The sequence below is a fragment of the Mycobacteriales bacterium genome, assembly GCA_035550055.1.
Lineage (GTDB): Bacteria > Actinomycetota > Actinomycetes > JAFAQI01 > JAFAQI01 > DASZTV01.
The window spans coordinates 1-57,671 of sequence record DASZRO010000092.1 but is presented as its reverse complement, the minus strand read 5'-3'; the positions used below and the strand labels follow the sequence as shown (position 1 = coordinate 57,671).

Genomic DNA, 57,671 nt, shown 5'->3' with positions numbered 1-57,671 from the left:
GGCCCCATGCTGCTGCTGATCCTGGTCCCCTCCACACCGCTCATGACCCAGTGGGCCGACGATCTCCGAGAGTTCGGGATAGAGCCCCTGCTGCCGAGCAAGTGGTCTCCAGATAGCCGCCGGGTTCGCTTTGAAGAGGTTCGCGCCGGCCTGGCCGGCGGCGAGCGACGCACCGAGGTACTCATTGCAACTAACCAACTGTTCGCACAAGACGAGTCGCTGCGAGCGCTCATCGACGAACTAGCAGCAGATACGGCGACCATGCTCGTCGGCGACGAGATGCACAACCTCGGCACACCCACGTTCCTGAACAATCTCCCGGAACGATTCGACACCCGGCTTGGACTGTCCGCGACGCCAGTCCGCCAATACGACCCCGACGGGACCGACAAGCTGTTCGACTTTTTCGGCCAGCCAGTCTTCGACTTCAGCCTCGCCGACGCGATCGCGGCCGGTTGCCTCACCCGCTACCGGTACTTCTTGCACGAGGTCCGGCTGGCCGACGACGAGATGAACAAGTACACCGAGCTGTGCGAGGAATTGAAGGCCGCCGGCTTCCGCCTCGAAGACGACGGCCGCACGGTTGTGTCCAATCCGAAGATCGAGAGGCTGCTCCGCGAACGACGGGCGGTGCTCGAGCAAGCATCCGGAAAGATCGACCAGCTAGAACTGCTGTTGCAGGAGCACGGTGCGAGCAATGTCCAGCGCACGCTGATCTACACCTCGGCGAAGCCGACGATCCTCGGCAGCACTCGCCAGATTGAGGAAGTCAACGAGCTGCTATCGCGCCTCGGAATCATCTCCCACCAGTTCACCAACGCAGAGACCTCGCGCGCGGATGCGAAGAAGCTGCTCGACCGCTTCGGGCAGGGCGACTACCAGGTGCTGACTGCGATGAAGGTCCTCGACGAAGGCATCGACATCCCGCAGACCGACACGGCATATCTCCTAGCGTCGAGCACGGTGTACCGAGAGTGGGTGCAGCGCAGGGGCCGCATCCTGCGCAAGGCGCCCGGCAAGGAAGTCGCCACCCTGCATGACTTTCTCGTCATCCCGCCGGACCCAGGCTCGGACCACGGCAAGGCGATCCTGCGCGGCGAGCTGCGTCGCGCTGAGGAGTTCGCGAGCCTCGCCGTCAACGAGTGGTCGAACGACGGACCGCGCCAGATACTGTCGAAGTACGACTGACCTAACGGGGAGACGTGATGGCGGGTAACCGGATTGCAGAAGTCGCCGGCGAGAAGGTCCTGCTAATAAGTGAACGCACCCCGGGATACCGCGCCGAGCTCGTGAAGGCGCTAGTAGCCACCATCAACGTGCAGCAGGAAGGTCTGTCCGAGAAAGGGCGGCGGGACAAGATCACCAAGCTGGTCGAGGCGTTGGGCAGCAAGGTCTCCGCGCAGGGCGGGGAGGCGTAGTGCGCCTCATCCGCACTCATATCGAGAACTTCAAGCTGCTGGAGAACGTGAAGATCAACTTCTCCACCGACCCGAAGAAGCCACTAACAGTGATTCGGGCGGAGAACGGCTCGGGCAAGACCTCGATCTTGTACGCGCTGCTTTGGGCGTTCTACGGGATGCCAGGGCTCCCCGACTCCGCCCGTCGCTTGACATCCACGGCGCTACCTGCCGGCACGCCGGTCGAGATCTCGGTCATGGTGGAGTTCGAACACACCGATGACAACGACATCACGACGCGCTATCGGGTTGTTCGCAGCGTGACGGAGACGCCGCAAGCCGGCGACAAGGTCGACCGGGGGCGTGACCGCGTTCGGCTGTTCAAGATCACGTCTGCCGGCGAAGACGAGATCGAGGGCGCCGACGCGCTGATCGGAAAGTTCATCCCGCTGCGGTTGAAGGACATCTTCTTCACCAACGGCGACGACGTTCAGACCTTCATCTCGGGGAGCGTGTCCAGCCAGCAGCGGCAAGACCGAGTCCATCGGTCAATCAGGATGTTGCTGAGCTTGGACACGCTACGCACAGCCAAGGAAGACCTGGAATTCGTCTTCAAGAAGCTCCGCGCTGAGGTCTCAAGGTCAGGCGGCTCGGACACGTCCAAGCTCGAAACTGCCCTCGAAGAAACCGAGGCAGAACTCGCCGACGAGAGGGCTCGTTCGGACGAGGTCACAGAGCAACTCGCCAACATGACCGAGCAGAAGAACAACTGGGAAAAGGAACTCAACGGGCTGCGCGGTTTCGGTGATCTCGATGAATTGAACACGCGCATCGAAACGGCCGAGCGCGATCGCGAGCTTCTGGAGAAGGCGCGCGCCCGCGCGCTCGGTCGCATGCGGGAGGCGCTGCGTTCGGAGGCGATCTCCTGGACACTGATGAGTGACCAGCTCGACGAGGGAATGAAGCTGCTCTCCGACCTCGTGGACCGACGCGTCATTCCTGGAACCTCTATCGAGGTACTCACCGACCGGCTCGAGTTGAAGGAATGCATCTGCGGTGAAGCGCTGGAGCCAGGCTCCGGGCACCGTCATCGCGTCGAGCAGCTCAGAGACGAGCAACGAGCCGAGTCAGACAGCAGGCAACGACTCACAGGCCTCTTCCACACAGCTCGGCAGGCGCGCGCCGCCGAGGACGCCCGACAAGAGCAGAACGACGCGTACGGAGATCAACGCCTGAAGTTGCTCAGTGAGTTCACCGACGCCAAGGACTCGCTCGCAGCCAAGGCAACGGAACTCGAGCAACTCAAGGAGCGGCGCAGGCAGATCGACGAGGACCGCGTCCGCGACCTCACCGGAAAGATCGCCGGCGTCGAGCGAAAGATCGGCGACGCCAGGACCGAGTTCGGCGGGATCCAGGCGAGAATTCAGCAACTCGATGACCGCCGACAGGTGCAGGACCAACAACTGCGCGAAGCGGAGAAAGCGGTGCGCGCGAGCGGCGATTTGGTTGTCAAACGCGACGTCTCTCAAGACCTTGCCGCGCTCGCCGCAGGCACGCTAGAGATGCTCGAGGGCGACTACGTTCGTCGTGTGTCCGACCGCATGAACGAACTGTTCATGGACATTGTCGGATCACACCCCGGGTTCGAGGCCGGCGTGTTCGAAGGCGTCCACATCGATGAGAACTACAACATCATCGTCGACACGCACGACGGCCGGACGCTGGATACGGACTTCGAGTTGAACGGTGCGTCACAGCGTGCCCTGACCGTCTCGTTCATCTGGGCGCTGATGGAGGTCTCCGGCACGACAGCACCACGCATCATCGACACCCCACTCGGGATGATCACCGGCGGCGTGAAAACGCGGATGGTCGACCGCATCACCAGGCCGTCAGGCGCCGATCTCCCCGACTTCCAGGTGGTGCTGTTGCTCACGCGCTCCGAGATTCGCGACGTCGAAGAGCTCCTTGACAACAGTGCCGGCGAGATCGTCAGCATCTCGTGTTCGAAGGACTACCCGACCGACCTCGTCAACCCCTGGGGTATCGACCATCCGGTCGTCCGCGCCTGCTCATGTGACCATCACCAGTCGTGCCGAATCTGCGCCCGTCAGTACGACGACCGGCACGGAATCGACTTCCGGGACGTGGAGGCTGCAGTCTGATGCCCGCCGCCGTCGCGAACCCCTATGCCAACCAGGACCTGTTCATCGCGAGCGACGTCAGAGATCGCATGGATGACCTCGTCTCACGTTCCGCGCAGGACGCCCGGCCGTTCGCCCGTCAGGTTGATGCCTGGTGGGTGGCGCTCGGCATCGGCGTTCGACTCCGCCAACGCACACCCCTGCCAGACAAGACCGTGAAGTTCAACGACGGCACAATCCTGGCGACCGACCCGTGGCGCATCACGCATCTCGAATTGCTGGCCCTCGCCGTCGAAGGCAAGGGCGTCCTCGACAGCCCCGCCCAGGTGATCCGCATCGCCACCGAGTACGCCAACGCCGGGTTCGCTTGGCTCATCGAGAAGCTGCTTGGCGAGGCGGAGCCGACTCTTACCTTGACCAACCGGCTCTCTGAGTTCGCCTAAGTCAGTCGAGCTCGTCCAAGGTTCCGGCGAGCTCCGCAAGAGCCTGCTGGAGCGCCTCGTCGGCGACCGGACGCGGCAGCAGGTCGGCGAGCCGGTCGTCGCCACGTTGACGTAGGACACGGAAAACATCCGCGGCAGCGACGTCGATCGCCCTCGCCACGGCCGCCAACTGATCGGCTCCGAGATCAAGTCCCGACATCATTCGCACGGCCTCATCACTAGAGGCGGCGTCCAAAAGCGCCCTTGTCACGAGGTGCCCGACGACGTTCTTCTCGACGACATCGAATTCGAGCCGAAGGAAGTCGCCTTCCGCAGCGCCGACATCATCAGCGAGTCCCCTGACCGACCCGAGCGAAGGCCCCAACCCTGAGGTCGCGGGCCAAGTCACGGCCACCGTGCCGTCCGCGGCCGAGAACGACTGTGGCTGGCCCGGCCGCACGCCCAAGGCCGCGGCAAACTGCTCCGGGCACTGCCTGCCGCTGCCGCGGACAACATCTTTGTCGACGGTCACCAAGTACGAGATGCGGCTGGCGTCGAGGCGGAAACAACCGCGGGCCCGAGACAGTCCGGAAGCGAGCTGGAAGGCCTCGTCCTCACGCCGCAGGCGGACGACCCCGCCCTCCACTACAAACATCGGCGCCTCGACGTAGACGCGGACGGAGGCTGCGCTCACGCCGAACAGGCGCACGAGCTCGTCGACGAGGTCGCTGATGCGAGCGCTGCCACCCCACTCGACGATGCGCTGGGCAATCTCTTCCGCGATGCCCGTGTATTCCTCGAGGTCCCACGCGCGCAGCGCCCAGTCGTTCTTGTTGACGCGCATCAGCCGCGGATCTTCGAAGAACCGGTTCCGGACGCCTCGCGGGCTGTGCCCTTCACCAACGTCGTCGAGAAGCGACTCTACCGTGCACGGGCTGCCTCGCATCGCCAGCAACGTCACGCACTTGTCCACGACCGAACCCGACCAAACGGCGACGCGGTCGCCCATGACACGGAAGCGGCCGGTGTGCTGCAGCCAAACGCTCCGGAAGAGGGTGTTGATTCCATTGGCGTCCAGCCACTCGTCGATCGTCTCGAACGACAGCGTGCGGCTTGCGTCCGCCGCTGACTCCAGGGCTCGACCGTCGGGGAACTCCGAGCCGCGGCGGATGTGCCAGCCGTCGCGAAGGTTGAACGGACCGGCCAGGTACAACAGCAGCGCCTTCAGCTCGCTCGCACCTTCATCCGTCTGGCTGCGGCACGCACGGTCGATCGCCTGAACGGTCTCGGGTGCATCCGCTGGAGCGAAGCTGCGCAACGTATCGGCGAGGTCGGCGCTGCGCCAGGTAAGGGGGAGGAACTGCCGCTCGGTCAGCGAGCGTGTCAGGTGCTCGATCAGCTTCGTCTGCAGCTGACGTACTCGCTCGCGGGTAAGGCCGACCTGCTGGCCCACCTGATCGAGAGTCGCCGGCGTCGAGCTCAGGAGCCGCTGCTCCAGGATGACCCGCTGGGCGCCCGCGAACCGGTCCAGCAGCGCCGCGCTCAACTCGGCGACGTCTGCGTTCACGAGATCGGGGTCGGCGACGTCTTCGAGTCGTTGGCCGGCGACTGCATGCCACAAAGCGGCGACGGGCTCAGGCAACTGCAGTCCGGCGGCCGGCTGCACCAGGCCCTTGAACTCGTCGAGCTGCCGCTCACGTAGTGCCCACGCCGCGAGGGTCCGCAGGCCGTCTGTGATCCGGGCGACTGCGGGGTCGAGCGGCTCTCGCTGGGGCGGTAGCGCCTCGTCCTGCTCCAACGTCAACGGCTCCTCGACCACTGGGGCGCCAGAGCCCTTCTGATTCCCGACCGCGGCTACTGCGAGGCAGGCAAGGTCGAGGACTGTCTGCGCGCCCGCTCCCCGGAATTGGCCGAGGTCGTAGACGGACAGGCCGGCCAGGTCCGCCCACGTCGTGACGTCGTGGCGGCGAAGGAGGTTCTGCGTCCGGGTGCGTAGCAGGTGGCTTGGGATCTGGACGTTCCAGTCCCGCAGCCCGGGCAGCAGGTCGCCCACAGGACGATCTTCGAACCGGACCATCGCCTTCGCGATGGCGTCCGCGGTCTGCTGCCAGTCGTCGCGACGCCTGAGAGCATCGAGATCGCCGCGGAGATCCAGCCCGAGCGATTCTTCGACGGTAGGCAGCTCAACGAGGAACGGGAAGGCGGCGCGGACGGTCGGCATGACGGCAGCTACATACGGGTCGGACGGAGCCGGCACACTTGACGGGCCTCCAGGTGTGAACAATGCGGACGTACTCGACGACGGGCCCGAAAAGGGCGCTCTTCGGGATGGTAAAGCCCATCCGGGGTCGGCGGCGGGCGTCCGAGACATCGGACCGCTATCGCCAGGAGCAGTCTGTGCCGGCCAATCGCCCTGGCGCTCGGGGATGGGCTCATCTCGCGCGACCAGCACGTCTTCGACTACGGGTGCGGGCGGGGGGGGGGTATGTCCGAGCATTGCGCGCCTTAGGTGTCGCCGCCGATGGCTGGGATCCCGCCCATGCGCCACATGAACCCCGGCGGCGCGCTCATGTCGTCAACCTCGGTTACGTGATCAACGTCGTCGAGGATCCGCAGGAGCGACGGCAGGTGTTGGTCGATGCGCGGGCCCTGGCGGACCGCATGCTGATCGTGTCCGCGAGGCCTGCGTGGTCCACGCCGTCGTAATTCGCGTTAGCGCGGTTCTACTCCCGCCTGACGCAAGCGCCAGCGCGCCGCTTCCCGGTGCTGATCGTCGAATAGAGGCTCCCACCTAGGGTTGAGCGCAGCCCACTCGACCGTCAGCTCCGGCCTGCCAAGCGCGACCAGCCGTGAAAACCCACTCTGAATGTCACCACTCACGAGAAGCCGGCGCGCGGCTTCCGCAGCGCCAACCTGGCTCAGCATTGAAATCCAGACGGTCGGTGTGTATCCCAAGGACCGGCACTCGGCGATCGCCGCCTCCGACTCCACGTGAAACTCATGGTCGAGATCGGCATCCGGGCTCTCGTCCGTCACATCACTATCCGTCGAGTTCATAGCTGAGAGCGCAGACGAGTGATCGCATCCTCAATGTCGCGATCGATGGATCCCGGAAACGGGATGTAGGCGGCCTTAGTTGCGTTCCGGCCCTGCTCCCAGAACATCCGAAGGGTCGCCGCATGCACAAGGAAGGTCTCGAAACTCTGCGGAGCAGGAAACTCCACCAGCAGGCCGGCACTTCCCGTGATTAGGCCAGTTAGCTCGTCATTGATTTTAAGAATCTCTTCGACAACCTGCCTGCGGTGAGCGTCTTGCTCGGTCTTGATCTCCTCGACATGATCAATCAGGTGCCACTGGGTGACTCCGGGCTCAGCATCAGGCACGCCGGGGAGCTGTTTCCAGAGTTGTCGGCTGAGTCGGCGCCTCATGTACAGCGGGCCGTACAGCTCGTTGAGCTGGCGAACCCGATAGTCACGCTGCCGCTGAGCCTCAGCAGCTCGGTTCGTGGCGAGATTCCCGCGGTAAGAGAGCCCCGCTGCTGCGATGGCAGCTACAGCGGCCACTCCTGCTGCGAGCAATGTGACATCGATACCCCAGACTTTCGTGGCAGCATCGGCAGCGACGAGCGAAATCAACTATCGGGCCTTCCGCGCGAAGACGTTTACCCACGAACCGCGAACCACGCCCGGCTCCGTCGCGCTCGTTAGGACTGTCAAGCCGACGCTTTGCAACATCGCATTCAGATCGCCACCGTCGTAGTAATGGAACCATCGTCGACCGGCGTACGAAGCGCGCCATTCCGGTTCGCCGCCCGTCGCGACCGAAAGGAAGACGACTCCACCAGGCGTCAGCACGCGCTCGACTTCAGCGAGAGCCATCACCGTCTGCGGCCGCGACAGATGAACCAGCGAAGCGCATTGCCAGACACCGCCGAACGTCGCCGCCGAGAAGGGAAGACGGCGGAGGTCACCGCGAACCAGCAAGCCGCCTTGCACGGAGCGGCGAGCAAGTCTGAGCATTCCCGTGGACCGATCGAGACCAACTGCACGGATACCCTGAGCTCTCAGCCAGGCAAGATCCCGACCAGAACCACAGCCCGCATCTAGCGTGATGCTGCCTAGCGGAATCAGTTCGGCGAAGCGATCGAGATACACCCCCATGTCGACTTGCGCGAACCGTCGTCCATAGACATCGGCGCCGAGGTCGTATGTGGCAATCGTCTCGGCTACCAACCCCGCCTCGCACTTGCTCTCCAGCGCGCCGGCCTGACCAATCGACATGGTCGGAACTTACTGCGAGCCCCCGACACATTCCCGGTTAGCAGAGGCATCCTCGGGCCTAAATGGGCACGCGCAGCGGGAGCTTTGCGGGGTCGGCCCGGATCGATCTTGAAGTGCATCAAGGCGATGATCGTCGATCGGCTCAGGCGTTTGTGGCGCCTTCACGGTGCCGCACGAGTCACCGGACGTGTCCCTGCGTCCCCCCAGGTTCACGGACGAGCCACGGACGAATGATCAAGGGGCCTGATCACCCGAATGGGTGATCAGGCCCCTGACCTGGGGTTTTACTAGTAGCGGGGACAGGATTTGAACCTGTGACCTCTGGGTTATGAGCCCAGCGAGCTACCGAGCTGCTCCACCCCGCGTCGGTCTCATCACGATAGCCCGGGCCCGCGACGGGCAGCAAACCCAGCGGTTGTCAGCTCCGCGCCGCCGCACCCGCCATCCGCCTGGGCGCCGGGATCCGGGCGCCGGCGCCGCCGCCGCAGACCTCTTCGAGCCAGGCGGCCATGTCCGCCGCCGGCATCGGCTTGGCGAACAGGTACCCCTGGATCAACGTGCAGCCGAGCTGGCGAAGCTTGGTGAGCTGCCCGGCGCTTTCCACGCATTCGGCGACCGTCGTGATCTGTAGCGTCTGCGCCAGCGTCACCACCGCCATGACGATGGCGTTGTCGACCACGCTGGTGTCGATGTCGTGGACGAAGCTGCCGTCGATCTTCACGACGTCGATCGGGAAGCGCTTGAGGTAGTTCAGCGACGAGTGCCCGGTGCCGAAGTCGTCGATCGCGACTCGTACGCCGATCGCCTTGAGGCGCGCCAGCGTCTGGATCGTCCACTCGATGTCCCGCATGGCGAGGGTCTCGGTGATCTCGAGGCACAGCCGTTCGGGCGGCAGGTCCGCGGCGACCAGCGCGTCACGTACGACGTCGACGAGCTCGCTGTCCTGGAACTGGCGCGCCGACAGGTTCACGCTGATGCCGAGCGCGACGCCTTGGGTGGTCTCCCACGACTTGCACTGCCGGCACGCTTCGCCCAGCACGAGCGCGCCGAGCGGCAGGATCAGCCCGGTCTCCTCGGCGATCGGGATGAAGTCGGCGGGTGAGACCAGCCCGCGGGTCGGGTGCGGCCACCGCACGAGTGCCTCGGCGTCCTCGGGGCGACCGCTCACCGCGTCGACGAGCGGCTGGAAGAAGACCTCGATAGCGCCCTCGATGATCGCCGCCCGCAGGTCGGTCTCCAGGTCGAGCTGCTCCGCCGACCGGCTGGTGCCTCCGGCAAACTGCCGCCAGCGGCCGAGCCCTTCGGCCTTCGCGTCGTACATCGCCAGGTCGGCGTCGTGCAGCAGGTCGTCGCCTGTCGCGTCGGGTCGTGAGATCGCGACGCCCACGGACAGGCTCGCCACCACCGTGCGCTGCGCGGCGACCTCGATCGGCTCCTGCATCGCGCGCACGATCCGGTCGGCCAGCTCGTGGACGGCGACCACTCCGTCGATGTCCTCGAGCAGCAACGTGAACTCGTCGCCACCGAAGCGCGCGACGGTGTCTCCTTCTCGCACCAGCGAGCTGAGTCGCAGCGCGATCTCCTGCAGCAGCCGGTCACCGGCCTGATGGCCGAGGCTGTCGTTGATCAGCTTGAAGCGGTCGACGTCGATGAAGACGACGGCGCTGGTAGACGCGCCCCGCGACGTCCGCATCAGTGCCTGGTCGAGCCGGTCGATGAACAGCCGCCGATTGGCCAGGCCGGTCAGCTGGTCGTGGAACGCGTGATGGGTGAGCTGCGCTTCATAGTTGGTGCGTTCGGTGTCGTCCCGGAAGGCGAGTACGACGCCGGCAACGCCGTCGCTGCCGTGGGTGGGAGCGCAGGTGTAGCTGATCGGGAGCAACCGGCCGTCGCCGAGCAGGAGCGTCATCGAGGCGGTCAACGTCGTCTGCGACTGCATGCAGCGGCGTACCGGCGCAAGCAGCTGTTCGGCGACCGGATGGCTTCGATCGAAGTCCTCCAACGTCATCGCGAGCAGGGATTCCGCAGCGGCGTTCCAGAACGTCGGCCGCTCGGCTGCGTCGAACGCGCACACGCCCTCGGCGATGTTGCCGAGCACCGCCGCGATCTCGCGGCGCTGCTGCTGCACCTCCGAGTACAGCGCCGCGTTGGCGAACGCGCCCTCGGCGATGGTCGCGAGCGCCTTCAGGAGTCGCTGGTCCTCGGCGTCGAACGGCTCGCCGGGGTTGCGTCCGGTCACGACCAGCCAGCTGCCGGATCCGCCGAGCGGGGCGGTCGGTACGCCGTCGCCGGGCCGACGCGGCTGGACCTTCGCCGTCCCGCGAAGCACCCGTGACGCGATCGCCTCGAGCGTGTTCGAGACCTGTCCTTCCGCCATCGCGGCGTGGATGTCGTGTGCCGCGTCGAGCAGGCCCAGGACGCGATCGCGGTCCCGGCGGGCATCGAAGTGGCCGGCCAGCACCTGCCGCAACAAGACGAAGACCACGGGCACCGCGCACAGCGCCCATGACGTGCTCGCCGCTGCGAGGCCGGCAAGCAGCCCGGTGGTGGTGCCGACGGCGACGAGCAGCAGGCGCGTCGTCCACGCCTCCCGCCATGCTTCCCGGAACGGCTGGTTGGCGACCGTCTTGAGCAGCACCCCGACCAGCACGGCGTTGACCGCGATGAACGTCACGACGCCGGCGAGGGTCGCCGGCACGAGCGTCGGGGTGACCTGCCCGGGGGTGCGGCCGACCGCATCCGCGACTGTCACCGCCGCCGCGGCGGACAGCGTGAACAGCGCGGTGTTGAAGGCGGTCTTCACCGGCTGGCGGCGTCGCCAGATCTGGGCTGCGAGCTGAGCCACGGCGAACAGCAGGACGGTGACTCCGGAGGGAACGAGCGCGATGACCACCGCGAGCAGGCCGTCGTCGAGGCTGACCGCCTCGGAGTAGTTGGGGCCGTAGATCAGCAGCGGGAACCGGTTCGACACCAGCAGCAGCGCCCCGAGCACGGCGAGGGCCGCGATGCTGCCTGCGCCGGAGCGCGTCGCCGCGTCGGCGGCACCGACAGCTGTCGCGATGGCAGCGACCGTGACGACGGTGATGAGCAGGCGAGCCCGCATCGGCAGGCCGGTCATCGAGCGGTCACGACCATGACGAGGAGTTCCACGCAGAGGCGTTCCAGGCGCTGGCGTTCCACGCGGACGCGTTCCAAGACGACGCGTTCCAGGCCGAGGCGTTCCAGGCCGAGGCGTTCCACGCGGACGCGTTCCAGGCCGAGGCGTTCCAAGCGCTGGCGTTCCAGGCTGAGGCGTTCCACGCGGACGCGTTCCACGCCGACGCCGTGACGTTCGTGCTGTAGTTCGCCGGGTTCCACGACGAGACCGACCACGTCGACAGCAGCGGGATCGAGACTCCGGGGACCGCCGGGATCGCCAGCCCGAGGAAGCGCTGCTGGTTCAGCGATACGGCGGGGGCGGTCGCCGCGTCGTACGCGTCGAGCACACCATGACCCTCGAGCGACGCGTTGCCGGTAGGGCCGGGGGTGGCGGTGGCGAGCAGTCGCGCCTTGATCTCGTCCGGTGTCGCCGAGGGGTTCTGCTCGGCGACCAGGGCGGCCGCGCCGCTGGTGATCGCCGCGGAGAACGACGTGCCGGACCCGACGAAGTTCGCGGCGCCGACCTCTGCGCTGGGGTAGGTCTGGTCGATGGTCGAGCCGGGTGCGCGGAGGCTGACCACCGAGCGACCGGAGGCGACGAGGTCGGGCTTGAGCCAGCCGTTGGCGGAGGTCGGTCCCTCGCTGCTGAACGCGGGGACCGACGCGTTGCCGCCGCCGGCGGTTGCGGTGTCGTCGAGTGCACCGACGGTGACGACGTCGGGGTCGTCGCCGGGCGAGGTGATGGTGCCCTGGCCCGGACCCGAGTTCCCGGCCGAGGTGACCACGGTGATCCCGGCTTGCCACGCGCTCTCGACCGCCTGGTCGAGCGGGTTCAGCTGCGTCGGTCCGGTCGGCACCTCGCCGAGGGACATGTTGAGCACCTTGATGCCGTACGCCGCCCGGTTGTTGATCGCCCAGGCGATGCCCTCGATGACCTTCGCGACGTCGGTGACGCCGGTGGCGCCCGCCACCTTGATCGACACCAGGTTCGCGCCGGGCGCCTCACCCGGGTACGCGCCAGCCGACGAGGCGCCGCTGCCGGCGATCAGGCCCGCGACGAACGTGCCGTGACCGTAGCTGTCCTGGAGTGGGTTGCCGGCGCCGGAGAAGTCGACGCCGCCGATCAGTCGGCTGCCGAAGTCCGGGATTGGGTCGATGCCGGTGTCGAGGACCGCGACGCCGACCCCCGAGCCGTCGACGCCGTTCGCCGCGAGCTTCGTCGCGCCGGTCGAGGCCGGAAACGAGCTGGCGGCCGCGGGCGCCGTCGCGGGCAGTGCGCCGACGAGCCCGTCGACGGCGACCGGAGCGTCCGGACTGGTGACCAGCCCCAGCGCGTCGAGCAGGTTGAGCGCAGCGTTCGACGGGACCTGGGCGACGACGCCGTCAATCAGAGGAAGCGGCGTCGTGGTGTGACCGCCGACCGTCGACACCAGCGTCTCGACGACCGACACGGCCGGCCCCTGGACGATCACCGTGACCGGCGTCGAGGCGGCGGCCGGCGCAGCTGCGCTCAGCCCGCCGGCGAGCAGCCCGCCCGACAGGATCGCGGCGGCGAGCCGCCGTACCTTCGAGGGCGCCGGTCGACCGCGCATCGTCTGCCTCCTCCGGCTTCGCGCGGCATGGGTGCGCGATGAGCCTTTGGTGAGCATTGCCGGGACCCGTATCCATCTGAATAGCGGATCGTTGTCATTTAGCCGTTCCTGGCATGGCCCGGATTAGTCATGGCCGGGCTAGTCACCCCGCGACGCGTTACGGCGACGTGCCGCCGGCAGCGGCCGCGACCCGGGCCAGGTCGGACTTCAGGGCAGTCTCGTCCCGCCCGTACGCCGCGAAGTCACCGCGTCGCAGGTCCGCCTCCGCGTTTCGCTCGTCCTGCTGCGCATCGGCGATCGCCTGCCGCAACGCCGCGGACGCCGGCGCGCCGGTCGTCGGGGGTGAGGTCGTGGTGGAGCCGGTCGACGTCCCGGAGCTGCCGGACGCGGGTGGCGCCGCTCCCTTCACGCCGAACACCTGGTTGAGGGCGGCGTCGAGCGTCGGCTGGTACGCCGCGTTGCCGTCGGAGTAGACGAGGAACTCGCGCAGCACCGGGAAGGACTGCCCGCCGGAGGCCTGCACGTACAGCGGCTCGACGTACAGCATCGAGCCGGCGACCGGGATGGTGAGCAGGTTGCCCTTGATGATCACCGAGCCACCGGAGCTCAGCAGCGTCAGCTGAGGGGAGATGGTCGTGTTGGAGTCGAGCTCGTTCTGCACCTGACCCGGACCGGCCAGCCCGGCGTTGGCCGGCAACGTGAGCAGGGTGAACTTGCCGTAGTCCGGACCGGGTTGGGAGTCGACCGACAGGTACGCGGTGAGATTTCGCCGGGTGAGCGAGACCAGCGGCGAGGTCAACGAGAAGACCGGTGTCGTCGTGCCGCCGTCCGGCGACATCGTCAGGTAGTAGGACGGCTGCGGCACCGTCGACTCGCCGTTGTTGAGCGTCGGGTCGTAGGGGACGTTCCAGAACTCGGTGCCGTTGTAGAACGAGCGCGGATCGGTCACGTGGTAGTGCGCGATCAGAGTCCGCTGGATGTTGAACAGGTCCTCCGGGTATCGAAGGTGCGCGATCAGGTCGGTCGGCATGTCCGACTGCGGCTTGACGACACCGGGGAAGGCCTTCTCCCAGGTCTGGAGGACCGGGTCGGGCTGCGGGTCAGGCGTCCACGCGGTCTTCACCTGGTTCCACTCGTAGAGCGTGACCTGGCCGGTGTAGGCGTTGACGGTCGCCTTGACCGAGTTGCGGATGTAGTTGATCTGCGCATTGCGCTGCGACGCGACCGCGTTGGTGGTCGTGTTCAGCGACGTCTTGGTCGACGAGCTCAGCGACTCCTGCTCCGAGTACGGGAAGCCGTCGCTGGTCGTGTAGCCGTCGACGACCCACAGGATCTGCCCGTTGACGACGACCGGGTACGGGTCGCCGTCGAGGGTGAGCCAGGGAGCGACCTTTGCGACCCGCGAGCGGGGGTCGCGGATGTAGAGGATGCGGGAGTCCTGGTTGACCCCGCTGGACAGCAGGATGTTCTTGTCCTTGAACTTCCACGCGTACAGCAGCTGCTTGAAGAACGAACCGATCGGTACGCCGCCACCGCCGGCATAGGTGAAGTTGGTCTGACCGGAGCCGCTATCGGTCGGCAGGTCGAGCTCACGGGGTCGGGCGCCGGGCGGCGCGCCAACGATCGAGTAGTTCGGGGAACCGTCGCCGAAGTAGATCCGCGGCTGGAACTTGTCGTCCGTCGTCGTCTGCAGGTTGCTGATCGACCCGGTCGGTGGCAGGTCGGACTCGACGAAGTCGGGGGAGCCGTCGGATTGCGCGGTGTCCGCCTGTGCCGCGACGACGCCGTAGCCGTGGGTGTAGACGAGGTGGTCGTTGATCCAGTTCCGCTGGCTGGGCTGCAGGCCGCTGAGATTGATGTTGCGGGTCCCGATCACCACGTCGGTCAGCCCGCCGTTCCTGCTCAGCGGGTAGCGGTCGACGTCGAGGGAGTCCTCGAAGGAGTAGAACGACCGCTGCTGTTGCAGCTGCTCGAAGGTCTGCGACACGACGTTCGGGTCGAGCACCCGGAGCTGGGCGTCCTGGCTGACCTGCTGCCGCTGCTGGGCGGGGGTCTCGGTGGACACCCCGGCGTACTGTTCGGTCGTCACGTTGTTCGTGCCGATGCCGTAGGCGAGCGTCGTCTCGTCGATGTTGCGATGGATGTAAGGCGCTTCGAGGTCCTGCGCGCTCGGCTTCACCTTGAACTGCTGGACCAGCGCCGGGTAGGCGCCGCCGATCACGAGTGCCGAGATGACCATCAGCCCGAACGCGACGGCCGGCAGCATCCAGTTGCGCGTGTAGATGTTGGCGAAGAACAGCAACGAGCAGATGATCGCGACGAAGACGAGGATCGTCTTTGCGGGCAGCACGGCGTGGACGTCGGTGTACGACGGTCCGGTCACGATGCCCCGGCCGGAGAACGCCAGGCCGTAGCGGTCCAGCCAGTACGCGAACGCCTTGAGCAAGACGAACACTCCCAGCAGCACCGAGATGTGGACCCGTCCGGCCGGCGTCCACTTCGGTCCGGGGGTCTGCAGTCGCAACGAGCCGTAGAGATAGGCGGTCACGAGGGCGGCCACGAGGGAGACCGCAACCACCGCGAACAACGTGCCGAGCGTGAACCGTTGCATTGGATAGGTGAAGGCGAAGTACGAGATGTCCTTGTGGAACTGCGGGTCCTTCATCCCGAAGCGCGTCCCGTTGCGCCACATCAGCCAGGTCGCCCAATGGCGCGACGCCGTGGCGCCCGTGATGATCCCGATGAGCAGCGCGACCGCGGCGAGCAGCCAACCGCGCCACGGATGGATCAGCCGCCGGTACCGGTCGAGCTGCTGCTGCTCGAGGGAGTGCGGGGGCTCCTTGGGTCGCAGCTTGTAGGCGATGAAGATGTTCGTCGCGACGACGATGGCCATCACGCTGCCGAACAGGCAGAACAGCACGATCTCGGTGACCAGCCGTCTGCTGAACACCGACGAGTAACCGACGGAGCGGAACCACAACAAGTCGGTGAACTCGCTGGCGAAGACCGACCAGAGGATGAACAGGACAACGAGCACCGCGACTGCCACAGCGGCGATCTGCACGCGGCGATTCAGCGGCGGGAGCTGCGGGCGCGGCAGGTTGAACGTCACACCCGCAACCTATCGGCCGAGGTCGACGACCGCGCCGTCATCACTCGGCGGCGGCCGGAACCTCGATCGAGAACTCCGCACCCTTGGCCGGTTCCGAGCTGACTTCCAGCGTGAGGCCGAGGGCATCGGCGACCCGGGTCACGAACCCGAGCCCGAGCCCCATCCCGCCGACCTTGCGGGTGTCGGAGGCGTCGGCCTGGGAGAAGTCCCCGAGCAGCTCGCCCAGCCGGTCGGTGTCGATGCCCTCCCCGGCGTCGCGCACCGAGATGCTCACCGCGCCGCCCTCCGCGCGGGCCGCGCCCAGCGTGATCGACGTGCCCGGGGCGGTGTACTTCACGGCGTTGTCGGCGAGCTCGTCGAGAGCTTTTGCCAGCCAACGCGAGTCCACCTCGACGGGCGGGAGCTTGCCGGCGACCCGCCGATGCAGGTCCTTGGCACGCTCGGGGTACCGCTCCCGCCACGCGGCGAGCCGGTCGTCGACGAGGTTCGCGACGACGACCTTGTCGCGGGTCGGGGACACCCGTCCAGCGTCGAGCGCGGCGACGTCGACCAGCAGCTCGACCGCGCGGCTCATGCGTACCGTGCCCGCGAGGATCTCCGAGACGAACGTCTTCACCCGCTCCGGCGGCAGGTCAGGACGGCGCGCCAGCATCTCCGCATAGCCCCGGATCGGGGTCAGTGGCGTGCGCAGCTCGTGGCTGACGTTCGACAGGAACTCCGTCTTCAGCCGTTCGATCTCGCGCTCGCGGGTGCGGTCGGAGATGACGACCACTTCGCCCGGTTGACCCGACAGCGGGGCCCGCGAGACCCGGACCGCAATGGGCTCTTCGCCGTCCCCGCGGCTGAGCAGCCCGTCGGCGATCGCGAGCCCGCGGCCGGGACCGAGCAGCGGCGCGCCGTCCGGGCCACGTACGTCGACGGCGTCGGCGAGCTCGCGGCCGATGATGTCGGACTCGGTGCAGCCGAGCAGCTCCAGCGCCATCGGGTTCGCCGCGACGACGACACCGGTGCCGTCGGTCGTGACCAGGCCGTCGGTCATCGAGCTGACCACGGTCTCGAGCCGGGCGCGCAATCGCGCTTCGAGCTCCGCGGCGTCGCGCAGGTCGCCGGTCAGGCCGCGCAACGAGCTGGTCATGGCGTCGAACGCGCGCGCCAGCTCGCCGACCTCGTCCATGCTTTCGACCGCGACCGTGCTGTCGAGGTCTCCGGCGCGCACCCGCCCCGCCGCCAGCGTGAGGCGGCGCACCGGCTCCGAGATGCGCTGCGCCATCAGGAAGGCGACCATCGCGATCGTCACGAGAACTGCGAGCGCGGTGAGCACGAGCCGTCGCAACACGCTGCGCTGAGCCGCGAGCGCGGCACTGGCCGGTTGGCTCACCGCAAGTGTGGCGATCCGTACGTTGTCGTTGCCGGCGGCGGTGATCGGCACGAACGCGACGGTGGGTGCCGTGCCCTGCGCGGGAACCACTGTCGACAGCGTCGGGTCCTGGGACTCGATGCCGTTGGACTTGTCCTCGCTGAGCACCTGCGCCCGGTCCGGGGTGTTGAGGCTGCTGGCGATGACGTAGCCGTCGGCGATGATCGAGACGTCGTAGCCGATCTCGTTCTGCAGCGTCGCGAGGTAGCGGTCGACGAGCCCGATGCCGTAGATCGCGACGAACGACGGCTTCACCTGCGCGCTCACGCTGTTGGGCACTGCTGAGATCAGCGCGAGCTGGACGGGCGCGCCCGACAGCAGGATGGCGCCGGAAGCGACGGTCTGGAACGTCGAGCCGAGACGAAGCGCGCCGCGTACGACGTTGCTTCCTGCCAGCTGCAGCAGCGCGGTGTTCTCCAGCGCGGTCTTGTTCGGCGCGATGAGCTTGACGCCCTTGCCGGGCTGGTAGACCGCGGCGAAGTAGCTCGGGTCCTCGGCGAAGAACTGGAGGGTGGCCGGGCAGTTCTGCTTCCTCTGCTGGACGCACTCGACGAGCAGCTGCGCCAGCAGGCCGGCACGGGTCTCGAGGGACTGGAAGTTCTGCTGCTGGGTGTCGGCGACGCGCAGCAGCCGGTTCGACTGGTCGTGCTGCACCTCGGCCGCGACGCCGATGCCGACGACCGCGACCCCGCCCACCGCCATCGCGACGACGCCGGCAACGATGGCGGTGACGATCTTGCCCAGCAGGCTGGCGCGGGCGATCAGGCCGATGACGACGGCCAGCGCGATGCAGGCTGCGCCGCGCGCGGCCAGCTGCGCGAGTGCCGCATTCTTGTTCGTCGCGCTCGGCCCGGCGAGCGCTGCCGCCGTGGCGGTGAGGGCGAGTCCGGCGCCGAGCCATGCGCCGATCCGCCGGTCGCCACCTGGCCGGAAGCCGCGGAACACCGCCGTCGCCGCGGCGACGATCCCGACGATCCCCCCTGCCATCGCGACGGACGTCCGCGCCCCGAGCGGAGCGGTGATCGCGGGGAGCGCGGTGCTCGGGCGCTGAGGGGCGCCGTCGGCGAGGCCGAGCACGAGAAGCGCCAACGCGATCACCCGCAACAGCCCGATGCCGTCGGATGACGCGACATCGAGGTGGAGCGCGGTCAGGGCGTCCGCGGCCGCCATCGCGAGGGAGGCCATCACCACCACGGGCGTGGTGCGGCGCACCAGGCCGGGGAAGCAGCACGCAGCCGCGAAGCCCAGCCACACCGCCACAGCTGCCAGCTGGACGACGCCGAGCAGCGCAAACGGTACGGCGGGCGCCACGAATAGCCAGGCTAGAGGTCGCGGGGCGCCGACGTGGCGCTACGCGCCCAGGCGGCGATCGGCATCAGCAGTGCGGGTAGTTGTCGCTGCCGCTCTTGATCGCTTCGAGCGCGAGCACCGCGCCGTGCAGCGTCGTGACGGCGACGAGCGCAAGGGACGATGGAGCGACCGCTTTGGCGTCGGCGCACTCGCTCGCCGGCGCGAAGAAGACACTCGCGCCGGCGTCGACGGCCGCGGCGATCTTCTGCTGGATCCCCCCGATCGGCCCGACCTTGCCGAGCCGGCTCACCGTCCCGGTGCCGGCGATGGTGCGCCCGCCGGTGATGCCGCCCGGGGTCAGCTTGTCGATGATGCCCAGAGCCAGCGCGGTACCGGCGCTGGGGCCTTCGATCACGTCCGGGTCGATCCCGATCGACACGTTGATGCCGTTGAAGGTCGGCCGGGTCTCGATGCTGATCCCGAGCTTCGCCTTGCCGTCGGAGCCGCGGATGGTGCGCACCTGCACCGTCTTCCGCGTGCCGGCGCGTTCCACCACGAACGTGACGGAGTCGTTGGGTGACAGTGCTTTGACCAGCGAGACGAGCTGCTCCGGGCTGGTGATCGTGGTGCCGTTCGCCGAGACGATCTCGTCGTTCGGCTTGAGCACGGCGGCTGCCGGCACGTCGGGGGTGATCGACCCGATGAACACCGCGTTGCCCGTCGCGTGGTAGCCGAGCTCGGTCAGTGCGGCGTAGACCGCGTCGCTTTGCGCCTGGGTCATCTCGTCGACGCCTTGCTGGTTCACCTTCGCGCTGCTCTGACCCGGCGGGCACTGGACTTCCTGCGGCTCGATCGCCTCGGTCGAGTTGAACCACGCCTTCATCGCGTCCCACAGCGTCGGGTGCTCGTCGCAGCTGCCGGGGATCAGCCCGACGGTCGTCATGTAGAGGTGCCCGTCGGTCGGCTGCACCTTGGCACCCGAGATCTGGATGACGTCCCCGGGCTTGCCGGTGATGCTGTCGGCGGCGGTGGTGTGGCCGAGGGTGTCGGTGACCGGGCCGGGCACGAGTACGACGTAGGGCACCGGCATCCGCGCCGCGACCACGATCATGGCGAAGAAGAGGGCTGCGGCGATCCCGAAGGTCATTCCGCGGCGGCTCATGGCCCGCGAAAGCCTATCCGGGTGTGCTGCGAAGAGTCTGTGGTCGCGACTACGAGCGGGCGAAGAAGCCCATGCTGCGCCGTCCGGTCGGAACCGGTACCACTTCCTCGACCGTCGGGTCGACCACACCGGGATCGATCGGGGCGGGCGGCTCCGCAGATGCCGCGGGAGGCTCGACCGGGTCGTCCTTCACGAAGGCATCCGTCTGGCCGAACCTGGTCGCGGTAGGGATGGCGGTGGGGGTGGCGGTCGGCGCCGCGACGAACGGCATGCTGCCGGCGGTCGCAGGGTTGGCGGGCGCTGCGTCGTCGGCTGCCGGCTCCTCGGAGCTTTCCGCCTCGGCCGGCGCAACGTCCTCCGGAATCGCGTAGCGGTCGGCGCTCGGCGGCGGCGCCGGGGGCGGCGTGGCGACATCCGCCGCGGTGGTCCGCGTCGGCGGGTCCGCTGCGGGCGGCGCGGACGCAGCGGGCGGCGCGGACGCGGCTGGTGCGGAGGCGGCCGGCGGCAGGCCGGTCTCGGCCGGAAGGGCGCGGGCGCGGACCGCCTCGGAGACCTCGACGTGGTAGTACGCCCGCAGCTTCAACGACACCGGGCTCAGCGCATAGACCGAGAAGTCCGTGACGCCTTCGACGTTGCGCAGATGCTCGGCGAAGCTGACCGCGTCCTCGATCGAGGCCATGCGACGAAACGCCGGAGTGCCCTGCGTCGACTGGTAGAAGACCACGTGCTCCATACGGTCCCCCGGCTCACTGAGGCGTGACGGCTGATAGTCGCTGATTCGAACCCTTATAGGCGTTTCGGCAGCCGCCGCGGTGAGGTTGAGGTCAGTTGATCAAGCGCTCAGACGTGGTGCGGCGTCCGATCGACCTCGACGGTGGCCTCGGGCCGGGAGAACGCGGCCTTGAAGCGTTCGCGCTCGGCCAACGACTGCTCGACCTCGACCGGCCCGCGGGGCCGGGCGGCCCAGTTGACCCACACGATGGCGACGACCGTGGCGACCGCAGGCACACCGAGCCACGCGAGGACACCCATGCGCGTCAGTGTAGGGGCTCGACCGCTTCGGTTCAGCGGTCCCGCGCCGCCCGATCAGGCAGTCAGCGACGTCGGTTGCGGGCGCGCGCCAGCGCCAGCGAGCCGACCACGGCAAGCGTCGCCCCGGCCCCGGCGGCCGCCCGCGTCGCGTTCTTGCGGTCGAGGAGCCCGAAGCTGCTGCCGACCCGCTCGCCGAGGGTGTCGAGGTGAGCGGCCAGCGCCGCCTGGTTGGTCCACGCAGGCTGCCAGCCGGTCGCCCGCAGCCGCTGCGCTCCGACCACCCACGGGTCGATCAGGTACTGCAGATCGGAGGACGGCGAGGACAGCATGCCGATCCGGTGCAGCCGCTCGGCGGTCGCGAAGGCGACGGCGCCTGGGAGCACGACCGAACGCATGTCCGCGAGCGCCTCGACCTGCCGCTGCGCCATCCAACCGTCGCACCCGACCGTCACCGCGCCCGTCACGGCCCCGGTCGCGGCTGCCATCAGTGCGCTGAGCAGGTCGTCGGTGTGGCAGAGCTGCCAGTGGCAGCGGCCGTCACGGATCGCCAGCAGTCGTACCGCCTCGAACAACCCGGGCAGCAGCGAGTCGGCGACGACGCCGACCACGGACGCGGGCCGCACCGAGACCACCTCGGGTCCGCCGGCCGCTGCGCAGGCAGCGGCAGCCCGCTCCATCGCCAGCCACTCGCCGAGCAACCCGGCCGGCGCGCCGGAAAGCAGTGGCGCGTCCTCGTCGAGCGGGACCGGGTTGGTCGCGCTCGCGCCGTACACCATCGCGCTCGTCAGCAGTACGACGCGACCGGTCCCGGCCGCCGCGGCGGCGTCCAGCAGCGCCTCCGTGCCGTCCACGTTGCGGGCGTGGCGCTGGGCGCTCGGGGTGGTCGCCGACCGGTCGACCGCCAGGTGGACGACGACGTCGACACCGTCGAGCGCGGCCGCCGACACGTCGTCGACGCGGGTGAGCGTCGGCGTCGACGGATGGCCGCGGGCAAGCTCGGCGAACGCGCCGCCCAGGGGCGTGTCGGCGCCGGTCAGTCCGATGACGGCGGGGCTGCGCCGACGGCGAACGCGCTCACCGTCGGTGCCCACCGGTCCATCTTGGCAACTACCGTTTGCTCATGACACGCCCTCCGATGGGCTTCGGCCCGAGCGGCGGCTCCGGCGACGAGCCGGGTGAGCCGGTCGATCCGTTCGCCGCGCTCAACGCCGCTCCGGACCTGGGAGCGATGCTGCATCAGCTCGGCGACCTCATGTCGGGGGAGACCGGGCCGGTCAACTGGCAGGTCGCCCGTCAGTCGGCGATGGCCGTGATCGGTGCCGACGCCGGCACCACCGCGGCGGAGGCCGCCGAGGTCGCCGACGCGGTCCGCCTCGCCGACCTGTGGCTCGACCCGGTGACGTCGCTGCCATCGGGCGTCACGAGCACCGAGGCGTGGAGCCGGCGGCGCTGGCTCGAGGCGACGCGCGCGTCGTGGAGCGAGCTCGTCGAGCCGGTCGCCGCCCAGGTGTCGGCCGCGATGGGTCAGGCGATCCCCGAGGAGATGCGCGCCATGGCGGCGCCGTTGATCGGTGTCATGACTCAGGTCGGCGGTCTGGTGTTCGGCAGTCAGGTCGGTCAGGCGCTGGGAACGCTCGCGACCGAGGTGGTGGCCGCCACCGACATCGGGCTGCCGCTCGGCCCGGCCGGCGTCGCGGCCCTGCTGCCGGAGTCGGTCCGCGCGTTCGGTGACGGCCTGGCGGTGCCGGGCGACCAGGTGAGGCTGTTCATCGCGCTGCGTGAGGCGGCGCACCAGCGCCTGTTCGTTCACGTGCCGTGGCTGCGCGGTCACCTGTTCAGTGCGGTGCGCGCCTACGCCGAGGGCATCTCGATCGACAGCTCGCGGATCGAGGACCTGGTCGGCATGGTCGACCCGTCGGATCCCGAGGCGCTTCAGCAGGCGCTCGGCCAGGGTCTGTTCGAACCGACCAACTCGCCGGCGCAGCAGTCGGCGTTGGAGCGGCTCGAGACCGCACTCGCCCTCGTCGAAGGCTGGGTCGACGTGACGACTGCCGCGGCCGCGAGCGCGTCGCTACCGAGCTTCGGGGCGCTGCAGGAGACGATGCGGCGCCGGCGCGCGACCGGCGGGCCGGCCGAGCGCACGTTCGCCACTCTCGTGGGTCTCGAGCTGCGTCCGCGCCGCGCCCGCGACGCGGCGGTGTTGTGGCAGACGCTGGCGGCGCGCCGCGGCGTCGAGGGCCGTGACGCGATCTGGGACCACCCCGACCTGCTGCCCGCCGCGAGCGATCTCGACGACCCGCAGGGCTGGGCCGACCGTGGACCTGACGACGGTTTGGACATCTCCGAGCTCGACCCCCCGACGGGCTGAGCTGCGGGCGTCGGTCAGCGATCCGCTGCGCTGAGCCCCTCGAGAAAGCCTTCGGCACGCTCTAGCTTCGGGTAGCGGGCGAGCTCGGCGCGAAACGCCGGACCGTGACCGGGCACGAGCAGATGGACGAGCTCGTGCAACAGCACGTAGTCGACGACGTACTCCGGCATCCCCTCCAGGCGCCGCGAGATCCGGATCGTGCGATCGAGCGGGGTGCAGGAGCCCCATCGAGACCGCATCGTGTCCACCCAGCGCACGCTCGCCGGCACGGCGCGCCCGCCGAGATAGGACTCGGACAGCCGCCCGGCACGGGCGAGCAAGTCGGCATCCGACGGCGCGAGCCGTGCTTCCTTGGCCAGCACCCGGGTCACGAGCAGCTCGACCCAGCGGGCTTCCTCGGCGCGCGACATCCGCGCCGGCACGGACACCACGATCCGGTCGCCTTCCCGGTGCGCGGCGACCGTACGCCGGCGGCGGGCGCTGCGCACGACAGCGACCTCCGGAGCCGGTTGCGCGGTCACCCGGCTGACGCTAGCGGCGCAACCCGACGGTTTCGGCGCGAAACCCGCCGGGGAGTTGCTGTGCACAACCGGTGTACGGCGTTCCCGCAGGTCGTGACGGCGTGCCGCGGGCGTCCCCATCGCCGTACACAGTCGGTGGACAGTGACGTCCACAACGACACCCCTGCTCGTCCCCAGCTCGTCCCCAGCATCGTCCACAGGGCGGCGTCGACGGGCGTTGACGCGGCTCCCACCGCTTCCGTACGGTCATGTCAACGGAGCCCCCGTGGTTGACCAGGCGGACGTTCGCAAGGGGAAGGCGAACGGCTGTCGTGCGAAGCCTCGGGGGCTTCGTATTGCCCGTGGCCAGATGTCCCGGCCCGCGTCGAGCGTTGCGGGCCGGCGTCGCGCTACTTGCCCTGGAAGCGGGGCTTGCGACGCTCCTTGGCCGCAGCGAGGCCCTCGGTGAGGTCGGCGCTGGCGAACGTCGTCGGCTGGGCGAGCGCCTCGTACTGCAACGCCTCGTCGAGGCTGCGTGGCGCGCCGTTGCGCAGCCCGGCGACGGTCAGCCGCACCGCGACCGGGCCGTTGCCGGCGATCTGCTCGGCGACGTCGATGGCCCGGTCGAGCAGCTCGGCGCCGTCGTACACGCCGTTCACCAGCCCGAGCCGCAGCGCTTCGTCGGCGTCCACCCGGCGGCCCGTGAGCAGCAGGTCGCGCGCGGCCGGGATGCCGACCGTGGCGGGAAGCAGGTACGTCGCCGCCATGCCGGCGTGCATCCCGAGGGCCGTGAACGGCGCCGACAGCGTGGCCGAGGCGGCCGCGTAGCGAAGGTCGCAGGCGAGCGCGAGGCACAGGCCCGCCCCGACGGCGGGTCCGTTCACCGCGGCGATGCTGGGCACCTCCAGGTCGCGGATCGCCAGCCACGCCCGGTAGAAGGGCAGCATCCGGTCGCGGATCGCCGGGACGGTCAGGTCCGGCGACTCCCCGATCCACGACAGGTCGCCGCCGGAGCAGAAGGCGCTGCCCTCGCCGGTGACCACGACCGAGCGAAGCGCCGGGTCGGCGCGCAGCTCGTCGATCGCGGCGGTCCACGCGGCCGTCAGCTCGCCGGTCATCGCGTTGCGCCGCTCGGGGAGCGCGAGGGTCAAGATCGCCACCCCGGAGGGCCGTCGTTCGACGCGAAGGGGTGCGCTCATGGGGAACTCCTGCCCGAAAACCTGACCGAATCCGATTCGGTAGGGGCTGCCTGGTACGCCGCGGAGGCTAGCGGGCAACGCGGCGCTCACGCTCGAATCCACGGATTTCGAGCGTGGCGACGGTAGCGTTGTCAGCAGGTTCGGCCGGTCCCGGCCGGCGGCGATCGATCGAGGAGGACGAGATGGCCGACACCTATGAGGGCTACTGCGTGAAGTGCAAGGAGAAGCGCAAGTTCGAAGGTGAGATCCGCACCAGCGAGTCGGGCCGCCGCATGGCGCAGGGCCCCTGCCCGGTCTGCGGCACCAAGGTGAACCGGATCCTGGGCAAGGCCTGAGGATTCAGCGCAGCGCACCCGCACTGCCGAAAGGCGCCTGACGGAGTCCGTCAGGCGCCTTTCGTATGTCTGCTGCGCTCCTGTGGACGGCCGGATGCGCGTGGGGTGGTCGCGGTGGCAGGCTGCCGGCGCCCTGTCCGTCCCGACGAGCTGACCCTCACCAAGGAGCGCACATGCGTCCGGTGCTCAAGCCCGCACTGCGCCGACTCTGGCGCGACCCGTCCACCCTTCAGTTCGGCGTCGATCCGCGACATGCGGTCGTCGTCAGCGGCGTGAGCTCGGCTGACCGAGAGCTCCTGACGCTGCTCGACGGCAGCCGCGAGAGCGACGCCGCGATCGCCGAGGCCGGCCGGCTGGGCCAGCCGGTGCACCGCGGGCAGACGCTGCTCGAGCTGCTGAGCAGTGCCGGCGTGCTCGACGACGCCGAGCTCGGCGCCCCGACCAACGCGACCTCCGGCCGGCTGACCCCCGACCAGCTGTCGCTGTCGCTGTGCCATCCGCGTCCGGGCGGAGCCGCGCGGGCGATGGCGAGCCGGCAGGCGGCCACCGTCGAGGTGCTCGGCGCCGGACGCACGGGCTCGACGCTGGCGGCGCTGCTCGCCGCCGCCGGTGTCGGTCGGGTGGTGGTCGACGATCCCGCGCTGCTGCGGCCGGCCGACCTCGCTCCCGGTGGCGTCCGGGCCATCGGGGTGCACCACCGGCGCGGGGACGCCGCCAACGCGGTCGTGAGCACGGTGCGCACCGCGGCCGCCGGCGGCGCTTCCCACGGCTCGAATCGCTCGCTGGTCGTGCTCGCCCCGACCGGCTCGGCGTTCCCGCCGGAGTGGCTGGTCCGGGTCCGTCGCCGGGCGCATCTGCTCGTGATGGTGCGCGAGACGACCGCCTCCATCGGGCCGCTGGTCGTGCCCGGCCGCTCGCCCTGTCTGCGTTGCCTCGAGCTCGCCCGGGCTGACCGGGACCCGGTCTGGCCGGTGCTCGCCGCGCAGCTCGTCGGTGAGACGCGGCCGGTCGAGCCGTGCGACGTGGCGCTGTCCAGCGCGGCGGCGTCGTTGACCGCGATGCACGTCCTCGCCTGGCTCGACGACGCGCGCTTCGTCTCGCCGTTGCTCGGCGGAACGGTCGAGCTGGGCTTGTCCGAGCTGACGCTTCGCCGGCGTACCGTCCTCGCCCACCCCGAGTGCGGGTGCCCCGCCTGGGAACCCGAGCAACACCAAGCCGCCTCCTGACTTACCCCTCCTTACGTCGAGCCCAACGTTGTTGGTCTTTCAACCCCCGTTGAGTGACCAACAACGTTGGGCTCGACGTAAGGGCGGGGGTGGGGTGGGTTAGAACTCTTTGAGGGGTGAGATCGGGCGGCGACGCCAGCGGGGCGGCGACGGGGGCTTCGGGCGGTCGGGCCTGGTGCCCGCCAGGACGCCGATGATCGACTGGGCGACGGTCGCCACCTCGACGGGCAGGTCGCCGGTCGCGCTACGGGGACCCGACGCCCGCCCCGGTGGAGCAGCGCCCAATGAGGCGAGGTCGCCGAGCACCCGGATCCCCGACGCGGCGATCGCCGCCGCCGCCGCCGAGCCGATCTGCGCCGCTCGCTCAAGCGCCCACTGCGGGGTCTCGATCGGGTACGGCGCGGCCAGCTCGGTTCGGGCGTCCGCGAGCCGCGGCAGCATTCCGGAGCGGATCGCCGCGGCGTACAGGTCGTCCGGCAGCCCACGTTCGGCGAAGGCCAGGTTGACCCGTCGCAGCAGCTCGACTTCCGGCAACGTCAACGACGCGTTGCGCTTGCCCTCCGGCTCACCGACGAGCGTGCCGGCGGGCAGGGCGAGCAAGCCTTCGAACTGGCGCAGCAGCAGGTCGTGATCGAGACCGTCCACGACGATCGCGGTCACGCGCTCGGGTCCGACGATCTGCGCCCAGCGCGCCAGTACGACGTCGTGGCTGTGGCGGATCCAGAACCACGGCGTCGGCTCGACGTACGGCGCCTCGACCAGCATCCCGCGAAGCCACGAGTCGTAGTCGCCGGTGAAGCCGTCCTTGACGTACTGCTGCCAGGCGGACGGCAGGATCTTGGCCAGCGGCCGCAGCGTCGCCACGACGTGCACCCGCTGCCCGCCGAGCCCGTCGACGACGCGCTCGGCCTGGGCGTCGCTGGCGCGGCACAGCCACTCGCTGCTGACGAACACCCGCTCGCCGCGTGCCGCGCGAACCTCCCGACAGAGGGCTCGCCAGTCCGCCGTCGTGACGGCCGCGTCGCCGGTGTTGCCCCGCGCCTGCGTGACCGCGATGCCTGCGCTCTTGTGATAGGCCTCGTCGCCGGGATAGCGGACCCCGAGGTCGCGGATCCGCGCCCGGTCACGGTGGAAGGCACCTTGCAGTGCCGTCGTACCGGTCTTGTCGAAGCCGATGTGGACCAGGCAGCCACCCGGCGGGATCGCGAGACCTGCCGGGTCGGTGGTCACCGGCTGGCTACTTGCGGTCGCCGACCGTCACGTAGGAGCGCTCGGTGGCGCCGGTGTAGACCTGGCGGGGCCGGCCGATCCGGGTGTCCGAGTCGGTCATCATCTCCCGCCAGTGCGCGATCCAGCCCGGCAGTCGGCCGAGCGCGAACAGCACGGTGAACATCCGGGTCGGGAAGCCCATGGCCTTGTAGATGACGCCGCTGTAGAAGTCGACGTTCGGGTAGAGCTTGCGCTCGATGAAGTAGTCGTCCGCGAGGGCGATCTCCTCGAGCTGGATCGCGAGGTCGAGCAGCGGGTCGGAGACGCCCAGGTTGGTCAGTACGTCGTGAGTGGCCTGCTTCACGATGGCCGCGCGCGGGTCGTAGTTCTTGTAGACCCGGTGGCCGAAGCCCATCAGCTTGACGCCGGGCTCCTTCTTCTTGACCCGCTCGACGAACGCCTTCATGTCGCCACCGTCGGCGGCGATGCCCTCGAGCATCTCGATGACGGCCTGGTTGGCCGCGCCGTGCAGCGGGCCCGACAGCGCGCCGATGCCGGCGGCGATCGAGGTGAACATGTTGGCGTTGGCAGACCCGACCATGCGCACGGTGGACGTCGAGCAGTTCTGCTCGTGGTCGGCGTGGAGGATGAACAGCATGTCCAGCGCCCGCGCCATGACCGGGTTGACGTCGTAGGACTCCGCCGGGACGCCGAAGGTCATCCGCAGGAAGTTCTCGACGTACCCGATCGAGTTGTCGGGATAGAGCGCCGGCTGGCCGACGGCCTTCTTGTACGCCGTCGCCGCGATCGTCGGCACCTTGGCGAGCAGCCGGATCGTGGACAGCTCGACCTGGTCGGCGTCGAACGGGTCGAGGGAGTCCTGGTAGAACGTCGACAACGCGCTGACCGCGGAGTTGAGGACCGCCATCGGGTGCGCGTCGTGGCGGAACCCGCCGAAGAAGTCGCGCAGGTCCTCGTGCAGCATCGTGTGCTTCGCGATGCGGCCCCGGAAGTCGTCGAGCTGGCCGGCGGTCGGGAGCTCGCCGTAGATGAGCAGGTACGACGTCTCGAGGAACGTCGACTCCTTCGCCAGCTGCTCGATCGGGTAGCCGCGGTAGCGCAGGATGCCTGCGTCACCGTCGATGAAGGTGATCGCCGAGGTGCAGGCCGCGGTGTTGCCGAACCCGGAGTCGTAGGTCACCCGGCCGGTGGTGCCCAGCAGCTTGGAGATCTGCAGGCCCGCAGGTGCCTCGGTGCCGTCGACCGCGTCCAGGGGCAGCACGCCGCCCGGGTAGGTCAGCTCGTAGTCAGCCATTTCGCTCCTCGTGAGATCCGTCCATGAGAATAGAGGGGTGTCGGACATCCCGAAGTGGGCGATCTCGCGAAGCGTGAAGCTGGCGAGCTTGCCGCTCGGTGCGGCGGGCCGTACCGCGGTCGGTCTGGGCAAGCGGATCGGCGGCCGGCCGGCCGAGATGGTCGCGACCGAGATCCAGGCGCGCACCGCCGAGCAGCTGTTCAAGGTGCTCGGTGAGCTCAAGGGCGGGGCCATGAAGTTCGGCCAGGCGCTGTCGGTCTTCGAAGCGGCGCTGCCCGAGGATCTGGCCGCGCCGTACCGCGCCGCGCTGACCAAGCTGCAGGACGCCGCTCCGCCGATGCCCGCCTCGGCGGTGCATCAGGTGCTCTCCGAGGCGTTCGGCGCCGACTGGCGCGAGCAGTTCCGCGAGTGGAACGACAAACCGGCCGCCGCGGCCTCCATCGGGCAGGTGCACAAGGCGGTGTGGCACGACGGCCGCGAGGTCGCGGTCAAGCTTCAGTACCCGGGTGCCGGCCCCGCGCTGATGTCCGACCTCAACCAGCTGGCGCGGTTCGCCCGGATGTTCGCGGTGCTCAGCCCCGGGCTCGACGTGAAGCCGTTGATCAAGGAGCTCAAGGAGCGGGTCAAGGAGGAGCTCGACTACTCACTCGAAGCGAAGACGCAGGCGGAGTACGCCGCGGCCTACGACGGTGACGAGGACTTCGTCGTACCGAAGGTCGTCGCGCACGCCGGCAACGTCATCGTCACCGAGTGGGTCGATGGGACGCCGCTGTCGGCGATCATCCGCGACGGTTCGCGCGAGGACCGCAATCGCGCCGGCCTGCTCTTCGCGCGCTTCCTGCTGTCCGGGCCCTCACGTGCCGGCCTGCTCCACGCCGACCCGCACCCCGGCAACTTCCGGCTGACCGCCGACGGGAAACTCGCCGTGCTCGACTACGGCGCCGTGAACCGGCTTCCTGACGGCCTGCCGACGACCATGGGGCCACTGGGCCGGTTGGCCCTCGAAGGCCGCGGCCAGGAGGTGCTCGACGGTCTGCGGGCCGAGGGGTTCGTGCCGGAGGGGCTGGAGGTGGACGCGCAGGCGATCCTCGACTACGTCCAGCCGCTGCTGGAGCCGGTCGCCACGGACACCTTCCACTTCTCGCGGCGCTGGCTGCGCGGCGAGGCGGCGCGTGTGGTGGATCCTCGATCACCGGCCGCGCAGCTCGGCCGCAAGCTCAACCTGCCGCCGGACTACCTGCTCATGCACCGGGTCGCGGCGGGCAGCATCGGGGTGCTCTGCCAGCTCGACGCGGAGATCCCGTACGGCGCGGAGCTGCGCCGCTGGATCCCCGGCTTAGCGGAGGACTGACCGCTCGCCCGATCGGCCTACCTAGGAGATCGGTTGACAGACGCTGACCGACGTCGCCGGTTCGCACTCGTTCCAGTTCGACACCGTGTCGAGGTGCGTGGTCTGCCCTGCGGTGAGGCCCTGGTCGGTCGGGTACTCCACCGTCAGCGTCGAGCCCGGGGGCACCGTGATGGTGGCGCACTCCAGCGCGCCGTACAGCACGACGTTGCCGGTGATCTGGCAGTTGCCGCACGGGTTGTTGATCAGCGCCGAGACGTACGCCGGCGGCGAGCCCGTGGTGCCGGTTCCCAGGTACACGCTCGACCCGGTACCCGAGCACGTGCCGTCGTTGTTGAGGTTGGACACGTTGTTGATGACGAGGTCCTGCGGCGGGTCCATCGTGCAGGTGAGGTTGGCGCCGCTGGCGAGCGTGGTCAGCACCGACTGCACGCCGTTGGTCAGGCAGTCCGCGCCGATGGGTGCGTCGAGGCTGGCGTCGAGGCCGGTCAGGTTGGTCAGGCCCCCGATCAGCGGCAGCGACGACAGGGTGGTCCCAATGGTCGGGATGATGATCGGCAGGTTGGTGCACACCGTGTCAGCGATCGGCGGCTGAGCGTCGAGCTTGGCCACCAGGTTGGTGTTGAGCACCACCCCGAGCGGGTCCGGCAACGACAGGCCGACTCCGTTCAGCGCGGCACCGATGGCGCCCGGCAGGCAACCAGGAGTCGTGATCGCCGGCGCCTGGGTGGCCTGGGTGACGACGGTGGTCGAGTTGCACACGTCGGAGGTGCTCTTGCACGAGCCGTTGGACGTGCCGCCCTGGTCTAGCGCGACCTGGGCGAAGTTCTGCAGGTCACCGCCCTGGAGCACGAGCTGTCCTCCGGTCTCCGCGGCGCCCGGGGTCGAGTTGGGGCTGCTGTCGCCGGGCGGGTCGGTGATCGTCGTGGACCCGAGTGTGCCGAGGATCGGCACGGTGATCCCCTTCGAGATCACCGTCGGGTCGTTGACGGCGCCGGCGCCGACGCACGCGCTGCAGTTGTTGACGCTGTTGCCGGTCGAGCCGAGGTTGATGCCGTTCGAGCCCTCCAGCGGGGCGTTGTACGTGTGGGCGACCGTAAGCGTCTCGGTGACGACCCGGGTGATCGTGCGTCCTTGGGTCACCGCCGTACCGGTCGACTGGATGGTCCACACCGACGCCGACGCGCTGCCGGTCTGCCCGATCTGGTTGACCTTCTTGGCGACGACCGAGTACGCGCCGGACAGGGTCAGCTTCGGTGGTGCGCTGGCACCCGGGCTGTTGTAGTAGTCGGTCGTCCCGTTGGCAGTTGCACCCTTGATGGTCGCGGCCATGGCGTCGATGCCGCTCTCGGCGTTGTCCAGCGCCTGCGTGAACGTGTTGTCGTGGCGCGCCTGGCCCTGGCCGTTCACCGCGGCGGCCAGCCCGACGCTGGCGACCGTCGTGAGGATGATGATGCCGAGCAGGGCAAGGATGATGCTGCCGCGATCGTCCCTGAGGTCCCGGAGATAGAAAGCTCGCATGAGGATCCTGTCCTGTCCCTACGAGGTGGCTACTGCGTAGTTGCGGAGGTACGTGCCGCAGTCCGACGCCGACACCGGGCTGCTGAGGGTTGATGGCTGCACCGAGACGCTGACCGTGAGCTCCTGGATGGCCATCGCTGCGGCCTGGGTCAGCGCGTTCGGGACGTTGACCGGCGCCGGGCAGGTGTTGAACGTCGGGGCGCCCGGCAGCGCGAAGATCGTCGACGTGCTTCCTGTCAGGTTGCTGATGACGGTGCGTTGGGAGCGGATCGGCGTGAGCTCGGTGTAGTACGTCGTCGAGGTGAGCGTGCCCGTGGTCTTGGCGACGCTGCAGGTGTAGTTCGCCGGCGCCGTGGCGGGCGGGACGACGGTCGAAACCACGTTGTACTGCGTGTAGACGAGTTTCGTGCCCTGCACCTTGTAGTCGACGATGACGGGCGTCTGGACCGGAGAGGTCTCCTTGCTTTCGAGCATGGTGATCTCGGTGCCGGTCGCGTAGCACAGCGGGTTGGCCGAGCGGATGTCCCGGTCGATGTCCTCGAGCGATGACCGGACGCTGGCCAGCACCGAGCCTCGTACCTGAAGCGAGTTCTGGTGCTTGAGGCTGGTGATCACCACGGCCGTGATGGAGCCGGTGATCAACGTCAGCATGATGATCGTGACCAGCATCTCGACGAGCGTGTAGCCGCCGTCGGCGTCCCAGTGCCGGCTCACAGCGAACCGACCACGACGAACGTGCCGAGGGACACCAGGCCGCCGGTCACCACGAGCGGGTTCAGCAGGCTCGAGGTCACCCCGTCGAGCGCGCGGGTGGTGCTGAACGTGAGGGTGACGTTGCACAGCGCCAGCGCGCAGGTGCTCGGCGTGGTGACGACCGTGCGGTTCGGGATGGGGCCTTCGTAGTCGTTGTTCTTGGGCACCCAGACCAGGTTCGCAACGGTGGTGTTCACGGCACTCACCTGGATGGTGTCCGTCGTCGCGAGGTTCAACGCCGTGCACTTCTCGGTCACCGGAGCGGTGACCGCATCCTTGACCCCGAGAATCCCGGTGGCCGAGACGGTCATCCCCGGGTAGGGCGTGCAGGTGAGCACGGGCGAGGCGGCGACGTTGAGCGGCGCCACGGCGACGACCCCGCTGTTCGCCGTCGTCGTCGTGCAGGTCGACGTCGCGGGCGGGGTCGGGGCCAACACGTAGGCGCAGAACGGCACAGTGGCGTCCCACGGCGAGGTCAGGCCGGTCTCGGTGATCGACGAGGCGGGGACGGACGCCGTGTAGGTGCACGTCGCGCTGGTGTAGTTGGCGGGCGTGACGGTGCCGGTCGCCTCGCAGTCGCTGGTGTGCATGTCGACCTGGTGCGTGCCCGTGCTGTCGGTCCACAGCAGCGGCACGCACGTGGCCGCGCCGAAGAAGGTCTGCGTCGTGTCGGTGGTGTTGACCAGGCCGTGTTCGGTCAGCGTCAGGGTCACCGAGGAGAACGCCGCGCCGTTGCCGTCCTCGGCGGGGTTGCCGGCGCCGTTGAGATACGCGGGCCCGATCGAGGCCGGCGTGACGGTGTGCTTCGTGGTCGTCTGGGGCGAGGTGATGCTCAGCGAGCTCGTCACCGTGCCGGCTCGAGTGCAGTTCGACAGGCCGTTGTCGCTGGCGGACGGGGTGTTCGCCGGCTTGAAGGTCGTGTTGTCGGCGAGGTTGCGGGTCTGGGTCAGCTGGTGCGAACTGCCGCCGAGCGTCCACTTGATGGTGATCGTGGAGTAGATCGTGTTGACCGGGCTGACGGTGTTGCCGACGCACTTCGACAGCGTGAAGTTCGAGGCGTCGAGCTGGGACGGGGAGCAGATGTGCGGCGTCATCGTCTCGACATAGGTGACGCCGTTGCTCTGCTTCGTGGTGGTCGTCGTGGTGGTGCTGATCGGGGTGATGCTCGTGGTGACCGCTCCGCCGTCACCGCTTTCCGACGTCGCGCCGTGCTCGAGTGACTCGGCGTACTCGAACCAGCTGTCGGCGAGATGATTGGCGGTGATCTGGCTGCGTTCGACGACCTGCTGCTTGATGTAGGCGGCGATCTCGCCGGCAGTGCCGATCAGCGCGACCGACAACAGGATGATGGCGACCAGGATCTCGACCAGCGAGATGCCGGCGTCGGCTGCGTTGCCGACGGCGCGACCGCGCCCCCGGTGCAGGACAAATCGCCGCCAAACTCCCACGAAGTAAGCATCGGACATTTGAAAGCCTTGTGTAAGGCCCCTAAACCACTACCTGCTACGCCGTTATGGCTAACAAAATGTGCGCCGAATGCGAGACCCAGCCTGAGAAGAGGCTGAAAACGTGGTACACGATCGGCGCCACACGCTCCCAACTGCGCCGAACGGAGCAGCGATTGGGTGCTTGGGTCGTGCCGATCGGCCTAGCGGACCTCCCGCCAGTTGGACACCGTCACGGTCTGCTCGGTGGTGATGGTGGACAGCTCCTTGTCGAAGTGCACGGAGACCCCGCCGGGCGCCGAGACGCTCCCGCAGATCAGCGTGCCGTAGAGGTCGAGGTGGCCGTTGACGACGCAGGTGGCGTTCGGCGCGTAGATCACACCTGACAGCACGGTCTCGGGGTTCAACCCGTCGCCGATCGTGATCGTCGAGGACCCGGCCGAGGTTGCGGTGTCGATCAGCATCAGCGTCGCCGGTGGGCGTGGCGCGTACTGGAGGGGTAGCACCGAGCTGACGTAGCTGTTCCACGGCAGGGTCACTCCGGCGGCGCCGAGCGAGGGGACCAGCAGGTTGCCGTTGAAGCACAGCGTGACGCCCGAGGACGCCAGGTTCGTGAGGTTCGCGGTGACCGCGGCGTTGAGCGTGAGGTTCCCGAGGATGTTGTAGACGGCGCCTGCCGCGAGATAGTTCGAGCCCGTGACCGCGGAGGCGTTGACGCCGATTCCGGCGGAGCAGGCGGTGCTCGCCGGGTAGGTCAGCGGCTGGGACGACCTGACCACCGTCGTCGACGCGCACGACGACGCGTCCCCGACACACGTGCCGGTCGCGTCCGGGTCGGCGTACCCGGTCGGCGCCGCGTCGTCGACGTCCACTTCGCTGAAGTTCGACAGATCGGACCCGACCATCGTCAGCGCACCGTCGGTGGCCGCCGGGCCGGTGGTGGAGATGGTCGGCGTGCACATCGTCGTTGCCAGCAGCCCGAGGACTCCGGTGTCCGGGAGCACCGAGCAGGTGGTCGTGCTCGCCCCGCCGGTCGCCCCCGAGTCGTACTCGTTGACCCCGGATCCGGAGCCCATGGTCAGTGCCGAGCTGCCGAACAGCGGCACGGTGTAGAGGCCCTTGACCGCGACCGTCTCCTGAACCTCTCGGGTGATCGTCTCGGTCGGGGTCTTCGCGGTGCCGATCGAGTCCAGCGACCACACGCCTGCGGTGTCGGTCGCCGTCGTCCGGTACGTCGCGCCGGTCGCGGAGTTCGTGCCGGTGATCGCGGCCTGGCTGCTGACCGATGGTGCCGCCTTGATCCGCGCCACCATCGTGTCGAGGCCGGTCTCTGCTCCGGTCAGCGCCTGCGCGAACGCATCGTCGTGCCGGGTCTGCGCCTGTCCCTTGATGACGGTCGCGAGCCCGACCGACACCACGCTGCTCAAGATGACGATCGCCAGCAGCGCCAGCATGATGCTGCCGCGGTCGCGGGAGTGGTCGTACCGCGAAGCGCGGCGTACGCCGGTCACGGCGCGTTCCTCAGCTCGGTGCCGTTGTCGCTGATGCTGATCGCGGTGGACAGCGTCGGCGGCTGGACCATCACGTGAACCGTCACGCTTCCGATGCAGCCCGGGTCGAAGCCGCCGGTCATCGCGCACGTGGTTGCGCTGACGCCGCTGCCGGCCGGCGCCACATAGCCGAGGGTCGGGGACGCCGTGAACAACGGGTTGCTCGCAGAGTTCACGAGGTTTTTCAGCAAGACGGTGGTCGACGTGGTCGTGACACCGGAGCTGGTGACATCGGTCTCGCGGGCGACGAGCTGGTGGCTGCTCACCGCGTACGTCACCGTGCGGGTGAGGGCTGGCTCGACTTCGCGGAGCACGAGCTGTGTCGAGCTGGCCGCCAGCAGCGGGTTCGCCGACCGGATGTCGCGGTCGATGCGCTCCAGGGCGGTGCGTGCCTGGGCGAGCACGTCGCTGCGGTCCTGCAGCTGGGTCTGCTTGTGCAGTCCCGTGACGGATGCCGTCGTGACGATCGTGCCGATGATCGCGAACAGCACGATCACGACGAGCGTCTCGGTCAGCGTGAAGCCGCGGTCCCGGGCGTCTCGTCCCGACGCGTAGCGCGTGGTCATGCCAGTGTCGCCGTGACGTTCTGGGACGCGGTCGAGCCGTCAGCTGCGCGCGTCAGCGAGAAGGTGAAACCCTCGGACACGCCGGACTTCACCATCGCCGATCCACTCGGCAGTGTCGCCGTCCAGGTCGAGCCGTTTGTGCTCGTCATCGCGAGGTTCTTCGTGCCCGTGCCGCTCTGGTACGTCGCGACGACGGAGTCGGTCTTGGCCAGGTTCACGGTGGTGCAGGTCAGACCGGCCGGCAGCAGGGTGTTGCGGGTGAGCGGTGTCAGCGTGATGACGTTGAGCCCGAGCCCGACCACGGAGATCGAGCAGTTGCCGGAGAACGCCGGCGCGCCGATCAGCGTGAGGGTCGCGGCGGGTACGGCCTGGCTGCCGGGAACTGTCGCGGTGAACGCGATCGACCCGCCACTGGTCGGAGTCGCTTTGGTGATGGAGCTTGCGGGGATCGTCGCGGTGAACGTCGACCCGCTCCGCGTCATCGCGACCTGGTGTGAGCCGTTGTCATCGCTCCAGGTCAGCGGCACGCAGGTCGCGTTGGACAGCCCGGTTTCGGTGAGGGTTGCGGTTATGGCGCTCGACGGCGTGCCTGTCTTGTTGACGGTGACGCTTGACGGGGAGAGGCCGAGCTGGCCGATGACCAGCGTCGTACCTGCCCCACCGCAGATGCCGAGGGGACTCGTCGCGCTGCTGACGGTGAGCGCGCTGTGGTCGCTCACGCTCTGGGCCACCTGCACGACGTGGGTCTTGCCGGCGAAGCTCCAGCGCACCGACACGTCGGCGTGCACCGTCGACACCGCGCCCGCTCCGGGCGACGTGCAGGTCGTCGGGGCGTCGGTGGGCGAACAGACCTGGAACGTCTTGGTCTCGGTGTAGCTCACGCCGTTCACCGGGTTGGCCGTGGTTGTCGTCCCGGCCTGGCCGACGAGTGTCGAGTACGCCATCGCTTTTGCGGCCTCGATGGCACTGTCGGCCAGATGCAGCGCCGTCGCCTGGGACTTCTCGAGGCCCTGCTGCCGGATCCCGGTCGCCAGTGCGCTGAGCAACGCGAGGACACCGAGCGTGACGATCGAGATGGCGACCACGATTTCGACGAGCGTCATGCCGGCGTCGCGGCCCGCATTCAACGACCGCGCGCGCCGTCGGATACGGGCATCGCCGAACAAGGTGTTCATTTCGTTGCCACTATCGACGTGCCGGGCCCCCTCTCTCTTGACGAACTCCGACCATTTCCGCCCCCCTCGGGATGACTAGTCAGCGGCGGCCTGAAGGCCGCGGATCGGCGGAGGGATATGACTCGCATCCCGCTCACGCCGCCGTTGCCGAGTGGGCTTTCGGGTGCGATCTTGCTCTGAGTGGGCACGCGCGGCCTTGCCGCGGTCGGTGCGAACCTCTCGCTCGGCTCGCGTGACGCGCGAGCGACACCCACCTACGAGGCGGTCGGCGCCGACGTACGGGTAGTTGCATGATCGGCGGACCGGCCCCCGTAACCTTGCGTTGTGTCAGCCATCGACCTGGCGGCGGCGGAGGCAGCCGCCAGCGCGCTGCTCGACGCCCTTGGGATCGGCCACGACGACGGCCCGCTTGCCGGTACGCCGGGCCGGATCGCCCGCGCCTACGCGGAACTGCTGACCCCGCGTGAGTTCTCGATGACCACGTTCCCCAATGACGAGGGATACGACGAGATGGTCATCGCCCGCGACATTCCGTTCACCTCGCTCTGCGAGCACCACCTGCTGCCGTTCATGGGCACCGCCGTCGTCGCCTATCTGCCCGGCGAGCGCATCCTCGGGCTGTCCAAGCTGGCTCGGGTCGTCGAGCTGTTCGCGCGGCGGCCGCAGGTCCAGGAACGGATGACGACACAGATCGCGCACTGGCTCGAGGACAACCTCACCCCCAAGGGCGTGGGCATCGTCCTGCGGGCCGAGCACACCTGCATGACGGTGCGTGGCGTCGCCGCCCGCGGCGCTTCGACCGTCACCTCGACACTGCTCGGCCGGCTCCGTGACGACGCTCGCACCCGTGCGGAGTTCCTGACGCTCGCCTACGGCCCGCAACACGTCTAGTCGATCAGGACATATCGCCGACGACTGCGGCTAGTCGGACCCGTCCCGGATCTGCCAGGTAACTCACAGGTTCCTCTCACGCACTGCTAAGGGCAGACGCCCAGGCTGTCGCCCAGCCTTTCGAGGGAGCCAGCGGCTGTGCGAAGAGTTGTCCCGAGAATGACCCGTGGCCGGGTCGTCGTTGCGGTCGTCGTCGTCGCCTTGCTCGGCACCGGCTCGGCGCTGGCCGCCACTCAGCCGTGGAGCAGCAAGTCCGGTGGCGCGACCACCGAGGTCGTCACCGCGAAACGGACCACGATCGTGCAGACCGTGTCGGCGTCCGGGACGATCGAGCCGGCGAAGCAGGCAGACCTCGACTTCGCCGTGTCCGGCCGCGTCACTCAGGTGCGGGTCAAGGCGGGCGACGTCGTCACGAAGGGCGAGACCCTCGCGAGACTGGGCACCGCCTCGTTGGTCGCCCAGCGGGCCGCGGCGGAGGCGACGGTGTCGGCCGACGCCGACAAGGTCGACGACGATGCGGCCGGGTCCGCGCAGCTGGCCTCCGACGAGGCCGCCCTCGACGCCGCCCGTGCGTCGTTGCACGCCGCGAACCTGGATCTCGCTGACGCCCGTCTGACGGCGACGTTCGCAGGCACCGTCACCGCGGTGAACCTCTCCGTCGGTGAGCAGGTCGGCTCGTCGGGTGACGGCACGCAGTCGCCGAGCGATGGCGCCTCGTCGGCGCAGGTGTCGGTCCAGTCGACGCGGACCTTCATCGTCAACGCCACCGTCGACGACACCGAGATCAGCGAGATCAAGCAAGGTCAGGCCGTCGCGATCACCCCGGCCGGTTCTGCCGCCCCACTCGCGGGCACCGTCAGCTCGGTGACCACCGTCCCGACGACGACCTCGGGAGTAGTCAGCTTCCCGATCACCGTCACCGTGTCGGGCCACCCGACCGGGGTGTACGCCGGGTCGAGCGCGACGCTGACGATCACGACCAGCAAGGCGGTCGACGTGCTGGCGATCCCAACCCTCGCCATCACCTACGACGGCTCGACCGCCACCGTGAAGGTCAAGACCGGAAGCGGCACCGAGACGCGAACGATCACCGTCGGGCAGACGTACGGGTTGCAGACCGCCGTCGAGTCCGGCCTGAAGCCTGGAGATCAGGTCGTCGTGACGATTCCGACCTTCGGCCGGATCTCGAATGGCGGTGGGAGCGGCGGCACCTTCATCCGCGGCTTCGGTGGCAGCGGCGGCTCCACTGGCGGCGGCTTCCCTGGCTTCGGCGGCAACGGCGGTGGCCTGCCGAGCTTCGGTGGCAACGGGTGACCTCGGTGATGGAGGGCCCCGCCGCCCCGGTGCTTGCGCTCACCGACGTTCACAAGACCTACCGCTCGGGGTTGCTGGAGGTCGAGGCGCTCCGCGGCGTGTCGCTGTCGATCGACGCGTCGGACCTGGTCGCGATCGTCGGCCCGTCCGGGTCGGGCAAGTCGACGCTGATGCACATCCTGGGTTGCCTCGACGTCCCGACCTCCGGTGAGTACCGGATCGGCGGTGAGGACGTCTCCCGCATGGACGAGCGACGCCTCGCCGAGGTGCGCAACCGCCGTATCGGGTTCGTCTTCCAGCAGTTCAACCTGTTGCCGTCGCTGACCGCACTCCGCAACGTCGAGCTTCCCCTGACGTACGCCGGCATCCGGCCCGGCGAGCGACGCGACCGTGCCGCCGAGGCCCTGGCGCGGGTCGGGCTGGCTGATCGCCTCGACCACAGGCCGGGAGAGCTCTCGGGCGGCCAGCAGCAGCGCGTCGCGATCGCCCGCGCGATCGTCACCGACCCGGACCTCGTCCTTGCCGACGAGCCGACCGGCAACCTCGACTCCGGCTCGTCGGCGGACGTCCTGGCCGTCTTTCACGACATGCATCGGGCCGGCCGCACCGTCGTCCTCATCACGCACGACGGCGACGTCGCGGCCACCGCGCAGCGCACGGTGCACATCCGGGACGGGCGGCTGCAGTGAACTGGCTGGAAACCGCGCGGACCGGACTCGACGCCGTCCGGTCGCACCGGCTGCGTTCGCTGCTGACCATGCTCGGCATCCTGATCGGCATCGCCGCGGTCATGTTGACCGTCGGTCTCGGCGAGGGCGCGCAACAGCAGGTGAAGAGCCAGATCAGTGCCCTCGGCAGCAACCTGCTGATCGTCACCCCCGGCAGCACGACCAGCAGCTCCGGGGTTCGCGGTGGCTTCGGCACCGCCTCGACGCTGACCACTCAGGATGCTGCCGCGCTGAGCTCGAAGCAGACCGCACCGGACATCGAGTCCGTGGCGGCGACCAGCTCGACCGTGCAGGAGCTGACGGCGGGCTCGACCAACTGGACCACCTCGGTCGTCGGAGCGACACCCAGCTGGCTGCAGGTCCGGGCGCGGTCGGTCGAGTCAGGTCGCTTCCTCACTGCCGACGACGTCGCGACCTCGGCGGCCGTCGTGGTGCTCGGAGCGGACACCTCATCCGAGCTGTTCGGAGTACGTGATCCGGTCGGGCAGACCGTCACGATCGGCTCGGTGCCCTTCCAGGTCGTGGGGGTGCTCGATCCAGTCGGCAGCGGTTCGTCGTCGACGCAGGACCAGGACGACACCGCGATCATCCCGATCACCACCGCGGCGTCGCGGGTGATCGGCGGGGACTCCCGCAACGCCGTCAACGACATCTACCTCGAGGCGACCAGTGGCAGCACGATCTCCGCGGCATATCAGGAGGCGGATGCCGAGCTCCTCGCGCTGCACGAGATCACCGACGCTTCCGACGCCGACTTCACCATCACGTCGCAGAAGAACTTGATCTCGACCGCGACGAGCGTCAGCAAGACATTGACCGTGCTGCTCGCCGGCATCGCGGCCATCTCGCTGCTGGTGGGCGGGATCGGCGTGATGAACATCATGCTCGTCTCCGTCACCGAGCGAATCCGGGAGATCGGGCTGCGCAAGGCGCTCGGCGCCACGCCGAAGGCGATCCGCCGGCAGTTCTTGTTCGAGGCCTCGTTGCTCGGGTTCTCCGGCGGGGTGCTCGGTGTGGTGCTCGGCATCGTCGGCGCGGAGGTGCTGCCGCACTTCATCTCCGACCCGATTTCCATCTCGCCGCTGGCCGCCGCCGCGGCGATCGCCGTCGCCGTCGTGCTCGCGCTCGGCTTCGGCGTCTACCCGGCGACAAGGGCCGCGCGGCTCGCCCCGATCGACGCACTGCGAACCGAGTAGGGAAATGGAGCGAACCGTCCTCATGTCTGAAGCAGCAGCGCCGGCGCGTACCGGCCGTCGTACGCCGCGCCTCGCGATGATCGTCGGCGGTGGCGCCGCTCTCGCCACACTGCTGGCCGCCTGCGGTGGCGGGTCCTCACCGTCGTCGGTGTCGTCGACGACCGGTACGAGCGCGAACGGCTCCGCGGTCTCGATCGCCTCGGTCTCGGGGAAGGTGATCGCGTCCAGCGCGACCAGCGCCGCGGTCCAGCAGACAAGCGGGCCGGCGACGGTCGACTACGGCTCCGACACCCGCTTCACCACGACAGCGTCGACGACCCGCGCGGCGCTCGCGACCGGTGACTGCGTGACGGTGTCGACCGGTACGACGGACAGCGCGGCGACCAACGGTGCGACGGCGGCACCCACGACGATCACGGCGAAGACCGTCACGGTGACCAGCACCTCAGGCTGCCAACCTCCCAGCGGGTTCGGCCGGGTTCCCGGCGGTGGCAACTTCACGCCACCCGCGGGCGGCGGCTTCACCCCGCCGGCCGGAGGATTCGGTGAGAACGGCGGGACACCGAGGCCGTTCCCGACGACCAGCGCGTTTCCGCGACTCGGGCCGGGCAGTGGCGGTTTCGTCCGTCGCGCCTTCGGTGGCGCGTTCGGCACGATCGCATCGATCACCGCCACCTCGTTCACGGTGACCTCGCCGTTCGGGTCGTCGACGACCACCACTGTCAAGACGACCTCGTCGACGATGTACGAGGCGACGAGCGCCGGCTCCGCCGCGGACGTGAAGTCGGGCAAGTGCGTGACCGCGGTCGGCAGCGACGACGTGAGCGGCAACCTCGACGCCCGATCGGTGTCGATCAGCTCCCCGGTCAACGGCAACTGCCCGGCTGCGCCGGCGGTCGGCGGTTTCGGCGGCTTTGCCGGCGGTCGCTTCGCCACGGGCGGGTTCCCGGAGGGTGGCGGCGGTGCCTGACTCGACCGCTGACACCTGGCAGCCGCGATCGCGTCGCAGAGCGCGAGTCGTCGCGGGCGGCGCCGTACTGCTCGTTCTCGCCGGTGGCGGCACGGCGTGGGGTCTGACCCGCGGCGCCGATGCCCGCTACCGGACGGCGGAGGCCGCGCCGGCGACCGTGATGCAGACGCTGTCGGCGACCGGAACGGTCAGCCCGGTGTCCCATGCCGACGAGTCGTTCCAGGTGAGTGGCACCGTCGCGCGGGTCGCCGTGAAGACCGGTCAGCACGTCCGCGCCGGTCAGGTGCTGGCTCACCTCGATCGCGGCCAGCTGCGAAGCGCACTGCGTTCCGCGCGCTCGACGCTCGGACAGGCCCGTAGCCGCATGGTTGCGGACGAGACGGGTCAGAGCGTGACGGGCGGGTCCTTCGACGAAGCCGCCGCCACGACGCCGACGTTGCAAGCGGCCCACCCGCACGTCGTCGCCACCTCGACGGTGTCGAGTCAGCCCCCGCCCACCGGGCGGCCCGCCGGCGCAACCGGGACCGGCCGGCTCGGCGAAGCGCAGGCGGCGGTGCGCAGCGCGCAGCAGTCGACCGACGCGGCGCTCGGCGAGGCGAGCCAGGCTCTGGCGACAGCGAACGACGCGTGCGGGTCGGACCAGGCCACCCCACCGCCGGCGTCCGGATCGCCGAGCGCCTCGCCAGACCCGACGGGCAGCGCCACGCCCGACCCCACCGCATCGACGCCAGTCACCGCCGGCGGCGACGCGTGTACGTCTGCGGGCGCAGCGCTGCTCGCGGCGCAGCAGCAGGTCGACCGCGACGAGCAACAGGTCTCCGAAGCAGAGCTCGCGCTGACCAAGATCCTCACCGCGATGGCGAGTGACAGCTCGGCCGCCAACCGTGGCTCGGTCAACGCGGCGAAGTCGCAGCCGTCACGATCGTCGACGACCGCTGTCAGCGCTGCCGACATCGCGCTCGACCAGGCCTCGATCGACCAGGCGCTGGCGACCGTCGACGCCGACCGGGCGAGCCTCGAGCAGGCGACGCTGCGGGCGACGATCGCCGGTCGGGTCGCCGCAGTCACGGTCGCTCATGGCGACCAGGTGACCGCGTCGTCGAGCAACGCCGCCTTCGTCATCGTCGGCTCGCGCCAGGAGCAGGTGACCGTCGACCTCTCATCCGCCGACATCGGCAAGGTGCACGACGGCATGACGGCGGATGTGGTGGCGGACGGTTCGACCCACGCCGTCACCGGACACGTCGTCTCCGTGGACACGGCCGGGGTCGAGTCGTCCGCCGGCTCCGTCACCTTCCCGGTGACCATCGCGCTGCCCGGCGCAACGAGCGTCGTCAGCGGCGCCGCCGCGTCGGTGACTGTCGTCGTCGCCTCGGTCGCGGACGTCCTGGCCGTGCCGACGTCGGCCGTCCACTACAGCGGTACGACGACCTACGTCGAGCTGCTCGAGTCGGGCAAGGTGACCCGCAAGACGGTGAAGGTCTCAGCGGTCGGCGCGGCGTTGACCCAGATCACGTCCGGACTCACGGCAGGCGATCGCGTCGTGCTCGCCGACCTGAACGCGTCGGTGCCGAGCTCGAGCTCCAACACCAGCGCGACGTTCGGCAACGGCGGCTTCACCTTCCCCGGCGGTGGTCAGTTCGTCCGCCGCATCACCGGCGGCACCGAAGGCCAGCCCGGCGCGGTGACGTTCGGTGGGCCCGCAGGCTGAGGGAGAGTGAACGTTGACGGCCGAGATCGGAGGTACGTCGATGGCATCCGTGAAGGAGACTGAGGCAGCGGAGGCTCGACTGCTCGTCGTGGACGACGAGCCCAACATCGTGGAGCTGCTCTCCGCGAGCTTGCGCTTCGCCGGCTTCGAGGTGGTGACGGCGAGCAACGGCCAGCAGGCGCTCACGATGGTCGCGTCCTACCAGCCGGACCTCATCGTGCTCGACGTGATGATGCCGGGCATCGACGGCTTCGAGGTCGTACGCCGGCTGCGCGAGAGCCAGCAACGTATCCCGGTGCTGTTCCTCACCGCCAAGGACGCCACCGAGGCGAAGATCACCGGACTGACGCTCGGCGCGGACGACTATCTGACCAAGCCGTTCAGCCTCGAGGAGGCGATCGCCCGCATCCGCGCCGTGCTGCGACGGGCCCAAGGCGGTGACGGCGTCCGCTCCACCTCCGTGCTGCGTTTCGGCGACCTCGAGCTCGACGACTCCTCGCACGAGGTGCTCAAGGCCGGCAAGCCGGTGACCCTGTCACCGACCGAGTACAAGCTGCTGCGTTACTTCCTGCAGAATCCGCAACGGGTGCTCAGCAAGGCGCAGATCCTCGACCACGTCTGGCACTACGATTTCGACGGCGACGCCAACGTCGTCGAGTCCTACGTCTCCTACCTTCGCCGCAAGATCGACACGACCCAACCGCGGCTGCTCCACACGATCCGTAGCGTCGGATACGTGTTGCGGATGCCGAGGGAGTGATGCGCTCCCGGTTCGCGACGCTGGTGGCGCCGCTGCGGCGTGTCCTCGCGCGAATGTCTTTGCGGCTCGAGCTGTTGGTGATGGTTCTCGCGCTCGCCGCCGTCGGCCTGACCGGCGCCGCCGTCGCCGCGACGGCGTCGCTGCACTCCTACCTGCTCAACCGCGCCGACGAGCAGCTACAGGTCGCCGCCCGCGGGATCGCCGATGGGTTTCGGTTCCGCGGCGGGTTCGGCGCCGGCGGCGGCCTGGCCGGCACTCCGGTTCCCGCCGGCGGTGCGCCGACGACGACGACAAGCGACGACCCGAGCCGGTTGCCCAGTCCGTACTACGTGCGCCTGTACGACGCCGGCTCGCCCGCTGGGGGGCCTGACTCGGCGTTCCTCACCAGCCAGTCGCCGCCGGTGCTGCCGGCGCTGACGGCGACGTCGAAGCAGGTGGTCGACGGCGAGCCCTTCACCGTCCCGGCGGCCGACCACAAGAGCGCCTGGCGGGTCGTCGCGGTCGAAGCGGGCGACGGGTCCGGGGTCGCGGAGATCGCGACTTCGCTGTCCGACATCGACCACACGGTCAACCACCTCGTCGTGCTCGAGGTCCTGATCGGTGCCGGAATCCTGGTGCTCATGGGAGGCGGCGGCTACCTGCTGATCCGGCGATCGCTCGCGCCGCTGGTCGCGGTCGAACGAACCGCGGCGGCGATCGCGGCGGGTGACCTGACCCAGCGAGTGCCGGACCGCCATCCTCGCACCGAGATCGGGCGGCTCTCGAACGCGCTCAACGTCATGCTCGGCCGGATCGAGTCCGCGTTCGCACACGAGCGCGAGTCGCAGCTGCGGGCGACCGCGTCGGAGGAGCGGATGCGCCGGCTGGTCGCCGACGCAAGCCACGAGCTGCGTACGCCGCTGACCTCGATTCGCGGTTTCGCCGAGCTGCACCGGATGGGAGCCACTACCGGCGCCGAGCTCGATCGCACGATGGGGCGCATCGAGGACGAGGCGACCCGGATGGGTTTGCTGGTGGACGACCTGTTGTTGCTGGCGCGACTCGACGAGCAGCGACCGCTGGAACGAGGCCGCGTCGACCTGCTCGACATCGCGCACGACGTCGTCGAGGACAGCCGGCGGATCGCGCCGGCGCGCTCGATCGAGCTGCACGCCGACGTGACGACCCCGCCGGTCGTCGTCGGTGACGAGGCGCGACTGCGCCAGGTCGTGCACAACCTCATGTCGAACGCGCTCGTGCACACGCCGGACGACGCGATCATCACGGTTGCGGTTTCGATCAACGCGGTGACCAAGAGCGCTGTGGTCGGGGTGTCCGACACCGGCCCGGGCCTGTCGCCGGAAGACGCCGAGCGCGTCTTCGAGCGGTTCTATCGCGCCGACCCATCGCGCAGCCGCAGTGCCGGCGGCAGCGGTCTCGGCCTGTCGATCGTGGCCGGCCTGGTGGCGGCGCACGACGGTCACGTCTCGGTGGAGTCCGAACCCGGCCACGGCGCGACGTTCCGCATCGAGCTGCCGCTGGCGGGTCCCTAGACCGGCGGCGCCGGGTCGTACTGGATGACGCGGCGGACCTCGCGGGCCCGCTCCTCGCCGGCGAAGCGGCGGACCAGATGCAGCGCCATGTCGATCCCCGCCGAGACCCCGGACGACGTGACCACGTCGCCGTCGTCGACGTAACGGTCGTCGGGTCTGACGGTGATCGTCGGGTCGGTCTCGTGCAACAGGTCCAGCGATCCCCAGTGGGTCGTCGCCGGACGGTTGCGCAGCAGCCCGGCGGCGGCGTAGACCAACGCCCCGGTGCAGACGCTCGTCATCAGGGGCACGGCACGGCGCTGCTCCTGCACCCACGCCAGGTGCGGCTCGTCCTTCATCATCGGCCGGGTCCCTTGCCCGCCGGGGTAGAGCAGCACGTCGTACGCCGGGGCATCGGCGAACGAGTGATGCGCGGTCAGCGTCATTCCCTTCGCGGCCGCCACGGTCCCACCGTTCGGCGCGAGACAGCTCACCGCGACCTCGTCGGCGGGGAAGTAGTGCGACCACGCCGCGAAGACCTCCCACGGGCCGACCGCGTCGAGCTCCTCCACTCCGTCGAACAGCACGATCCCGATCCGCAGCGACATGGCCGAAGCGTGGCATTCCTTGGCGGTACGGCGCGAACGGTTTCTGCCCCTACACTTCGGCCGTGCGACTGGGGGCATCGTCACTAGGCAGCACGCCGCTGCCGAAGATCGTCGGGGTCGCGGTCGTGATCTTCGCCGTTCTGTTCGTTCTCAACCGGCTCGACAACTCGCGGCGCCGGGCCCGTCGTACCCGCAAGAACGACGCGGTGGAGCGGTACGCCCGGGACAACGGCTACCGGTTCGCAGCGACCGACGCGAGCGTGGATCCGGGCTGGTCGGTCTGGCCGTTCAGTGACGTCCAGATCCTCGACGGCACGATCGCGCATCGCAACGTCGTCAGCGGGCGCAGCGACGGCCGCGACTTCGTCACGTTCGAGTTCGTGCGGACCGTGCGGACCGGCCACAGCCGCGACCGCACCAGCGCCGGCGCCGGCACCGAGGTGCTGCGTACGTCGGTCGTGGCCGTCCGTTCCCCGGCCGCTACCACGCCGACCGTGTCGGTGACCGGCTACAGCGGGGTGAGCGCGCTGGTGAACGTCGCGACGACCGCGTTCGTCGCCGACCGCTTCCTGTCAGTGAAGACCGGCGACGCGCAGTTCGACAGCCGTTTCTCGGTCACCGCTGAAGACGCCGACTTCGCGCGCCGGCTGTTCGACGACCGGGTGCGGCAGGCGCTGCTCGCCACTCACGTCAGCCAGCGCCAGAACAGCTTCACGGCCGCCAGCGGTTACCAGATCGCACTCGACCGCGGATGGCTGCTCGTCGTCGAGGGAGCCGAGGACATCGGTACGCGGCTGCGCGAAGGTCTCGCGGCAATCGCTGCGGTGCTCGACAACGCCGACGCCGCGGTCTGGTCGTCGTAGCCGCGGACGTCTCGCGTGACGACGCGTGACGCTACGCGCCCTTGATCGCCGGTCCGTGCACCGCTTTGGCGAGCTTGAGGCACTCCGTCTTCTCGTAGGAGATGCTGCTGGACGGGTTCACGTTGAGGATGAACTCATTGGAGCCCTGAGCGATCGTCATCGACGAGCTGGCGACAACCGCCTCGTCGCCGACGCCGCTGACCCGTTGGAAGTTCGACTCCTTGCTGTCGCGCGCGATCGCCTGGCGGGCGACAGTGCCCGACTTCGTCGACTTGGAGATGTCAGCGATCGTCTGGCCGGACTTACCGGTGATGTTGTTCAACACGAAGATGCATGACGTTCCGACTGCGCCGCCGGGGTTGCCGGTCGTCTGGTAGTACTCGCCCTTGACGAACGTCCCGCCGAGCGCCGCGGTGACCGCCGCCGGCGACGACATCGGGCAAGCGGCCAGCTTCTTCTGGCTGCTGGCCGGCACGGCGTGCGCCGACGTGGCCGCGAGCGGCCCGGCCAGCACAGCGGCCAGAGAGACGACGGCTGCTGAGCCGCTACGACGTCGACGCGAGGTCATCACCATGGGGGAGCAACCTAGCTGCGTCGGGACCCCGCCGCCAGTGCGAGACGTCGAGCGCGTCAGTTCGGCGACGTGACGAACACGTGCGCGGCGATGGCGTCGTCGAGCGCGATCGCGCGAGCGCCTTCACCGAGGTGCACCTTGCCGTCGATCCGGCCGACCGCGACGGGCGCGTTCGGGCGCAGCCCGGCCTTGCGCAGCCGCGTCATCAGCTTGGTGTCGGACTGGATCGGCTCACCGATGCGACGTACGACGACACTCGTCGTTTCCTTCGGCACCTCGGTCAGAGCCACCATGCCACCGAGGAACTCGTCGGAGTCGTCGTCGCCGAGCTCGGCCAGGCCGGGGATCGGGTTGCCGTAAGGGGACTCCGTCGGGTGACCGAGGATCTCCAGCAGCCGCCGTTCGACGGTCTCGCTGATCACGTGCTCCCAGCGGCAGGCCTCTTCATGAACGAGCTGCCAGTCCAGCCCGATGATCTGCACGAGCAGGCACTCGGCCAGCCGGTGCTTGCGCATCACGCGGGTCGCGACCGAGCGACCCTTGTCCGTCAGATCGATGCGGCGATCCGAGGTCACCGTGAGCAGCCCGTCGCGCTCCATCCGGGCGATGGTCTGGGACACCGTCGGCGGGCTCTGCTCGAGCCGTTCGGCGATGCGGGCGCGAAGCGGTACCACGCCCTCTTCCTCGAGCTCGAGCACGGTTCGGAGATACATCTCCGAGGTGTCGATGAGGTCGTGACCCTGGTTCACCGCACCATTCTCTACCGCTTTCGCGCGGGTGCCACCCGGACGTTTGCGGACAGGTTGCTCGTGTACGGTCGAACTGTGTCCGAAGCGTCGGCTGTCGGCTCGCACGGCCGGATCACCGACTGGTTCGCCCGTCGTACCTCGGACATCGACGACTGGCCGCTGTCGCGGGTGTTGACGGCGAAAGCCGGTACGACGGTCGCGGTCGTCCTGCCCGCACGTGACGAAGAGGCAACGGTCGGCGAGATCGTGGGAGCGATCCGCGACGAGCTGACCCACGGCGCCGACCCGCTCGTCGACGAGCTGATCGTCGTCGACTCCGACTCGCGCGACGCGACGCCGCAAGTCGCCGCCGACAGCGGGGCGCGGGTCATCGCGCTCGGCGACGTACTGCCGGACTACCCACCGCGGGCCGGTAAGGGTGAGGCGATGTGGCGCGGCCTCGCCTCGACGACCGCGGACGTGGTCGTCTTCGTCGACGCAGACCTGCAGGCCTTCGACGCTCGCTTCGTCGTTGCGCTGCTCGGCCCGCTGCTGTCCGACCCATCGGTCGCGTTCGTCAAAGCGGCCTACGACCGCCCGCCGACGGATCCGTCGGTGCCGAGCAACGGCGGTGGCCGCGTCACCGAGCTGATGGCGCGACCCTGGCTGTCGGCGTTCTGGCCCGAGCTCAGCGGGGTGCTCCAGCCGCTCGCCGGGGAGTACGCCGCCCGCACCGATCTGCTGCGGCGACTGCCGTTCCGCTGCGGGTACGGCGTGGACCTCGGCTTGCTCATCGACACCCACGCCTGCGCCGGCCTCGACGCGATCGCGCAGGTCGACCTGCGTCGCCGCTGGCACCGCCACTCCGACCTGCCGTCGCTGGGCCGGATGGCCAGCGAAGTGATGCTGACCGCCGTCGACCGGCTGCGCGCCGAGTCCCGGCTGCCCGCCGACCTCCACGCCGCGAGCGAGCTCTGGCAGCCGCAGCGACTCGAGGGTTCCGTGGCGTTGCAGCAGTTCGAGATCGATACGGCGGAACGCCCGCCCCTGGACTCAGTCGGCTAGCGCCCAGTACGCCACCAGGTAGCCGACGCCGTACGGCGCGGTGTCCGCGAGCAGCTCGGCGCTCGTCACCGGCCGGGCATCGATCGCCTCGGCGAGCCAACGCCAGACGGGTGCGCCCGCGCACATCAGCTCCTCGGCCAGCGTGGCGTCGAGGCCGCGCAGCGCCGCGGCGTCGCCCGACTCGAGGGCGCGCGCGACGCCGTGGTCGAACGCCTCGGCGCGTTCGTCGAGGTGTCCAGGCGCCTTCTCGCTGCGGCGGGCCGACGCGTCACCGACGACCAGGACCGCGCAATGTGAGCCGATCTCCGACGGCACCGCGCCGTCGACGCCGCAGTAGCGGCGAGCTCCCTGCCAGCCGACCTCGTCGAGCAGCCAGCCACCGATCCCGAGCTGCCAGGGCAGTCGCGGCCGGTCGTCGGGCGGGCGGCGCGTCACGCCGAACCCTTCGAACCCCCAGGTGGCCTCGTCGGACCAGGCCCCGCGCTCGTTCGTCCTCGCGACGACGACGATCTCCTCGGCGTCGTGAGCAAGCCAACGGACCAGCTTGCGGCAGGCCTCCCGCAGCTCCTCGTCGGCAGCCGCCGAACCGCCCGCGACCTGCGGCACCAGCAGCGGCGCCGACGGTACGAAGCCGACGGCGCGCGCGGCGAACCCGCTCACGCCAGTGCTCGGCGGCCGAGCGCGAGGTCGCGGTCACCGCGGATCGCGGCGACCGTGGCGAGCACCCGTCGGGTCGCGGTCACGTCATGCGCCCGGAAGATCTGCGCCCCGAGCCAGGCCGCGACCGCGGTCGCCGCGAGCGTGCCCTCCAACCGGTCGTCGGGTGGCAGGTCGAGCACCTCTCCGATGAAGTCCTTGCGCGACATCGAGACCAGCACCGGCCAGCCGGTTGCGCGCAGCGCGTCGGTGGCCCGCGTCAGCTGCAGGGAGTGGCGGCTGTTCTTGCCGAAGTCGTGTGCCGGGTCGATGACGATGCCGTCCCGGCGTACGCCGGCGGCCACCGCAGCGTCGGCAAGCTCGACGAGGTAACTCGTCGTCTCGCCGACGACGTCGTCGTACCAGATCCGATGCGGCCGAGTCCGGGGCGTCTGGCGCCCGGCGTGGGTGCACACCAAACCGGCGCCGTGGCGCGCCGCCGTCGCGGCGAGATCCGGGTCGACGCCGCCCCAGGCGTCGTTGATGACGTCGGCGCCGGCGCGGCAGACGACGTCGGCGACCTCCGCCCGCCAGGTGTCGACGCTGATGACCGCGTCGGGATGGCGGGCCCGAGCGCCCTCGACGACCGGCAGCACCCGTTGCAGCTCCTCGGCGGCGTCGACCGTCCCGCCGGGCGCGGCCTTGATCCCGCCGATGTCGACGATGTCGGCGCCTTCGTCGAGGACCTCGGCCACTCGCTCGAGTGCCTTGTCGGTGCCGAACGTCCGCCCGCGGTCATAGAAGGAGTCCGGCGTCGCGTTGACGATCGCCATGACCGCCAGGTCCGTGGCGGCGAACTCCCGGCTGCCCCAGCGCAGGCGATCGGTGACGGACGGCACGTCCGCATGGTAGATACGCCTGACACGCCCGCTTCTCACCACGGGTGGCCGGCGGCAGGGAGGCATCGTCATGGGGGATCGCGAGACGCCGCTCGACCTGCTCAGCCGGATCCCGCTGTTCCGGGGTTGCACCAAGGACGAGCTACGTCACATCGACCGGGCCGCGACGCAGGTCGACTACGGGGTCGGGCAGCTCATCTGCCGCGAAGGCGAGGTCGGCCGCGAGCTGATCATGATCGTCGACGGCGAGGCGTCGATCGACCGCAGCGGAGTCGAGATCGCCACGGTCGGCCCGGGCGCGTTCATCGGCGAGATGTCGCTGCTCGACGGCGGACCGCGCAGCGCCACGATCACCGCGACCAGCCCGGTGAAGGCGCTGGTCCTCGCGACCCGGGAGTTCTGGCAGGTCATCGACGAGGTTCCCGCGATCGCGCACCGGCTGCTCACCACGCTGGCGGAGCGGCTGCGCGCGGCTGACGAAGCCGCGTTCTGACAATCGGCCCGGCGCCGGCCCGGCCGATGGCCGCCTGACAACCTTCTACGACCGTCAGGCGGCCATCGCGGATGCACCGCGGCGGGGGAAGCCGCCGAGCGTCCACATGATGCGCGCTTCGCCCGTCGTACCGGCGTGGTCTGCCGAACCGTTGCGCGGTGCCGCTGCGCTGCGACGTCGATCCCCGATTGCCCGGCCTGATCGCCTACCAGGACCACGTCGTGCACCGCGCCCAGGCGCTGGAGCATGGGCTCACGCAACCGGCCATCGGGTATCGGTTGCGCCGCGAGCTGTGGCGACCGCTGCTGCCGGAGGTCTACCTGACCCATCCCGGCGAGGCGAGCTGGCGGCAGATGCTGATCGCGGCTGTGCTCTTCGCGGGGCCGGCGAGTGCGATCGACGGTGCGGATGCCTGCCGCTTCCACGGGGTGCAGGCGGTCGCGGTCGACCAGGAGCGAGTCCAGGTCGTGGTGCCGTACGGCGAGCCGGTCCGCAGCCGCGGGTTCGTGGTGGTGCGCCGCACGCTGGCCCCCTTCGACGTGGTCTCCACCGGCGTGATCCGCTACGTCGAGCCCGCGACGGCCGTGGTCGCCGCGACGCGGCGGATGCGTCAGAGCAGGCTCGTGCTCGCGGCGTTCAGTGACGCCGTCCAGCGGCGGGTCACCACCGTCGACGACCTCTGCCGTGCCCACGTGCAAGGGCCGCCTCGCAACAGCCGGTTCGGGGATCAGGCGCTCGCTGCGCTGGCGAGTGGCATCCGCTCGGTGCCTGAGGCGGACTTCCGGCGCCTCGCCGACGCGAGCGCGGTGCTGCCGCAGGTCGAGTACAACGTCTGGCTGCGCCTGGCATGTGGGCGCGTGGTCTGCGTGGACGCGCTCATCGCCGACTCCGGCGTGGTCCACGAGACCAACGGGCGTAGCGCCCACGCCCGCGAGGACCTGTTCGAGGATCTGCAGGAACGCCACGACGCGCTGACCACCAGTGGCCTGATCGTGCTCCACAACCCGCCGCGGCGGCTGCGCGAACACCCGCGCGAGGTGGTGGCGCAGGTGGAGCGCTGCCACGCGAGGTACGCCGGGCGCGGGCTGCCGTCGGGGGTGACCCGGCTCCGATGGCCGTCTGAGAACTTTCTAGGACCGTCAGACGGCCATCGCGGCGTCGCGGCCGGATGAGACGATCTCGGGGTGGGCGTCATCGTGGCCGTGGTCATCGGTATCGCTGTGCTGACCGCGGTCGCGGTGATGCTGGCGGCAGCCGAGCAGCCGATGTCCGAGGAGCCGGTCGACCGCCTCGACGCCGGCCTGCCCGACGGCCCGATCGGCGCGGCCGACATCCCCAAGCTGCGGTTCCGGATCGGGCTGCGCGGCTACCGGATGGACGACGTCGACGCCGCGCTCGCCCGCATCCACGCCTCGCTCGCCCAGGCGGAGGGGTTGGACATCCCTGCGGCGGCCGCCCCCGCGCCGTCCGGCCCGGCCGCTCCACGCGGGGTCGCCGAGCCAATCGACCTCGCGCAGCCGGACGACCCCGCGCCGCCGGACGACCCCGCGCAGCCGGACGACCCCGCGCAGCCGGACGACCCCGCCGAGGTGGCCGACGGCGAGCCCGCCGAGGTCGCCGACGGCGAAGGCTGAGCGTGATCGCCCGCGGCCCGGTCACCGGCGCTGACGGCCGTCGCCGCTGCCCGTGGGCGGTGTCAGCCCCCGACTACGTGGCCTACCACGACGAGGAGTGGGGACGCCCGCTCGCCAGCGACGATGCGATGTTCGAACGGATGTCGCTCGAAGGCTTCCAGTCGGGGCTGTCCTGGCTGATCATCCTGCGCAAGCGCCCTGGGTTCCGGGCGGCCTTCGCCTGCTTCTCGATCCCCGCCGTGGCCGCCTTCGACGACGCAGACGTCCGGCGCTTGCTCGCCGACCCAGGCATCGTCCGCAACCGGATGAAGATCGAGGCCACGATCTCCAACGCCGCCGCCGTCGCAGACTTGCCCGGCGGGCTGCTCTCGTTCGTCCACGGCTTCGCGCCGACCGGCCGCCGACGCGCCCCGAGGACCCTCGACGACGTCCCGGCCACCTCGCCGGAGTCGGCCGCACTGGCGAAGGCGCTCAAGGCGCACGGCGTGCGCTTCGTCGGACCGACGACGGCGTACGCCTTGATGCAGGCGACCGGGATCGTCAACGACCACCTGGCCGGTTGCCTCGCCCGCTAGCGGCGCGGCTACTGACCGGTGAAGGTCGCCGGCTGCTTGGCGAGGAAGGCCTCGACCGCCGCGAGGTGGTCCGCGGTGTGGCCGCAGCGTGCCTGGGTTTCGGCCTCTTTAGCCAAACTCTCCACTAGAGAGTGAGACGCCGCGAAGGCCTGAGTCTCCTTGATGGCCGCATAGGCGACCGTGGGACCGGCGGCGAGGCGGGCGGCGAGCTCGCCGGCCGTCGTCAGCAGGTCCTCGGGGGCCACCACCACGCTGACCAGGCCCATCTCGAGTGCCTGCGCGGCGGCGACCGGTTCGGCGAGCATGAGCATTGCAGTCGCCCGCCCGGCGCCGACCAGCCGTTGCAGCGTCCAGGACGCCCCGCTGTCCGGGCCGAGTCCCACCCGGGCGAACGCCATCAGGAAGGAGGCGTCGCTGGCGGCGATGCGGATGTCACATGCGAACGCCAGCGCGGCGCCCGCGCCCGCGGCGGCGCCGTTGACCGCGGCGATCACCGGCTTGGGCAGGGTGGCGATCGCCTCGACGATCGGGTTGTAGTGGTCGGTGACGGTCGGCAGGTCCCGCTCGCCCGCTTCGAGCCCGGCGACGTGCTCACGGAGGTCTTGCCCGACGCAGAACGCCCGGCCGGCTCCGGTCAGCACCACGGCGCGGACCGCGGGATCGTCGGCGGCGCGCCGCAGGGCGGCGAGCAGCCCGAGCTTGACCTCGACGGTGAGCGCGTTGAGCGCCGCGGTCCGGTCGAGGGTGATCGTGGCCACCGCGCCGGCGGTTTCGTAACGCACTTCGTCGGTCATCCGCTCTCCCGGTTGTCGAGGGCGCAGCTAGGGCGCGGTCATCATCTCGCGACCTGGTCTCGAGGCCGGCGGGCAGGCAACGAAACGGCCGCGAGGCGCGTCTTTTGGATACAGGTACGAGCAAGGGCCGGGCGCGCCGTACGAATGCCCGGTTTGTGGCGGAACGGGTAGTTCGCACGAAATCTTCGCAGTTCGCGGCGACCGGGAATCCGGCCCAGCGTTGAAGACAAGTGCGACGGTTAGGCTTGCGCGGACGCGCGCACACGAGATCGTGCGGGAACGGGATCGAAAGGGCGACGCCGGGTGAGCGTGGGGAGCGTGGACGGCGAGTCGGGACCTGACGGTCCTGAACTAGCCGGCACCGTCGCGCCACTGCCGCCCGAGGTCCCGCAGACCCGCGATGCGCCCGACGGCGATCTCGCCGCCGCGGTCGACGAGGCGGTCATCGGCGACGTGCTCGCCGATCTGCCGGAGGCGCAGCCCGACCGTCCGCTGACCTCGGCGACCGACGTGTCGAGCCTCTACGTGCGCCACCGCAGCGGGATGGCCGCTCACGCGCGCCGCTTCCTGCGCGACCAGCGCGACGTCGACGAGGTGGTCCAGGAGACCTTCCTGCGGCTGTTCCTCGCGATCGGTGAGATCGAGACCGAGCTCCAGGCGATCGCGTTCGCCCGTCGTACCCTCACCAACCTCTGCATCGACCGCTACCGCGCCGACCGCCGCCGCCCCACGCTCGTCAACTTGGAGGCCGCGCCGGTCGGCGAGCTGGCCAACGACGACAGCGACAACGACCCGGTGCTGCGCGCCGAGGACGCCGCGATCGTGCGCGAAGCGCTCGCCCGGCTCTCCCCGCTGCACCGCGCGGCGCTGGTCAAGCGCGAGATCGAGGAGAAGCCGCTCCCGCAGATCGCCGCCGAGCTCGACATCCCCGAGGACAGCGTCAAGCACCTGCTGTTCCGGGCTCGCCGGGCGCTGCGCCGCCTGCTGGTCGGTACGTCGGTCGAGCCCGGCGTCGACCTCACCGCAGGTGAGATCGCCTCGATCGCAAACCGGCGCGCCGGCGAAGCGCTGATGCGCGGCGCGAATGTGTTCATCGTGCTCGTCGTCGGCGCGGTCGTCGCCGCGTTCGGGATGCGCACCCTCGAAGGTCGTACGCCGGTCGTGTCGACGCCGTCCGGCGCGGTCGACCGCGGCCAGCCGGCCGCCGGCGGCTCGGCGCAGGTCGCGCACGGCCACCGGGCCCACCCGAGCCCGGCGAGCGCCGACGCGCCGAGGCATTCCGGCGGCGCCGACCGGCCCGCGTCCAGCGGATCAGTCGCGCCGACGTCGGCCCAGTCGATCGTGCCGGTGCAGCAGAGCCCGCTCCACAACGCGCCGCGCCAGCCGGTGTCCGGCACGTTCGGCGCGTCGCGAGGTCATTTCGAGCTGAGCGGGCCACTCGAGGTGCGGGGCGCCCCGCAGGTGCTCAGCGGCACGATCAGCAGCGACGACGGCACCACGACGACGTCCGCCTCCAGCTTCATCGCACCGACGAGCGAGGGCACCTTCCAACTGGCGCAGACCGTCGCGACCTCGCCGCAGCAGGGCGACTCGGTTTCGGTCGTTCCGGCATTCGTGGTCGGAAATGCGGTCGAAACGCCCACGGTGACCTCGACCTCGTCGTCGGTGACCACCCAGCCCGACGGCAGCCTGGCCGTGAGCGTGGTGACCAACACCCAGCCGAACTTGGCGACCAACGCGTTCCCGATGACCTCGATGACCGCGCACCTGGTGCTGACGGCGGACCTCTCGCAGGTGGTGTCGGAGACGGTCTCGCTCAGCACGACGCCGCCGCCGGCGCCGGCTTCCCCCGTCGCCGGAGCGCCGAGCTGTCCGGCCGGCTCGCTGGCGGTGGCTGCCGGCGGATGCCTGCCGATCGGTGGATCAGCCTCGACGCCGCGGCCGGCGACGGGCGACACGAGCTCCGGGCAGTCGCCCGGGAGCCAGGCGGCCTTGCCTGGCGTGTTAGAAATATCCGGAATGTCTGAGGACGACCGAGCGGCTGCTCGTTCGTTCACTACGTCTGGAGGGGCCTCCTCGTGAGGTTCTGACGAGCTGGGAGCACATCGCAACAAGCAGGTTCGGGAGCGTCGAGCTCCCGCTCCAGTCCACCCGGCGGGCCGGACTCCGCCGAACGAGGTCATGAAAGGACCCCGATGAATCGAACTACCAAGGCGCTGGCGCGC

Annotated in this window: 51 protein-coding genes and 1 tRNA gene (1 of these 52 running past the window's edge); 23 read left to right on the top strand and 29 right to left on the bottom strand. The window is 69.6% G+C overall.

Going from position 1 to position 57,671, the window contains the following annotated elements; all coding sequences use genetic code 11:
* The 4 genes in view from VG899_13750 to VG899_13735 are tightly spaced (at most 17 nt apart) and all read left to right on the top strand, a layout consistent with a single transcriptional unit that may run on beyond the window.
* Positions 1–1,188, top strand: the 3' portion of a protein-coding gene (locus VG899_13750; GenBank protein HWA67419.1) for a DEAD/DEAH box helicase family protein. The gene continues 972 nt to the left of window position 1, outside the view; the window shows 1,188 of its 2,160 coding nt (coding positions 973–2,160); the start codon falls outside the window, past its left edge; its stop codon occupies positions 1,186–1,188.
* Between the two features lie 17 nt (positions 1,189–1,205).
* On the top strand, positions 1,206–1,418 hold the full coding sequence (locus tag VG899_13745; protein ID HWA67418.1) for a hypothetical protein: 213 nt from the start codon (positions 1,206–1,208) through the stop codon (positions 1,416–1,418).
* A complete protein-coding gene (locus VG899_13740) occupies positions 1,418–3,562 on the top strand; it encodes an AAA family ATPase (GenBank protein HWA67417.1) in 2,145 nt (714 codons plus the stop codon). Before VG899_13745 ends, VG899_13740 begins: the two co-directional genes overlap by 1 nt.
* On the top strand, positions 3,562–3,984 hold the full coding sequence (locus VG899_13735; GenBank protein HWA67416.1) for a hypothetical protein: 423 nt from the start codon (positions 3,562–3,564) through the stop codon (positions 3,982–3,984). Before VG899_13740 ends, VG899_13735 begins: the two co-directional genes overlap by 1 nt.
* Position 3,985: 1 nt before the next feature.
* Here the strand turns inward: VG899_13735 and VG899_13730 are convergent, their stop codons facing one another.
* The 13 genes from VG899_13730 to VG899_13670 form a co-directional block, all read right to left on the bottom strand.
* Positions 3,986–6,184, bottom strand: a complete 2,199-nt coding sequence (locus tag VG899_13730; protein HWA67415.1) for a sigma factor-like helix-turn-helix DNA-binding protein — start codon at positions 6,182–6,184, stop codon at positions 3,986–3,988.
* 491 nt (positions 6,185–6,675) lie between these two features.
* Entirely contained in the window at positions 6,676–6,999 is a 324-nt protein-coding gene (locus VG899_13725) for a hypothetical protein (protein HWA67414.1), read from the bottom strand.
* 17 nt (positions 7,000–7,016) lie between these two features.
* A complete protein-coding gene (locus VG899_13720; GenBank protein HWA67413.1) occupies positions 7,017–7,598 on the bottom strand; it encodes a hypothetical protein in 582 nt (193 codons plus the stop codon).
* A complete protein-coding gene (locus VG899_13715; GenBank protein HWA67412.1) occupies positions 7,599–8,243 on the bottom strand; it encodes a class I SAM-dependent methyltransferase in 645 nt (214 codons plus the stop codon).
* 291 nt (positions 8,244–8,534) lie between these two features.
* Positions 8,535–8,608 (bottom strand) — tRNA-Met (locus tag VG899_13710).
* A 53-nt stretch (positions 8,609–8,661) separates the two neighbouring features.
* Entirely contained in the window at positions 8,662–11,361 is a 2,700-nt protein-coding gene (locus tag VG899_13705) for an EAL domain-containing protein (protein ID HWA67411.1), read from the bottom strand.
* 7 nt (positions 11,362–11,368) lie between these two features.
* A complete protein-coding gene (locus VG899_13700; GenBank protein ID HWA67410.1) occupies positions 11,369–12,973 on the bottom strand; it encodes a S8 family serine peptidase in 1,605 nt (534 codons plus the stop codon).
* Between the two features lie 157 nt (positions 12,974–13,130).
* Entirely contained in the window at positions 13,131–16,085 is a 2,955-nt protein-coding gene (locus VG899_13695) for a UPF0182 family protein (protein HWA67409.1), read from the bottom strand.
* Positions 16,086–16,125: 40 nt separating this feature from the next.
* Positions 16,126–18,813 (bottom strand): ATP-binding protein, encoded by a 2,688-nt coding sequence (locus tag VG899_13690; GenBank protein HWA67408.1) that lies wholly within the window; start codon positions 18,811–18,813, stop codon positions 16,126–16,128.
* 64 nt (positions 18,814–18,877) lie between these two features.
* Positions 18,878–19,954, bottom strand: coding sequence for a PDZ domain-containing protein (locus VG899_13685; GenBank protein ID HWA67407.1), 1,077 nt, complete (start codon positions 19,952–19,954; stop codon positions 18,878–18,880).
* A gap of 49 nt (positions 19,955–20,003) precedes the next feature.
* Positions 20,004–20,687 carry a hypothetical protein gene (locus VG899_13680; GenBank protein HWA67406.1) on the bottom strand — a complete coding sequence of 228 codons (684 nt, stop codon included), beginning with the start codon at positions 20,685–20,687 and terminating at the stop codon, positions 20,004–20,006.
* Between the two features lie 107 nt (positions 20,688–20,794).
* Positions 20,795–20,986 carry a hypothetical protein gene (locus tag VG899_13675; protein HWA67405.1) on the bottom strand — a complete coding sequence of 64 codons (192 nt, stop codon included), beginning with the start codon at positions 20,984–20,986 and terminating at the stop codon, positions 20,795–20,797.
* A gap of 62 nt (positions 20,987–21,048) precedes the next feature.
* Complete coding sequence (locus tag VG899_13670; GenBank protein HWA67404.1) at positions 21,049–22,077, bottom strand: NAD-dependent epimerase/dehydratase family protein; 1,029 nt, start codon at positions 22,075–22,077, stop codon at positions 21,049–21,051.
* Positions 22,078–22,106: 29 nt separating this feature from the next.
* Here VG899_13670 and VG899_13665 point away from each other — a divergent pair, with 29 nt between their 5' ends.
* Positions 22,107–23,354, top strand: a complete 1,248-nt coding sequence (locus tag VG899_13665) for a zinc-dependent metalloprotease (protein ID HWA67403.1) — start codon at positions 22,107–22,109, stop codon at positions 23,352–23,354.
* Positions 23,355–23,368: 14 nt separating this feature from the next.
* Here the strand turns inward: VG899_13665 and VG899_13660 are convergent, their stop codons facing one another.
* Both VG899_13660 and VG899_13655 read right to left on the bottom strand, forming a co-directional pair.
* Complete coding sequence (locus VG899_13660) at positions 23,369–23,875, bottom strand: SprT-like domain-containing protein (protein HWA67402.1); 507 nt, start codon at positions 23,873–23,875, stop codon at positions 23,369–23,371.
* Between the two features lie 389 nt (positions 23,876–24,264).
* Positions 24,265–25,053, bottom strand: coding sequence for an enoyl-CoA hydratase/isomerase family protein (locus VG899_13655; protein ID HWA67401.1), 789 nt, complete (start codon positions 25,051–25,053; stop codon positions 24,265–24,267).
* A 182-nt stretch (positions 25,054–25,235) separates the two neighbouring features.
* On the opposite strand from VG899_13655, the gene VG899_13650 reads away from it, so the two are divergent.
* Both VG899_13650 and VG899_13645 read left to right on the top strand, forming a co-directional pair.
* Complete coding sequence (locus VG899_13650; GenBank protein ID HWA67400.1) at positions 25,236–25,388, top strand: DUF5679 domain-containing protein; 153 nt, start codon at positions 25,236–25,238, stop codon at positions 25,386–25,388.
* A 173-nt stretch (positions 25,389–25,561) separates the two neighbouring features.
* Complete coding sequence (locus VG899_13645) at positions 25,562–26,614, top strand: TOMM precursor leader peptide-binding protein (GenBank protein HWA67399.1); 1,053 nt, start codon at positions 25,562–25,564, stop codon at positions 26,612–26,614.
* Between the two features lie 99 nt (positions 26,615–26,713).
* Here VG899_13645 and VG899_13640 read toward each other — a convergent pair whose 3' ends face one another.
* Both VG899_13640 and VG899_13635 read right to left on the bottom strand, forming a co-directional pair.
* On the bottom strand, positions 26,714–27,844 hold the full coding sequence (locus tag VG899_13640) for a hypothetical protein (protein ID HWA67398.1): 1,131 nt from the start codon (positions 27,842–27,844) through the stop codon (positions 26,714–26,716).
* A gap of 7 nt (positions 27,845–27,851) precedes the next feature.
* Entirely contained in the window at positions 27,852–29,138 is a 1,287-nt protein-coding gene (locus VG899_13635; GenBank protein ID HWA67397.1) for a citrate synthase, read from the bottom strand.
* Between the two features lie 37 nt (positions 29,139–29,175).
* On the opposite strand from VG899_13635, the gene VG899_13630 reads away from it, so the two are divergent.
* Positions 29,176–30,489, top strand: coding sequence for an AarF/ABC1/UbiB kinase family protein (locus VG899_13630; GenBank protein HWA67396.1), 1,314 nt, complete (start codon positions 29,176–29,178; stop codon positions 30,487–30,489).
* A gap of 21 nt (positions 30,490–30,510) precedes the next feature.
* Here VG899_13630 and VG899_13625 read toward each other — a convergent pair whose 3' ends face one another.
* The 6 genes from VG899_13625 to VG899_13600 all read right to left on the bottom strand — a co-directional run bounded on the left by VG899_13625 (position 30,511) and on the right by VG899_13600 (position 37,424).
* Positions 30,511–32,007: a hypothetical protein gene (locus VG899_13625; GenBank protein HWA67395.1), complete on the bottom strand. Its 1,497-nt coding sequence runs from the start codon at positions 32,005–32,007 to the stop codon at positions 30,511–30,513.
* Between the two features lie 18 nt (positions 32,008–32,025).
* Positions 32,026–32,721, bottom strand: a complete 696-nt coding sequence (locus tag VG899_13620) for a hypothetical protein (protein HWA67394.1) — start codon at positions 32,719–32,721, stop codon at positions 32,026–32,028.
* Positions 32,718–34,208 carry a hypothetical protein gene (locus VG899_13615; protein HWA67393.1) on the bottom strand — a complete coding sequence of 497 codons (1,491 nt, stop codon included), beginning with the start codon at positions 34,206–34,208 and terminating at the stop codon, positions 32,718–32,720. Before VG899_13615 ends, VG899_13620 begins: the two co-directional genes overlap by 4 nt.
* Positions 34,209–34,408: 200 nt before the next feature.
* Positions 34,409–35,716 carry a hypothetical protein gene (locus tag VG899_13610; protein ID HWA67392.1) on the bottom strand — a complete coding sequence of 436 codons (1,308 nt, stop codon included), beginning with the start codon at positions 35,714–35,716 and terminating at the stop codon, positions 34,409–34,411.
* Positions 35,713–36,321, bottom strand: coding sequence for a type II secretion system protein (locus tag VG899_13605; protein HWA67391.1), 609 nt, complete (start codon positions 36,319–36,321; stop codon positions 35,713–35,715). The genes VG899_13610 and VG899_13605 overlap by 4 nt, the downstream gene beginning before the upstream one ends.
* Entirely contained in the window at positions 36,318–37,424 is a 1,107-nt protein-coding gene (locus VG899_13600) for a type II secretion system protein (protein ID HWA67390.1), read from the bottom strand. Before VG899_13600 ends, VG899_13605 begins: the two co-directional genes overlap by 4 nt.
* A gap of 396 nt (positions 37,425–37,820) precedes the next feature.
* On the opposite strand from VG899_13600, the gene folE reads away from it, so the two are divergent.
* The 8 genes from folE (at position 37,821) to VG899_13560 (ending at position 46,598) form a co-directional block, all read left to right on the top strand.
* Positions 37,821–38,387, top strand: coding sequence for a GTP cyclohydrolase I FolE (gene folE / locus VG899_13595; GenBank protein ID HWA67389.1), 567 nt, complete (start codon positions 37,821–37,823; stop codon positions 38,385–38,387).
* Between the two features lie 159 nt (positions 38,388–38,546).
* Complete coding sequence (locus VG899_13590) at positions 38,547–39,701, top strand: efflux RND transporter periplasmic adaptor subunit (protein ID HWA67388.1); 1,155 nt, start codon at positions 38,547–38,549, stop codon at positions 39,699–39,701.
* Positions 39,698–40,390 carry an ABC transporter ATP-binding protein gene (locus VG899_13585; protein ID HWA67387.1) on the top strand — a complete coding sequence of 231 codons (693 nt, stop codon included), beginning with the start codon at positions 39,698–39,700 and terminating at the stop codon, positions 40,388–40,390. The genes VG899_13590 and VG899_13585 overlap by 4 nt, the downstream gene beginning before the upstream one ends.
* Complete coding sequence (locus tag VG899_13580) at positions 40,387–41,625, top strand: ABC transporter permease (GenBank protein HWA67386.1); 1,239 nt, start codon at positions 40,387–40,389, stop codon at positions 41,623–41,625. Before VG899_13585 ends, VG899_13580 begins: the two co-directional genes overlap by 4 nt.
* Before the next feature lie 22 nt (positions 41,626–41,647).
* On the top strand, positions 41,648–42,595 hold the full coding sequence (locus VG899_13575; protein ID HWA67385.1) for a hypothetical protein: 948 nt from the start codon (positions 41,648–41,650) through the stop codon (positions 42,593–42,595).
* Entirely contained in the window at positions 42,588–44,306 is a 1,719-nt protein-coding gene (locus VG899_13570; protein ID HWA67384.1) for a biotin/lipoyl-binding protein, read from the top strand. The genes VG899_13575 and VG899_13570 overlap by 8 nt, the downstream gene beginning before the upstream one ends.
* A gap of 40 nt (positions 44,307–44,346) precedes the next feature.
* Positions 44,347–45,066 (top strand): response regulator transcription factor, encoded by a 720-nt coding sequence (locus tag VG899_13565; protein ID HWA67383.1) that lies wholly within the window; start codon positions 44,347–44,349, stop codon positions 45,064–45,066.
* Entirely contained in the window at positions 45,066–46,598 is a 1,533-nt protein-coding gene (locus tag VG899_13560) for a HAMP domain-containing sensor histidine kinase (GenBank protein ID HWA67382.1), read from the top strand. The genes VG899_13565 and VG899_13560 overlap by 1 nt, the downstream gene beginning before the upstream one ends.
* Here VG899_13560 and VG899_13555 read toward each other — a convergent pair.
* The gene (locus VG899_13555; protein HWA67381.1) at positions 46,595–47,185 is read right to left on the bottom strand and encodes a DJ-1/PfpI family protein; all 591 of its coding nucleotides are present in this window, start codon (positions 47,183–47,185) and stop codon (positions 46,595–46,597) included. The genes VG899_13560 and VG899_13555 overlap by 4 nt on opposite strands.
* A gap of 62 nt (positions 47,186–47,247) precedes the next feature.
* Here VG899_13555 and VG899_13550 point away from each other — a divergent pair, with 62 nt between their 5' ends.
* Positions 47,248–48,048 carry a hypothetical protein gene (locus VG899_13550; protein HWA67380.1) on the top strand — a complete coding sequence of 267 codons (801 nt, stop codon included), beginning with the start codon at positions 47,248–47,250 and terminating at the stop codon, positions 48,046–48,048.
* Between the two features lie 31 nt (positions 48,049–48,079).
* Here the strand turns inward: VG899_13550 and VG899_13545 are convergent, their stop codons facing one another.
* Together VG899_13545 and VG899_13540 are read right to left on the bottom strand one after the other, a co-directional pair.
* On the bottom strand, positions 48,080–48,622 hold the full coding sequence (locus VG899_13545) for a hypothetical protein (GenBank protein HWA67379.1): 543 nt from the start codon (positions 48,620–48,622) through the stop codon (positions 48,080–48,082).
* A gap of 56 nt (positions 48,623–48,678) precedes the next feature.
* Entirely contained in the window at positions 48,679–49,371 is a 693-nt protein-coding gene (locus tag VG899_13540; protein HWA67378.1) for a metal-dependent transcriptional regulator, read from the bottom strand.
* Positions 49,372–49,446: 75 nt separating this feature from the next.
* On the opposite strand from VG899_13540, the gene VG899_13535 reads away from it, so the two are divergent.
* A complete protein-coding gene (locus tag VG899_13535; protein HWA67377.1) occupies positions 49,447–50,415 on the top strand; it encodes a glucosyl-3-phosphoglycerate synthase in 969 nt (322 codons plus the stop codon).
* Here the strand turns inward: VG899_13535 and VG899_13530 are convergent.
* Together VG899_13530 and folP are read right to left on the bottom strand one after the other, a co-directional pair.
* The gene (locus VG899_13530; protein ID HWA67376.1) at positions 50,404–51,075 is read right to left on the bottom strand and encodes a hypothetical protein; all 672 of its coding nucleotides are present in this window, start codon (positions 51,073–51,075) and stop codon (positions 50,404–50,406) included. The two genes, VG899_13535 and VG899_13530, sit on opposite strands and share 12 nt — an antisense overlap.
* On the bottom strand, positions 51,072–51,884 hold the full coding sequence (gene folP, locus VG899_13525) for a dihydropteroate synthase (GenBank protein ID HWA67375.1): 813 nt from the start codon (positions 51,882–51,884) through the stop codon (positions 51,072–51,074). Before folP ends, VG899_13530 begins: the two co-directional genes overlap by 4 nt.
* 136 nt (positions 51,885–52,020) lie before the next feature.
* Between folP and VG899_13520 the strand changes: the two genes are divergently transcribed.
* The 4 genes from VG899_13520 to VG899_13505 all read left to right on the top strand — a co-directional run bounded on the left by VG899_13520 (position 52,021) and on the right by VG899_13505 (position 54,652).
* A complete protein-coding gene (locus tag VG899_13520; protein ID HWA67374.1) occupies positions 52,021–52,443 on the top strand; it encodes a cyclic nucleotide-binding domain-containing protein in 423 nt (140 codons plus the stop codon).
* A 158-nt stretch (positions 52,444–52,601) separates the two neighbouring features.
* On the top strand, positions 52,602–53,615 hold the full coding sequence (locus tag VG899_13515; GenBank protein HWA67373.1) for a hypothetical protein: 1,014 nt from the start codon (positions 52,602–52,604) through the stop codon (positions 53,613–53,615).
* A 12-nt stretch (positions 53,616–53,627) separates the two neighbouring features.
* Positions 53,628–54,077, top strand: coding sequence for a DivIVA domain-containing protein (locus VG899_13510; GenBank protein ID HWA67372.1), 450 nt, complete (start codon positions 53,628–53,630; stop codon positions 54,075–54,077).
* A 2-nt stretch (positions 54,078–54,079) separates the two neighbouring features.
* Positions 54,080–54,652 (top strand): DNA-3-methyladenine glycosylase I, encoded by a 573-nt coding sequence (locus tag VG899_13505; GenBank protein ID HWA67371.1) that lies wholly within the window; start codon positions 54,080–54,082, stop codon positions 54,650–54,652.
* Between the two features lie 8 nt (positions 54,653–54,660).
* Here VG899_13505 and VG899_13500 read toward each other — a convergent pair whose 3' ends face one another.
* The gene (locus VG899_13500) at positions 54,661–55,446 is read right to left on the bottom strand and encodes an enoyl-CoA hydratase-related protein (protein HWA67370.1); all 786 of its coding nucleotides are present in this window, start codon (positions 55,444–55,446) and stop codon (positions 54,661–54,663) included.
* A gap of 303 nt (positions 55,447–55,749) precedes the next feature.
* Here VG899_13500 and VG899_13495 point away from each other — a divergent pair, with 303 nt between their 5' ends.
* A complete protein-coding gene (locus tag VG899_13495; protein ID HWA67369.1) occupies positions 55,750–57,528 on the top strand; it encodes an RNA polymerase sigma factor in 1,779 nt (592 codons plus the stop codon).
* The last annotated feature ends 143 nt before the right edge of the window (positions 57,529–57,671 follow it).

Bases quoted from the DNA above. Each gene is read 5' to 3' on its own strand.
- VG899_13745 (HWA67418.1), top strand. From the start codon at position 1,206: ATGGCGGGTAACCGGATTGCAGAAGTCGCCGGCGAGAAGGTCCTGCTA.
- VG899_13735 (HWA67416.1), top strand. From the start codon at position 3,562: ATGCCCGCCGCCGTCGCGAACCCCTATGCCAACCAGGACCTGTTCATC.
- VG899_13730 (HWA67415.1), bottom strand. From the start codon at position 6,184: ATGCCGACCGTCCGCGCCGCCTTCCCGTTCCTCGTTGAGCTGCCTACC.
- VG899_13715 (HWA67412.1), bottom strand. From the start codon at position 8,243: ATGTCGATTGGTCAGGCCGGCGCGCTGGAGAGCAAGTGCGAGGCGGGG.
- VG899_13705 (HWA67411.1), bottom strand. From the start codon at position 11,361: ATGACCGGCCTGCCGATGCGGGCTCGCCTGCTCATCACCGTCGTCACG.
- VG899_13700 (HWA67410.1), bottom strand. From the start codon at position 12,973: ATGCGCGGTCGACCGGCGCCCTCGAAGGTACGGCGGCTCGCCGCCGCG.
- VG899_13685 (HWA67407.1), bottom strand. From the start codon at position 19,954: ATGAGCCGCCGCGGAATGACCTTCGGGATCGCCGCAGCCCTCTTCTTC.
- VG899_13680 (HWA67406.1), bottom strand. From the start codon at position 20,687: ATGGAGCACGTGGTCTTCTACCAGTCGACGCAGGGCACTCCGGCGTTT.
- VG899_13675 (HWA67405.1), bottom strand. From the start codon at position 20,986: ATGGGTGTCCTCGCGTGGCTCGGTGTGCCTGCGGTCGCCACGGTCGTC.
- VG899_13665 (HWA67403.1), top strand. From the start codon at position 22,107: ATGACACGCCCTCCGATGGGCTTCGGCCCGAGCGGCGGCTCCGGCGAC.
- VG899_13655 (HWA67401.1), bottom strand. From the start codon at position 25,053: ATGAGCGCACCCCTTCGCGTCGAACGACGGCCCTCCGGGGTGGCGATC.
- VG899_13650 (HWA67400.1), top strand. From the start codon at position 25,236: ATGGCCGACACCTATGAGGGCTACTGCGTGAAGTGCAAGGAGAAGCGC.
- VG899_13645 (HWA67399.1), top strand. From the start codon at position 25,562: ATGCGTCCGGTGCTCAAGCCCGCACTGCGCCGACTCTGGCGCGACCCG.
- VG899_13635 (HWA67397.1), bottom strand. From the start codon at position 29,138: ATGGCTGACTACGAGCTGACCTACCCGGGCGGCGTGCTGCCCCTGGAC.
- VG899_13625 (HWA67395.1), bottom strand. From the start codon at position 32,007: ATGCGAGCTTTCTATCTCCGGGACCTCAGGGACGATCGCGGCAGCATC.
- VG899_13605 (HWA67391.1), bottom strand. From the start codon at position 36,321: ATGACCACGCGCTACGCGTCGGGACGAGACGCCCGGGACCGCGGCTTC.
- VG899_13600 (HWA67390.1), bottom strand. From the start codon at position 37,424: ATGACGCTCGTCGAAATCGTGGTCGCCATCTCGATCGTCACGCTCGGT.
- VG899_13590 (HWA67388.1), top strand. From the start codon at position 38,547: ATGACCCGTGGCCGGGTCGTCGTTGCGGTCGTCGTCGTCGCCTTGCTC.
- VG899_13575 (HWA67385.1), top strand. From the start codon at position 41,648: ATGTCTGAAGCAGCAGCGCCGGCGCGTACCGGCCGTCGTACGCCGCGC.
- VG899_13565 (HWA67383.1), top strand. From the start codon at position 44,347: ATGGCATCCGTGAAGGAGACTGAGGCAGCGGAGGCTCGACTGCTCGTC.
- VG899_13560 (HWA67382.1), top strand. From the start codon at position 45,066: ATGCGCTCCCGGTTCGCGACGCTGGTGGCGCCGCTGCGGCGTGTCCTC.
- VG899_13555 (HWA67381.1), bottom strand. From the start codon at position 47,185: ATGTCGCTGCGGATCGGGATCGTGCTGTTCGACGGAGTGGAGGAGCTC.
- VG899_13545 (HWA67379.1), bottom strand. From the start codon at position 48,622: ATGGTGATGACCTCGCGTCGACGTCGTAGCGGCTCAGCAGCCGTCGTC.
- folP (HWA67375.1), bottom strand. From the start codon at position 51,884: ATGGCGATCGTCAACGCGACGCCGGACTCCTTCTATGACCGCGGGCGG.
- VG899_13520 (HWA67374.1), top strand. From the start codon at position 52,021: ATGGGGGATCGCGAGACGCCGCTCGACCTGCTCAGCCGGATCCCGCTG.
- VG899_13500 (HWA67370.1), bottom strand. From the start codon at position 55,446: ATGACCGACGAAGTGCGTTACGAAACCGCCGGCGCGGTGGCCACGATC.